Consider the following 55,758-nt stretch of genomic DNA (forward strand, 5'->3'; position numbering starts at 1 on the left):
GACGGCCTCACCTCGGCGCAACGCGCGCTGCAAGGGCTGGACGATCGTCGGCAAGGGCAGGTGGCCACAGCGGTCATCCAGTCCAACGAATCCGGCAGCAGCGGCATGTCGCGGTTGGATGCGACGGAGATCCCGCTCTATGTGCGCATACCGGACGGCTATGCCGGTCACTACTTTTTCCACGCCGATACCGTGTTGCTCAACGCAGGCACCTTGCCCGCCAATCAGTTCGATCCGGCCTACGAGTTCGGCAAAATCGCCGCGCTCGGTAACGTCGGCCTGCGTCCGGTGGATCAGACGGACAAAGGCGTGGCGTTGGCGGCGGGTTACGAGTTCAACGGTGCGAACAATACGTGGCGCGCGGACATCGGCTCCTCGCCGGTAGGTTTCACGGTGACCAACGTCCTTGGTGGCTTCACCTATCGGCACGACTTCTACAACTCGTCGCTCTCCGTGGACGTGTCGCGTCGCCCCATTACCAGCAGTCTGGTGTCCTATGCGGGTGCGCACGATCCGGTGACTGGCCAAAGCTGGGGCGGGGTGGTGCGTAGTGGCGTTACCGTGCGTGGCGCGCAGGATATAGGGCCGACCACTCTGTTCGCCTCGCTGGGTTACGGCGTGCTCACCGGCGAAAACACCGAGACCAACCGGGACTTCAAAGTACGCACCGGCATTGACTGGCCGGTGTACGTCGGCACTGATCAACGATTCTCCAGCGGCCTGGTGCTGAACTACTGGCACTACGCGAACAACCAGCACTTCTACACGTTCGGCAACGGCGGGTACTACAGCCCTGGCAAATACGTGTCGGTGTCCATTCCGCTGGACTGGACGGGACGCTACAAGCGCTGGGCCTGGGAACTGGAGGCCTCCGTGGGCAACTCGTGGACACGCGAAGACCAAGCGCCGTACTTCCCCACGCGCCCCGATCTACAAGCGCAGGCGGTGGCCCGCATGGCTGCGGCGGATGTCGGTTCGCCGTACTTCGGCACCGGTACCGGTGGCGGCTTCAGCTACACCGTTGCGGCGGCGCTGGAGTACCGGTTGACCTCGCACTGGGTCATCGGCACGCGTTTCAAGCTCGACCGTTCACGCGATTACGCGCCCAACCTTGGCACGATCTACCTGCGCTACTTCTTCGACCAGCAGCGGCTGCCGGTGCCGTTCCCACCCAACCCGGTCAAACCGTACTCCGCGTACTGAACCGGCGAACCGAACCCTGGGACGAAAGCCGTGACGAATCTTCCTCCACAACCTTCCGAACCGACCGACCGCAGGACACCGCGGGCGCGCCTGCGACTGAACCAGTCGTTGGCCATCGAAGGGTTGCCGCCAGCGCTGTCGGCACTGGCGACGGGTTGCGTGTACGCGGTTTATGCCAGTCGTTCGCCCGCCCGTGACGCGTTGTTCTGGAGGACATCGGCGAACGCGCTGCTCACGCCGGTGACGGTGATTTCCACGCGTTCCGCCGACGACGTGGCACAGGCTTTGCGCCAACACGGCACGGATATCAACCAGCCTGGTGCGGTACATCCCAAGTCCAACGTTTGCGCGCTGCACCTCCCGCAAAATCGTGACGGCTGCGACGTGCTGATGGAGTCCTTGCAGTCGCTATCCGCCCAGTGTGCCGCCCCCGCCAGCCCGTTCCTGATCGAGGGCGTGGCGGCCTGTTTCGCTTGGCATGATCGCGCCGCACTGATTCGCCAAGGTGCGGCGTTAGCGGGCTGGTGCGCGCAGACGCGCCACACCGTGCTGCTGGTCATGTTGCCCCCGCTAGTGGAGCAGAGCGGCGACTTCCGCCCGTTGACCGATTTCCAGATCCAGTTCGCAGGCGCGGCACAACTGGTACACGTGCAGGGTGAGTTCCGCTGGGAAGTGGCTTTCTGGCGCGATGATCGCGGCGCGCTGTCCGCGACGGAATCCATCCCGCTGCGCTTCTCCGGCACCGATCATCGGCTGGTGGCCGTGATGGATGCGAATCGTGAGAACGGCGAAGGCATCGGTATGCTCGCGCCCGATGAATCCGTGGTGATGGTGTCGCACGCCGCCGTAGCCCGCGAGCGCGTGGTGCCCAAGGCATGGCAGGTGCTGGCGGACAATGAGGCCCTGGTATCGGCCGCCAGCCGCGCCGTCGCCGCCACGGTGATCCTGCATTACGGCATCGATGTGAGCCTGGCCACGCTTGCCAAGCAAGTGAACTTCCTGCGCAGGCAGTGCGGCAAGGCGTTGAAGATACTCATCCGCGAAGACAACGTCAGTATTCGCTACGAGTTGCTGATGCTGACCCTGGGTGCCAATGCGATCATTCCGCGCAGCATGCCGCTGGCGCAGGTGGAAATTGTGGTGGACAGCGTGCAGGGGCAATTGTTCTCGCGTCCGGTGCCGGACGATTACCGCGCGGCGTTGTCCGCAGCCATGCGCGACTCCACGACGGGATATGTACCCGCGCATCGCTTTATCGAACTGGTGCGCGAGGCGGTGGAGCGCAGCCGTCCGATCCGCCTGCCTAATGTCTTGTTGCGCCTGCCACTGGAGCACGATGTGGCGGCTATCGATGCGCTCAATGCTTGCCGCATTCGCCGCACGGGCGACCTGTGCACGGCGAGTGGCGACAGTTTGTTTGTGTTCTTCTTCGCCTGCCATGTGGATGAGGCGGGCAAGGCGATGGAGAAGGTGTTCGTACGCCCGCTTTCCGACTTGTTCCGTGGCGAGCTTCGTTGCGGTGACCGCGAAACGATCCAATCCGCGCTCAACGAATTGGAAGACGAGATCGCCGAGCTTCCGCCACCGGACTACACCGGTTTGGTCGAGCCGGCCAGGCCGGTTCAAAGAGGCCTCGCGGAGTCTCAACCGGAACAGACGGCAGCGGATGCGGCAAGCGACGAGAGCAAACCGGTGCTGCCCATGCTGGGTGCCGTGGACACCGCCGCCAACGCGCCGGCCAGCACGCGTCCACCGGCGCGCCCCGCATCGTTGCCTTTGAAGGCGCGGGGGTGAGGCGACGATGAGCATCTTCTTCGGCTACTTCATCTGGGGGCTCATTCTTGCTGCGCCCTTAGGGTGGTTGTGGTGGCGGTTCCGGTTGGGCTACTGGCTGTCGCGTTCGCGCACGCTGTTTCGCCGTCACAAGATCCAGTTGCCAGCACCATTGGAACCGCTCGTGATCCGTGGAAAGCGCCAGGGCGCCGCGGGGAGGAAGGCATGAAAACGATTGCCATCCTGTCTCCGGTAGGCGGTGCGGGACGCACGACGCTCACGGCCACGCTGGCGGGCCTGCTGATGGCGCGCAAGCATGCAGCGTTGGCGGTGGAATGCGATCCGCGCAATGTGCTCACCTTCTATTGCGGCTTGCGTACACCGGCACGAAAGGGGCTGGTGACGCACATCGTGTCGCAGACGGACGACTGGAGCGACGCTGCGCTGCAAACCGAAGATGGTGTGCTGTGGCTGCCATGGGGTGGCGCCAGAGGCGACGGCCGTGGGCCGGATGCCGAGTCCGCCGCGGCTATCGCCGCCGCCTTGCATGAGCAGCCGAATTGGCTACGTCATCTGCTCGCGCGCGTTGATCTGCCCGGGCACGGCGTAGCCCTGATCGACACACCGGCCTGGCCATCGGTGTACGCCGCGCAGGCAGTCGCTGCTGCCGACTTGGTGCTGGTGGTGTTGCCGCCGCAGCCGTTGGCGTGCGCCACGCTGCCGCGCCTGCGTAGCGAACTGAAGGCGCTCGGCAAAGAAACCGTCTACGTGGCAAACGCGGCCTCGCCGGCGTCGCAGCTGCATACCGATATCCTCACGCTGCTACGCGACACGCTGGGGGCCGAGCTTTCCGTTTATCGCGTGCATGCCGACGCGGGTATTCCCGAGTCGTTGGCGCGCAACGAGAGCTTTGTACACGCGGCACCGCATTCGCAGGCGGCGCACGATATGCAGGGCCTTGCCTCGTGGCTGTCGAGTTGGATCCATAGCGCCTATCAGCCGATAGCAGGGAAGAGGGCATGAACCAGCCCGTGCCTGCATCCATGATGTCGCGCTTGCGGCGCACGCTGGCGCAGCAACTGGGCGTCAACGCCGAGGCGGAGCGCGGTACTTGGCTATTGCGCTTGGTGTTCCGGGCGCCGCGCCCAGGGCAGCGCGATTGGCCGGCGGTGTGGGCAGAACGTCTGGGTCGACATCTGCGTTTCGAGCTGGCGATGGAACCGGGCGAAGGTGCGGGCGCATGGTTCAAGCGGCTGTTCTTCCGTCCGCGCCGCCGCCGCGTGCGACTGGCGGCCAATCTGCGCAGCGCGCGGCATTATCGTGGTGCGCGTCGCGGCTCAATGCTGCTCGGGCGCATCGGCCAATGGCTGGCACCCGTGCAGGGCGCCGTGGGGCGGGCAAGGCGCGCCGTGTCGGCGCGTCTGCCGGTGGTGCCGTGGGCAAGCGTTGGCGACCGTGTGGACCGATGGTCTTCCGGGTTGGATCGCATTCCCTACCTCAAGCAGGTGATCCTGCTGCTCGCGTTCTTGGTGGCGGTCGCGTTCTGGACGACGCCGTTGGCCATCGACGCTCAGTTCCGCTTGTTTATCCTGGTATGCGCAGTGATGATCATTGCGCGGCGCATTCCGGGGCGCTGGCCGACCATGCTGATGGTGTCGCTGTCGATCCTGATGACGGGCCGCTACATGTGGTGGCGCATCACGCAGACGCTCAATTTCGCCACGCCGATTGAGGCGGTTTTCGGCTACTTGCTGTTCGCTGCGGAGATTTACACCTGGATCGTGCTGTTCTTCGGTTATATCCAGACGGCATGGCCGTTGAACCGCCAACCCAAGCCTTTGCCAGAGGATACGGACAGCTGGCCCACGGTGGACGTCTATATCCCCACCTACAACGAACCGCTGACGGTGGTGAGCCCGGCGGTACTGGCCGCCAAGAGCATGGACTGGCCGAGCGACAAGCTGCGTGTCTATCTGCTGGACGATGGCAGCCGCGAGGAGTTCGCGCGTTTCGCCGATGCGGTGGGCGTGGGCTACCTCACGCGCGAGGAGCACCGCTTCGCCAAGGCCGGCAACATCAATCACGCACTGGCGATGACCAGCGGCGAATTCGTTGCCATCTTCGACTGCGACCACATTCCCACGCGCTCGTTCTTGCAAACGACCATGGGCGAGTTTATTGCGGATCCCAAGTGCGCCATGGTGCAGACGCCGCACCATTTCTTTTCACCGGACCCGTTCGAGCGCAACTACGACACCTTTCTGCGCATTCCCAACGAAGGCAGCCTGTTCTACGGGCTGATTCAGGACGGCAATGACTTTTGGAACGCCACGTTCTTCTGCGGGTCGTGCGCGGTGATCCGTCGCGCGCCACTGATGGAAGTGGGTGGCATCGCGGTGGAGACCGTCACGGAGGATGCGCACACCTCGCTCAAGCTCCATCGCCGGGGCTATCGCACGGCGTACCTTCGCATCGTGCAGGCGGCGGGACTCGCCACGGAAAGCCTATCCGGCCACATCGGGCAGCGCATCCGCTGGGCGCGGGGCATGGCGCAGATCTTCCGCATTGATAACCCGTGGCTAAAAAAGGGCCTCACGTTTTTCCAGCGCATCTGCTACAGCAATGCGATGCTGCACTTCTTCTACGGTATTCCTCGCCTGATTTTCCTGTCCATGCCATGTGCCTTTCTGTTCTTCGGACTGCACGTGTTTGGCGCGGACGCTATTTCCGTGATGGCCTACGTGTTCCCGTACCTGTTTATTTCCGGGATGGCCAATTCGCGCATCCAGGGCCAATACCGCCATTCGTTCTGGGCCGAGGTCTACGAATCGGTGCTGGCGTGGTACACGGTGCTGCCCACCACCATTGCCTTCATCAACCCCAAGAAGGGCAAGTTCAACGTGACGGCCAAGGGTGGCCTGATCGAGAGTGAATACCTGGACTGGGCGACATCCAAGCCCTATGTGTGGTTGCTGGCGATCAATCTTGCAGGGTTGGTCGCGGGTATCGTGCGCATCTTCACCGTCCAGCGCGATGAACCGATCACCGTGCTGATGAACATGGTGTGGGCTTTGTTCAACGTCGCCATGCTCGGTGCAGCGGTGGGCGTGGCCAAGGAGGCCCGACAAGTGCGCGTGTCGCACCATGTGCCGTTGTGTGTACCGGCGACACTGGTGCTTGCCGACGGAAAGACCATGGCCTGCAACACCGAGAACTACTCCACGGGCGGCCTGGGCATGGTGCTTCCCGAAGAACTGAAGCTGGAGCGAGGGGCACCGCTCGGGGTGGCCTTGTCGCGCGGCGATATCGATTACTACTTCCCCGCGGTGGTGGCGCGCAACAGCGGCGTCCATCTCGGCCTTAAGTTCGAGGAATGGTCGTACGAGAAGGAAACCCAACTAATCCAGTGCACCTTTGGTCGTGCTGACGCCTGGGTTCGCTGGGAAGAGGAGCTGGTTCCCGACGCGCCTTTGCAGAGTTTTGTCGAGGTGATCGAGATGGGCTACCAGGGTGTGCTACGACTTTTCGATGCCTGCCTGGACGCGGCAGAAGCCGTCTTCGTGCGGCGCCCGCGCCGGTCGGACTGATGGGGTAACGCATGGGATTCTGGAATCTCTATTTCATTGCCAAGCTCTATCTGGCCGCGAAGGGCAGCATCCAGCCGATTTGGTGGCTCAACCTGCTGTTTGCGTTGGCGCTGCTGGTGCCACTGCATAAGCGTTGGCAGCGCGTGGTGAAGCAGATCGCGGCTGTGCTGCTGGGGGCGGCATTGCTTTACCACGAATCAGATCTGCCGCCGTTTGGTTACGTGCTCAGGCAGATTCCTGCGCTGGCGTCGTTCTCGCCCACCTATCTGATGGAGCTGGCCCGTCGCGTGTTCACGCCTGCGATGGTCTACATCCCGATTGTCGTCATCGTGGTCTATGCGGTCATCAACCGTTGGGTGCGTGTTACCACCTTCGTAGTGCTGGCGTTGATCGTCTTTCCACTGTGGCAAGGCATGGACACGTTGATCGCCAAGTCGCGGCAGGGGGATAGCTACGCTGCAGCGAACCCACGAGCCGATGCGAATGCCGCCAATGCGGGCGCCACGGGAGCCACCGGAAGCTACGACGAGCAATTGGCTGCTTTCCATCACACGGAGAAGAGTCGCCGCGTGGCGTTCTTTCCGCCGGACAAGGATCCGGATTCGCAGTTCGACATCATCGTCATCCACATCTGTTCGTTGTCGTGGGATGACCTGGACGTTGTCAACATGCGTGACAATCCGCTGTTCGGCAAATTCGACTATGTGTTCAAGAACTTCAGTAGCGCAGCCAGTTACAGCGGACCCGCAGCGATCCGCTTGCTGCGCGCGTCGTGCGGACAAGAGAGCCACCAAGAGCTGTACGGCGCCGCGCCGCAGGAGTGCCACGTGTTTGCAGACTTGGCGGCCGCTGGCTACGACGTGCAGTTCATGATGAACCACAACGGACGCTTCGATGATTTCATCGGCACCGTCCAACGCGAAATAGGCCTGTCCGGCATTCAGCCGCAGCCGACTGATGGCCTGCCGCCCTTCATGCGGGAGTTCGACGGTTCCCAACTGGTCAACGATTACGACGCGTTGGCGCGCTGGTATCAGGGCGTTGCCGCCAAGAAGGGTGGGCCGGTGGCGTTGTACTACAACACGGTATCGATGCATGACGGAAATCGCCTGCCCAACAACAATATGACCAGCCTGCAGTCCTATCCCATCCGGTTGACCCGGTTACTGGGCGACATCGACCGGCTCACTGAGGTGATCGCGCACTCGGGCCGCAAGGCCATGATCATCTTCGTACCCGAACATGGTGCCGCGCTGCGGGGCGACGCAGGGCAAATTTCTGGCCTGCGCGAGATCCCCACGCCACGCATTATCAACGTTCCGGTCGGTGTGAAACTGGTCGGCCTGCCACCGGGCAAAGCGCCGGCAGGGCACACCATTTCCATCGACACGCCCACCAGCTACCTGGCGCTTGCCCAATTGATGTCGAACCTTGTGGCCAACAGCCCATTCAAGGCCGATGCACCGGCGCTGGACCAGTACGCGCATGATCTGCCGCAGACCCGTCTGGTGGGCGAAAACGAGAACACCGTGACCCTGAGTACCGCTAACGGCTACGTGATCCACACACCAGATGGCGTCTGGATGGAGGGCAAGTGATGGCTGCGCCACGTGATCCGCATGAGCGGATGCTTCCCAATGATATTGAAACCTATGCGCGCTACGTCGAAGGTGTGGACCCTTTGCGTTACTTCGATAGCCAATTGAACGAGGTGCGCGAGGCGGCGCGCAAGCGTTGGCCGTTGCTCGCAGACGTGCTGTACCCAGATGATGCGGGATCCGCACCTCGGTAGTAGTTCACGCCAGCGGTGCGGTTTCCACTCGGTTGCGGCCGCCTTCCTTGGCGCGATAGAGCAGGGCATCGGCTTCGCGCAGTAGAGATTCGACATCAATCGAGTTGCCATCATCGCGCCGGGCAAACGCCACGCCGATACTGACGGTGAAACCAAAGCTCTGTCCGTCGGCAGTGACCGTTGTTTCATCGTGCAGGCGAAGGCGTAGCCGCTCGGCCAGCGCGTGTGCCTGCTGTGATTCCTGCACACGCGACAGCACGACGAACTCTTCGCCACCGAAGCGAGCAACGATGTCGTCGGCGCGCACGGTTTCACGGCAGACGCTGGCCAGCAGCACGAGCGCCTTGTCACCGCTGTCATGGCCGTAGGTGTCGTTGATGCGCTTGAAGTGGTCGATATCCATCAGCAGAAGCGCCACCACGGGGTCATTGCTGCGCTCGTCAGCCAGCAACACGTGCGACCGACTTTCGAACGCGCGTCGGTTGAGCAGGCCGGTCAACGTGTCGGTTTCGGCCATGGTCTTCAGCTCGCCGATCAGGCGTTTGCGTTCCTTTTCCAACTTCAGACGCCTGGCGTCGTTCTCCTTGAGCACGCGTAAGGCGCTGAACAACTCTCGAACTTCGCTGCCGTATTGCTTGCGTGGCAGCGATACCGACGGATTGCCCGAAGCAATGGCGAGAATGACACGCCGTGCTTCCACGAAAGGCCGAATGATCCGCTCACGGAATCGCCAGATCATGAGCAGCAAGAGGCCGGTCAGCAGCGCCGCGAAAATGCCTGAGGCGACCAGATAGATGAGGTGCCATCGCAAACTGTCGCGGATGGTGCTTTGCGTGAGCGCCAAGGCATCGTCGCGGAAGCGGTTGATGGGGATGATCAGGGGGCCGTATCGCTCGTAAACCCTCAGAGGAAGCTCGTCCGCGCCAGATGGACGCTGCGCCGACTGCCGTAGATGATCGATCAAGGTGAGGGCATCACCAAAGTAGCGCTTGTCGATGTCCGCGTAGTCGGATCGCAACAGCGCGGGAAGGACGCGGATGCTGGGTTCCATCAATAGCCGTAGCTGGTCGATCTTGCCCAGTGTGCGCGCAATATCGAACGTTTCCTGCTCGGTGAGTGTGCGGCGTGCTATCAGTGCCGGGGCGAACTGTGACACGAGCATGCCGGCATGTTCGCGCAGCAGTGCGGAGAGTCGCGCGACGAGCAGATAGCTCTGCACATCGGCGTTCTCGCGGATCACACCCATCGCGCCAGTTTCGGCAATGGATGACAGCTGAGGGATCGTATCGGCCAGGTGCGCGAATCCATCCAGCGCGGCCGTGTTGGTGTGCTCGTTCCGTGCCATGCTGCGCAAGGCGTCGAGATGCTGTCGTGCGTCCGCCAACTGACTGCGCGTGCGTTCCCACTGGGGCACCAATGACGCGCAATGCCTGCAATCGGGATCGTGCAAGGCGGTACCCAGTTTGTTCAGGCGCGTATCCGTTTCCTGCCGAGCGGCCGTCATGGCGTTGAGTTGCTCCGCGCTCGGGGCAGCGTCGGCGACTAGCACTGCAAAGGTAGGGCGGCGCTCGCTGGAAACGTCAGCCATGGCGCGCAGCGCCGCCTGCACAGCGATGAACTCCTTATCGGCTTCATAGGCGTCCCAATAACCACGCCATTGCGTGCCGAACAGCCACAGTACGAGCCCCACCACGACGAGATACAGGGTGGTGACGATGTAGCGAAACCGTCGATTGATCGATTCGCCAGATGGCACGGTGGATGGCATGCGCGCGCGTGGTCCCGAGCAGCAGGTAGTCCCTAGGAGAGGACGATCGCAGCGCTGGCTCCCTGCGCGTCTGGACGGGCGCGATGCACCCATGCAACCGTCCTGGCGTGTCTTCCCCCTGTTACGGTGCACAGTCTCGGCGGCGGTCCGTGATGGCTCCGTGGGCAAGCGTCCATGGACGACAGCCGATCCTGCCGAAGCTGCTGGATCTGCGGGTGGATGCGTGGCGCTTGGTGAGCGAGCGGGTCGGCGCAGGGTAGGGAGTTCATCTTTGCCGCCAACTTCAACGAACGGCGCACCCTGCATCACGGCATCGTGGACGCCTCCGCCGCGGTTACCGAGCCGGGTAACGGAGGCCCTTCATGCATGCTGAAGAGATGCCAGCAGCGCGTGCAGATTCTGTGGAACGATACGAATGAGCCCGCCACGCGGACTATCGATGTCCGCGATGAGCATAAAGGACACCGCCACCACCAGCGGCAGCACCAATAGCAGCCCTCGTTGCGAGCCCACCTTGAACGATCCCATGCCCACCAGCAGGTTACTGCCGAGCGCCACCACCATCATCAGCAACCACGCGGCGACGGGTATGCGGTTCCACCAGGCGGCCTGCGTATAGCCTTCCGAATTCAGCACGTCGTTCATGCCCGCCACGACCAGGGCCGTGATCGGGCTGGGTTGCAGGCCGGCAGGCGCGGCCATCCCCGCCCACAAACTGGCCTGCAGTGCGTTCTTGCGCGCGGCAATGGCCGGGAGCTGACTGCGATCGGTGGTTTCGTAGAAGGTGATGCGCTGTTCCAGATAGCTGACTAGCAGGGGACGCAACTTGGTCGCGTCCTCGGGCGGCAGCAGATCCAGGCGGACGTACTCCGTGCCGATGGCGTTGGCTTCCGCTTCCTCGTAGTTCTTGCGCTGGTCGTAGCGGCTGATGGCCATGGAAAAGCTGAAACCGATGATCAGGCCAAGCAGGGTCAGCGTGGCACCTTGCACTACGTTGAACGTATCGGCCGCCTCCCCTTGTTCGCAGAACCCCTGCGTGCCCACCACGCGCCGACGCGCTCGGCAATCCACATGCCGATCAGCGACAAGACAAACACCACAAGCGGGTGATTAAGGGTGAAACTCATGCGGGTGCCCCTTTGGCGAATGGCGACTGGCGTCGCGCGGCGGCCACAGTGTACGGACACTTGCGAAGTGAGAGTGAAGGGGCTGCGGTGTCCGGTTGGCCAATGTTCTGCGCCTCGTTAGGGGCGGCCAAGCCTCCAGAAGACACCTCTTCGCTCGCTGTGTTTGTGCTTAATTTCGGAGGTGTCCGATGTTGGGATCGAGCACTGTTTTCTACGATAGCCCTGCCGGCCCTAACTCGGGGTTAGGTAAGGGCAGCTAAGTGCACGGATTGAAGGTGCTGCCCGCTGGTCGGCCGGGCCCCTTAGTGGGCCCGTTTTTCTAGCAGTATGTCGACCGCCTGCTACGTCAGATGTTGGGTAGAAGAGGCGATTCATGACCTTCACCCAAAAAAAGCCGCCCAGAAGGCGGCTCGTTTGGATTCGTTTACCCCAGTAGGTTTCAGCTGTCCGCCATCGGCTTTCGCGGGCGACACAACTTCAACGCTCATGCCGCCTTCTTGGTTCCTTCAATTACTTTTCGCGCGTCAGCCGCGGCGGACAAAGCGTTGATCACGTCGGAGTCAGTGAACCATTCGTTTGCAAGAATGGCATCCAACTCATCGACCCACCGTTGATGTCTTTCCAGATCGATATGCCTGATGCCCTTCGCGGTAACCCACGCGATATGTTTAAGGTGATGATCCCGAATCTGTTCGATGGTCTGCCGGTTCACAGAGCGTCCTTGGGCCAGTATTGGTGATGGGGCATGGTCTAGAGAGCGCTTCTCTAGCGCGAGTTAATGAACTCGAGATTTACACATCCATATCCAGAAGGAATATCGGAAAAATCCGAATAGCTCGCAAAAGAATCTCATTGAGGGAGGGCACTGTGTGGGGTATCGACGCTGAGGCGTGCCATGGTGGTTCACTTCCGGAAAGAAAGTCCCGTGAACAAAAAAAGCCCGGCGATTTCTCGCCGGGCTTTTTCTTCATTGGTGGAGGTGGCGTCCATCAAACGAAGATGTGTGTGTCGCAAGCGGCTGGGGTTCTGCCATTCGCTCGTTCGTTAGTTGCCCCCAAAGTTGCCCCCGGACACTAACGGCTCGGCTAAGTGCTAAACGCCAATTGGTCGGGTTTTTCCAGCTAAGTCGGCCAGCTCGTCTTTTATTTGTCAGCGGCAAAGGCCATTGGCTTTTCTTATGGCAGCAGCACCGCGATCCTGAACGTGATTATTATTTTTTGGTTAAAAAGATGGGATTTGTAAGAAAGATATCGATTTGTAAGAAAGATATCGATTTGTAAGAAAGATATTTTTGTCACCGACCCTAGGGTTTCGAAAGCGCCGTCAGGGCCCCTCAGAATGGATATTTTGAATTCGCCCTAGCTACCCGAGGGTTCGCCTTGCCTCTTGCCCACTGGTGCGTAGAGCAGCACTGGCGCAGTCTCAGGGGCATCACGTGGAAGCTGAATTGCCATGTAAGTAGCTGATTGTATTGAGATGTCTGGATGATGATCATAGCGACTCCAGACCACAAGCTTAGGGGGTACCAATGGCAGCTTCAGCTAAAACGATTCGATTCATTCGCCTTCCCGCCGTTCTGGCGAGGGTTGGCCTGTCTCGTACGCAGATCTACAAGATGATCGGCGATGGACAGTTCCCGGCGCAGGTCCGCCTATCCGCAAGGACGGTGGCGTGGTTAGAAGATCAAGTCGTTGATTGGATGAATCAGCGCTTGGTTGACGCTTGCTAAGTGCAGCATCTTTCTAGCACGGCGAGTACACGGGACTCGCAGCTCTACTAAATAGAGCAGGTGCATCCGCTGGCATATGGTCAAACTAGCCAGCAAACACCCTTCAACTTGGCATATCAACTGGCGAACTTCGGTTCGATCAGAGGGAGTCTATTGCCTAAAGAAACTTCTACTAGGAGATATCAATGTTAATGATCAAGCAATTTGACGATGAGCAACGTGATGATGAGGCCAGCTGGGCAGGTCATCTATCTACATGGCATGACTATGTACAAGTAAGGAAGCTCTTGGAAAGCTATGGGCCTTATCGATTCTTCCTGACGCTCAGTTTTAATTACGAATTGTCAGATCATGAAGGGCAAGAGGCACTAGCCAAGCTATGGCGCCGACTGATGAAGAAGGTCCTCGGCAAGCGCTGGATCAGCAAGGGCGTCAAACCAATGACGGGCGTCGCAGTGCTGGAAAAGGCGCAGATCTTTGCACAGTCGACCCGTGAATTCGGTAGCTGTCACTTTCATCTACTTGTACACCACCATCCGCACCTTTCCGAGGATGATCTGATCGCCTCGATCACACTGCTGCTTGCCTTTGCCGATGCCGCTAAGCAACTGACGCATAAGAACCGCCGCTGGCAGCTAGTCAGCAAACACGGTGTCAGCCTCAAGATCATTGGACCCGGTGAAAGCCCCAGTTTCGTTAAATACGTCGCCAAGGAGGCCCTACGCCATGGATGGAAGTGGGATGAGCGCGTCTTCTACTTAGGCAAAGACGGCATCTGAGTAGATCCCCTATGGGCTGCGCGGCGATCAACTTGATCGCACAGAACATTGGCAGCCCCAAGCTGTAGCTCAATCAAATGTTGCTGCGGCAATCCCTAAAACCTGATGAGACTCGCCGGAACGAGCAAACGGCGGGCGAGGGTGACTATTGCTCAAAACATGACTATCAAGGAATCCTAATGAATAAAGAACACATGATGCTGAATTCCAGCGACCGTATCATCTGCGTAGAAGTCGATCCCGCCGCGCCTCCACAACTGCTCTCGATCGGGGGAGAAACACAACGTTTCGGGCCATACATCGCACGTCTAGAACTCGATGTCGAGGTACCTTCCGAGGCTAAGCTCGTGGCCTTCCTACGCCACCTAGTGCGCATCCAGCATTCCCCGTGCGATGGTCTTTTTGGCAGTGCTCCGGGGACAATACATGGTCACATAGTCGTGCAAGATCCGAGTTGCGACGGCAAATTCCCTGGAGGCACGTATCGCGTGGTGATGTGGATAGCAGACGATCCCTCCTTCCACGGCGTTGATGACGATGGTCGCGCAGAGAACGCAGAGAACGCTGCTTATGCGTTTGAGATGGGCGCGGAAAATGTATTTTTCGAGCTCGACAGCGGCCTCTCACCGTGCCAAGACGGCATCCTACATCGCTGGGTGTCCACGGCTGTTCCGGAATGTTGGCTTAGCTACCAAAAGGGCATTGCCACGGTAGGGTGGCCTATAGGTCTGCACGCGCACTTCGTAGGCCCTGACCTGTTCGAAGTTCCAATGGACGGCGACATCATCAAGCCGAAATCAAGCGATTGATATCCGTCAGTTAGCTAACGGTGAGGGTTAACGAGAGAATCTTTCGATGACCCCGTGGAAATGCCCCAGAAGCAATGGGATGGAGCGGAAGTTGGACACAGGCTGTGCCTATATATGTGGTCTAACTCCGCTCCATGCCCACTATTGGATCAACCGGAAGCCTTGTGGTGTGGGCGCCGTTGTTCGAGGGAAGGTTGGGAAAACAGGTCGAGCTAGGCCACTTAGACAGGCTGGCAAATAGGAGATATTCCCCTAGTTGACCTTTCGAATACCGTTTCCTCTTACCCTGTGGGCAACACCGCAGCGACCCATAAGATCTCAGGTGGGGTGTCAGGTGTTCTTGGCCCACGATTTCTCCAGCCTCTTGGCAAAGGCTGTCAGTGTTGAGCCACAAGCTGAGCTCCAATCATGCAGCTGGAGTGCGTCGAGCCGAATGATTCCCCTCTCGGCCATCGATACGTAGGACTGTGAGCGTCCTAGTTTCCTTCCCAGTTCCGCCTGTAACAGGCCTGCCTCACCCCGCAAGTCCACAAGAGTCTTCAGCACGGCGGCGTATTCAGGCCTGTGTAGGCTCTTTGGTGCCGGGGGAGCTTTTGGGCGTGGCTTTTTGGGCTGTGCCATGGGTTCGCCTCACGAGGGTGAGCGAAACCTATAGCTAAGCCTTTGATATGCCGACTTTTAATATCAAATGTTTTGATATTTTGCGAACGTAAGGATACGCTGCGTGACAGAAACGGGCCTCGGCCTTTCATGGAATTCAAACGGGGGAGTTATGGCTGGAGCCGCTGGGGCAATCGTTGTCCGTGACGATGGCAAGACCATCTACTGGCGTAAGAAGTGTGAGAGCTGCGGCTTTGTAGAGCCCGGTTCCCATGCTTCTGCCAAGCCAGCACCCCACTCGATGCTAACTCGCGGCGCCTTCCATTGCCCCAAATGCCGGCGAACCTCAGAAGTCATCCTATTCGGCTAGCCCATTTTCAACTCTTCCCATGACCGCTGCCATTCCGGCAATGGATCAACACTCACTCAATCACATCACTGACATGACTGAAGAAGCCAAGAAAGCCGACTCGAAGAAGGTATGGGTAAGAACGATCGGGGGCGCCCTGATTGGATGGGGTGTTGTGCATTTTATTGGTACTGCATTTGGTCATTCCGGCGCAGACCATGTGACCTCAATCGGCATGGTCCGCTTGACCTCTTGCGAGTACGTGGAGAGTTATGGCGACCACACCATGGGCTATAAGTGTGTGGCAAAGAACTGGGCGGATGAACCCAGTAGACCTCGGGCGCAATGTGTTTCGTTCGATGATCATGGACGACTGATTGGCTCAGCCATGTCGATTCGATCACTGAGTGGTGAAACGCTTGGTCCGGGCGAAGAGCGGGTAGTGTCCCTGATCCTTCAGGAATCGGCGAAGTATGCCGAGTGCTCGGACAACGGAGACATCTTTACGTGGGATTCGCTCATGAAAAACAAGGCGGATCTGGAGAAAGACAAGCTCATCACAGTGGTTCCCCTATGACTTGCTGGGTCAATCGCAGGGCATTTCTAATAAGCATTGCTATGGGAGCATGGTTGATCGGTCAGCAAGCGCTCGCTGATTCGCAGGAGAGCCTGCAAAGCGGCCACTGTACGTCGACCTTCACTTATCGCTACCGGCCCGTTCCCCCGTATCCAGCGACCGCCCGAAAGCAGCACCACGCAGGTACGACGGTGCTCGACATTGTTGTAAACCCGGACGGGACGCCGAACGCAGTAAAGGTATATGGCAGTAGCGGATATCCGGAACTGGACCAGTCGGCGCTTGCCACAGCCGGCACTTGGCATTTCTCTCCTGTGACCTGCAAAGAGAATGGACTACCTACTCAAGGTCACATTCGTGTTCCCATTACCTTTGGAGCATAGCCCCATGACTAAGGCTGTACTGGTTTCGCTGGGCCTCACCTTAGTGTTGATGTCCACCCTAGCAACGGCCAAAGAACGAAACTGGCAGGAATCCACGGAGACCGAAACCAAGCTGTGGGTGCGTGACAAGAGCGAAGGCGCGCCGTTCGAAGCTACCTTCAAGGTCACCAAGCCGGATGGCAGTACCAGCGTTGCGAAGGCCAAATCAGGGCAGGGCGGAGTGGCCGAGGTCAGTTTCCCACAGAGCTTCGGGCTGTATGGCCCCATGGCTCATGGCAACTATCGTTGGGAAGCATCTGTAGACGGAAGAATTGTCGCGACCGACGAATTTGGCCGGTAAGAAATTCGACGACCATTTGACCTGCGCCCGATACAACTTTGGCTTTTGGATTGTTTCCTTTTTTATGCCATCGTTGAGACGGCTACTAGGCTGAATTTGCGAGAGCAATGTAGACGGCAAGGTCCACTTTGGGTCGGAATGTTCGTAGCTGGCCGGTGCAAGTCCCGCCCACACCGGCGGCGATCTGCCGGCGACGCCCAGTGTCATGGAAGGCGGAACGGAATACCTATAATGGGTCGGGAGAGGACCTTGGCTCCCCCTTAACAAAGAAGAGCCCCGCTAGACCGCTCGGGGCTAATTGATGCACTGGGCTTGTGCTTAAGAGTGGAGCGCTGTCAAAAGCTATCCTCGCCGCGCCCGGCGGGACTGCAACCGGCTGTTATCGATGGCACCACGGCGCGCCAAAAACAGCACAGCAACAACGGCCACTCCATTGGCTAGCACTTCCAGCAACATCGATCCCCCTTTGATCGCCAAACTGGCACGGGAGAGTCGTATTCGCAAGTGCATGCGACTCAAGGAAAGTCGTGCTGCAAATGCCCTCGACTGAGTTCGGTCAAGCCGTGGCGCTCCATCGTCGCGTAAACCTGCTCCCACCACCAAACACGATCCCGATGATCCACTGCTGACGATGGCACTTGGGCTAGGCGTTCGAATGCCTCCCAAAGTACTTCTTCAGCCTGCCCTTCCGTTTTCAGCTTAATCAGCTCGGCATCGAGCTGCACAAACCGCTCTAACAGTTGGTCTCTCGTCAAACTCATGCCCATCGCCGCTTTCCCGTCTACGCAACGAGACGTTGCGCCCCGGGCCTTTCAAACTGCTTACCGGATAGCTTGGCGGGATAGTTCAAGCTCGTCTCTGAAAGGTCTGCTATGGGTCGGAGGCGGACCTAAGCAGACGCTCAACGTCTGAGGCAAACAGCGCCCCGAGCCCAGGCGGCTGATATGTTTGACCCGATATGGGTGACGAGTTCGATCCAGACCAACTGGCCGCATTTTTCGGCCGGAAAGTCATGGCCGTGTCCCTTCTTGGACTTCGTTAGCGCAGAGCTGGCCCGCCAACATCTCCGCCTGAAAGCGCCGGTAACTCAGCACCGCGGCCACGTCCAGCATGCCCAGCCAGCGCGGTGCCGTCGGCCACATCGGCTCGGTGACCAGGCCCAGGGCCAGCAGGATGTCGCGGTGCATACAGCGCACGTCTTGCCAGTCGAACGTGTCACTACTGAGCGACAGCTGGCGCCACCGACTTCTCTGAATGATCAGCGACACCGTGCCCTTATACTGGACGAGGCCCAGCTGCGCGATGTCCTCCAACACGATCACCCGTCGGCCGACGAGCCAAGTGCGCACAAGCGCTCGGTTATCAATAACAACGCGGACCGTCGCCACATACGCTAAGCCGGCGACGGCGACCGCCGCGCCTAATGCTGAGACGCCGGCCAGCAGCGGATGGTGATTGCCCAGACCCTGCCACGCCCCCCACATCGCCACGCCTCCACAGACCAGGAGCGCCAGAGTGTTCAACAGACGCGTTTGGGGGAGCGGGTTGTAATGTTTGCTCCCCGTGTCAGGGGCGGCGTGGGAACCATTGATGTTGCCAGGAGAAAGTGCTCCCCTTTCCTTCATTGCTTCCGCGAATTTGTCAGGTGTTTTCAAGCTGATCTCCTCCTCGGGAAGGTCTGCACTACTTGCTGCGAACAGGGGTAACGCCACGGCACGCACGATCAGACCATTGCTTACAGTTCCCCTTAGTGCTTAGGTCCGTTATGGGTCGCAAGCAGACCTTACGATTTACCAAGCTGTCGCTATACGCAATGGATGCGACGGGTTCTCGGCTATGAACGCGTCAACGTCCGCGAGCCTTGAAGGTAATGCTGGGCCTGATGTGCTCCGGTAACTGAAGAACCGAAAACCTGCCCGATGGAGACGGCGCACCTTCTCCCACTGCTCCTTGTCCCGCTTCTTTGGTGCGCGAAATGATCGCCCCATGATGTAAAGCTGTCCCCCACATTGCGGACATCTGGCACCTCCCTCGATGCGCGGTCGGGTCTTAAAGCTCTTGCAGCATCCGAAGCAGGCATGTGCCACTAGATAATCTGGTCCGGCCATAGGCCCTCGATCCTTCAGCTAGCTGCGTCCGCTACCGGTCGGAAGTAGACATGTCGATCTATCACCAACTACCTGCCATCACGGCTAGTGACTCTGATGAATTCGTCTCTGGGGCCCGCGTAGCCTCCACCAATCCGACTGGGCTGTCGGCGTAAAGGAGTACCCACCGACGCGCAGGCATGCGCGCTCGTCGGTTGCCTATTCTCACCACTCCGGACACGTCGTCCTTTAACTCCACAGCAACGTTTGGTGGGTCAAACCCACTTGCCAGAAGAACATCGCGACGACTTATTCCTTGTTCGCTCATCCATGCGGATCGGGAGACCCGCAAGTGTAAGGATCTTGCGATGGCGCTCTTTGGAATAACCCCTGAAATACGAACACATCCACCAATCCAAAGGGCATCACTACTGACCACATGGGGCATGGATCGCAGCGTGCTTCGAACAGCCACCGCCCAACCAAGACTCAACAGATAAGTCGCGGCGATGACAGCATGAATGATCATTGGATGGTTCGCGCGGGACAAGGCCACAACGATGAAGGACAGCGGAACATCGCCGATAAGCCCAATGAGCACGATCGGCACAAGAATGCTGGTTAACGGACCATTGGCGACCGAAAAGAATTTGCCTGCCGGGTAGCCCGCAGCAACTAGAGCGCTGGGCCGCGGTTTACGCATGAGGATGGCGGCGAGTTCTTGCCAGAGGCTCGGGATGTGGGGGCTTGGCTTCAAGTAAATGATGTCCCTATCAACTGTTCTATCCACTCAACGAGCGGAAAGGTCGGCTCCGGGTCGGTAACGGACATTGTCGATGCTTAATCCGGTTGCGGAAGTTTGCCAGCGATTGCATCGAGCCATAGCTCCCAAGCTCCGGGGTCACCCGGCATGCCGTTCTCCCAAATCCCGGGTGAAAGGTCCCCGAGCATCGCCCCGATTCGATATTCGTGGCCGAATCGGTAGTAGTACTTGATGAGATGCAGCATCGCTCTGTACGCATCAGCTCTCGTCATGAGCTCTGAGGCAGTAGGCAGCGTGTCCAATGTGTCCATCGTGTCCCCCATAAACCCCTAATGGCTGCAATCTACTGAGTGCTTCGCTCTGCCGGCAACGTCCGATTCGGGCGGCGGACCTTAACTGACGAGGCGACGCATGCTCATACCGCCTTTCAAAAGAGCGGACAAACGCCACCGACTCCCGTCGGGTGAGTCATAGAACTCAGCGAACGCCTCGTCAGGTTTCAACTGGTCAGAGCCGCCCCTCTTCATATGCTGTCGAACTAGCCAAAGTATCCGGTAGTAGTCAGAAACAACTTCTTCGTCGGCGGAAGGTGGAATTGCTGCTTCCACCAAGCGTCTCTGGCGTTCGACAAACCAGGGCGGCATTGCGCCAGTTTCGATCATTGCGTAGAACCCCAGCCAGCCTTCAGGCTCGGGCCATGCCTGCTTGTATTGCTCACGGGCGGCAGCGCTTAGTTCTTTGAACCAAGGGACCCATGCGAGCCAGTACTCCTCTCCATGCCCCATCCGCCATCCAATACTCCCCCAAGGAATCGTCGGAAAGGCGATCCACACAGGCTTTCGCTCATCACTCATTGGTTCCCCTTAGGTCTGCAATGGGTCGCAAGCGGACCTTTCAGCTAGCTCCGCTCAATGTACAAAACCATGTCGGGATGATGCTCCCCGATGGTCTCAACGGCGTCTTGAATTGCGGATTCGTTAGCGGGATCAACCCCAATTCGCAAAGTCGGTTAGATCGAAGCCTTCCGCGCGAAGGCGCGAGAGATCCGTCGCCTCCAACAGGCCTTGATTCACCCAGATCGCCGCCTTTCCACCCCGGGCCACGTCGAACAGTTCCGCCACGCCTCGTTTCGTCAGTGCGAAAAGAACCAAAGTAGTTTCCATGAGTCTTCCGTGAAGAATTGCCGCATTGGGTCGGAAGCTGGAAAACGCCAAGCAATTGCACACTGACACTAGAAACATTGCACAGTGGCGCCAGACAAACTGCGCACCAACGCCAAAGACTCTGCACATGAGCACCAGCCTGCACGATTAGGCCAGCATGCAGGTTGCTGCTATTGATCTGCCCAACAGCGTTATTGACGCGGATTCATTTTATGGTGGAACAGCATTCCAGCACGGTTTGATCAACATGCTGGTGCCGAGCACCTTGCTTCCGTTGCCTAACTTGGGCCCTTCCGGAAGATCTGCTTTGGATTGTGAAGGCGGACACTTTGATGACCACTCCGCTCAGCTTTTACATCGCCTACGACGAAGCCGGACTTGCGACCATCTAGCCCAGCACATCTGCCTCCCGCCGGACTTGTGTGCGTCGTCGCGTACCCCGGTCGCGCCAACGAAGGAATGGGCGCTCGACAAAACCGTGTAGCGACGCACCCCCGGCCACCGTCGCGACGACATACACGGCGAACAGTACAAGACCATGTTGTTGAAGCCGATTCGCCCAGGCGCCTTCCACCAGATGAAAGATGCCCTTGTGGCTCAAGTACATGCTGTATGAGATGCCGGCCAGCCAACCCGCGCCAGGAACATGCACGCGGGCGAGCCACGACGTACCGCCGCTGGCGGCAGCCACAATAGCCACGAGCGCCAGGGACAGCAGCGGATATCCCATAACCGTGGCGACAAAGCCAAGGCGCCGCGTGAATAGCGCGATGGACGTGGCGAGCAATGCCAGCCCCAGCAGGAGGACAAGGTTGCCGAAACGGTGCACGCGAGCCAGCCACGTTGGGCGGAACACAGCGCAGGCCGCGAGCGCCACGCCAGCGAGCAAGCCGTCCAGCCGCGAATATGTGGGGTAGTAGATATAGCGCAGGAACATTAGGCCCGACGGTTCGTCGTCCCGGGCGACGGCCGGCTGGTAGTAGTGCAGCCAGAGCCAGGCGCGCAGGGCCATGCCGCCGAACACGATAGCGCCGCATAACACGCCAAAGCGGGCTGCCGACGGCTTGCGCAGCATCCATAGCGCGGCGAAGGGAAACAACAGGTAGAAATGCTCTTCAACGCACAGCGACCAGGCATGCGAAAAAGCATAGTTCTCCTGCTGATCGAACAGCAGGTTGAAGGTGAACGTGGAGAACTGCCAGAGGGGCTGCATACCAGGGGTTTCACGCCAGGCCGGCCATAGTGCATACAAGGCAAGCACCACGAAGAACACGGGAAGGATGCGAAACGCCCGGCGGCGGTAGAAGTCGCAGAGATCCAGCGCCCCGCCAGCCGCGATGGGGCGCAGCACCTGCGTACCGATCAGGAAGCCGCTCAACACGAAGAACAAGTCCACGCCCATCCAGCCATACCACTCCGCACCGGCCAGATGGTCGCCGAGGCCACCAACCAGGTAGGAGTGGAACAGCATCACCCACACGATGGCGAGAGTGCGAAGCAGATCGAGACCGGGAATGCGCATGAAAGGGCGTCGGATGAGTGAAAGTCAGCGAGCCGCCAGCGCGGCCCGCAATTGATCAATGTAGGTACGACTTGTGCGCAATGGCGTGCCGTCCTTGAGGCGTAGCATGCAGTCACGGTTTGGCAGTACCTCCAGCTCGGCGACGCGGTCAAGTCGCACGATGGTCGAACGATGAATGCGCAGAAACTGCTGTGGGTCTCAGGCGTAGACTCAATTTATGAAGCGGCTCGCGCAACAGATGCACCTGTTGCCCCACATGCATCCCTGCATAGTCGCCACTGGCTTCGATCCAGTCGATGTCGCTGGCCTCAACGATTACTGTGCGCAGCCCGACGCGCACGGAAAGCCGCTCGGTCCACTCGTATTCTCCCTGCGCTGACTCCGCATGCCCTCGATGACGCATGGCAGTCCGTGCGCGATCCAGTGCCTCGCGAAAACGCTGATCGTCGATCGGTTTGAGTAGGTAATCCAACGCGTGCAGCGCGAATGCATCCACTGCGAACTGCTCGTAGGCCGTCAGCAGGATCGCAAGCGGACGACGGTCAGGCTCCATATGACGCAATACATCGATGCCGCAGATGCCCGGCATCTGCACGTCCATGAACACCAGATCTGGCTTCAAGGCTTCCATCACCCGCAGAGCCTCATCTCCGTCACCGGCCTCGCCCACCCAGTGCAGATCGGCGTGCGCGGCGAGCCTCGCGCGCACGCCCTCCCGAGCCAACGACTCATCGTCCACAACCACCACTCGAATCATGTGTCGGAGGCCTCTGAAGGCACGTTCCGAGTGGCCAGTCGTAGCGGTATCGCTAGGCGAACCGTGCATGCCCCGTCATCATCCATCGCAAACGTCACCTGGTGACGTCCGGGGTAGAGCGTCTGCAGGCGCTGCTTGACGTTGGCGAGGCCAATGGTCGTCGATGGCTCCGCCCGGGCAGTCATGACTTTGGACATGCCGTCGTTGTGCAGCTCGATGACCAACGCTCCCTCATCCCTCTCCATGTGGAGCCGCAACTCGCCGCCTTCCGGACGCAATGTTATCCCGTGACGGATCGCATTCTCGACCAACGGCTGGAGCAGCAGCGGCGGCAGCAGCGCCTGCAACAGTCCGGCACCCACGCGCAGCGTGACATGCAGGCGGGAACCGAGCCGGGCTTTTTCGATGTCCAGGTAATGCTCGGTCAGCGACAACTCTTCGGCCAATGTCACCTCGCGCTGATCGCTGCGTTCCAGCGTGGCTCGCAGCAAGTCACCGAGGCGGGCAATCATGTGGGTGGCCTCTTCGCCCCGCCCGCCAACGACCAGCGACGAAATACTGTTGAGCGTATTGAACAGAAAATGGGGATGCAGCTGGTACTGCAGCGCGCGTAGCTCAGCCTCGCGCGCCAGAGCGACTGCCTCGGCCTCGCGACGACGGGCCAGCTGCAGGGCGTCGTAGTGCTGCAACAACGCGTGGGCGGCGCAGAAGGCAATGAGCGCCAACCAGCAGCCATCCAGCCCCGCGAAGATGCGGCGAACCTCAAAGTGGCTCACCAGTTGCCAATGCACCGCAGCAGCCTGGGCCGCGGTATTGTTGATGACGGATGGCACATAGGTCGCCAGCAACAGTAGGGGCACGCTGACGCGCACCGACACGTCGCGACGCCACAGGTCGCGTTGCAGCAGGCTGAGTGGCACGACCCAGCACAGGAAACAGGCGGCATAAAACGCCCGGTAGACACCGGCGTAGGCCCGGCCAAGCTCGGGCAGCGCCATCACCGCCATACATAGTGCAATGGGCAGCGAAGCCAGCAGCGAAACCCGCAACGGCAGGCCGTTGCCCAGCCTGGGTGAGGAAAGGCGTGTCATCTGGATCTCTGTGGACGCTGCATCCGCGCGACGGAGCGGCAAAACGTATAGGGTTCGTTAGCGGACGTCATCCATGATGACCGAATACAACATGGCGCTGATCTTCCAGCCATCGCTCTCGCGAACGACCTGCCAAGTCTCCATCCCGTGGTTTGTCTGCTTGCCATCCGCGATGAACCGGTAGTCGAAACAGACTGTACCCACGGTACCATCCGTTTCGATGCGGACGTTATCAAAAGTCTCCTCGATCGCCGCTGGGCTAGTTCCTACGAATTTGGCGAACTTCTCATAGCTGCCGGAATTGAACCGCCAGGCTTCGGGCTTCTTTGCGCGCACAGCGGCCAGCGACGTTTCACCCAGTCCCTGGAACCAGGATCCACCGGGCAGGAACATTCCTCGCATGGCTTCGCCATCCTTCATGAGGATGGCGTGCCTGAAACGCTCCACCAACTGCTGCACCTCCGCGCGTGCCGATGCCCGCGCATCGAGCGGAACCTCTGCTGCATGCAATGGCATGGCAGGCGAGATGAAGAACATCAGAGCAGGCAGCGCAAGCTTCACAGGCAACTCCTCGAAGGAAAGTGTTGCCATTAAGCCAGCCGTACCCAGCGCGAACCAGTCTTATGCGGTGAACCGTGCCCTGTATGCGGTGAACCGTTTCACTAAACGCGACACCAGTGCTCTGGCAGCAAAAGATGCCAAGAACGTCCGCCTGACTAAGCTGCGGTTGTTGATCCTGGGCGACTTTGGCCTAGATCCGCTAACAACATGCGGTCGACCGGACTTGCTTGAGTTTCTGGGTGACCGCGTGGGCAGCTGATCGACCACCATGGCCGATCAGCTGCCCATCAAAGGCTGGCAAGCCTTTATCAAGGCTCCGGCCATTGCCGACGCCATTTGGGATCAACTGATTCATAGCAGCCTCAATCTGACTTTGAAGGGCGAGTCCCAGCGAAAACTGAGACGGGGACATTCATCGACAGATGCCGACTCTGATCAGGCAGCCGTTGCCGTGCAGACTGGCGCGCTTGCGCAATGAACTTGGTGTACGTGTGCATGCTGTCTGGCGTCGGCGTGCAGTGCGCTTGGCGTTTGGTGTGCAGCTCATTGGCGTTTAGCAGGAAGCCGACATTAGCTTGTCCGCCACAACGATCCACTCCTTTGTGGCTTTGCATCAGTGAGCACCCTTTGGTTTAAGCGCAAGCTGCCCTGCAGACCGAAGAAGAAAAGCCCAAAGACTCAACTGCACGACGAGTGAAGCTGTCGCGGCCGGTCGCCAAAACAATGCCACGATCATTGGCAATAGGCCCATGCCCATGAGCAGATAAAGCCAGTACTCCACTCCACGCGCCCTTGCTCCGACCAGAGGCATATAGCGGCGCCTGACGGACATAGAAAGAAGGAAAGTGGGTACGACGAAGAGGAGGAACTCGACGATGGCCACCCCAGCGCAGGCTCCACTCTCCTGCCCAGGACAGAGCCCGAGGCTATCGACCCACCCCGCAAAGTTCAGTCCTACGCTATAAAACGTAATGGCACTCGCCATTGTGTAGAGCAACAGCGTCAGGTAGGTCGCCGTCCAACAGGCAGCTCTAAAGCTCCGGCTTGATGCATCCCCATAAACCCCGAACCGCGATGCCCACAACAAAAAGCACCCAACGGCAGCCAACAATCGCTCGACCAAACCTGTCACGAAGCCCCCTTCGTTACGTGAATCACATCGTTTCCGGCATGTCTGCTATGGGTCGGAAGCGGACGGTTTCTTTAAGTCAGTAATAGCCGATTTCGCGAAGCTTGGTAGCGATATCGAGCACCGGCAGGAGCTTGCCATCGAGATGCCTAAACCAGTCTGGCTCTTGCCAACTCCCATCTTCGGATTGTTCGAGCGGTGGCATCCAGTCTTTATGACGATGAAACGCGTCGGGAATGGACCTCGAAAGGCTCGATAGGTCTTCTTGGCTGAAGGCCCCGCCGATCAGTGCTCTCGCTTTTTTCAAGGCGTCTCGATACTGGGGAACAAGGTTGATCGTGGCAGGAGTGGCCTCGGCGACGGGAATGAGTTCCGCTAGAGACCGCTCCAATACGCGAAGCTGCTCGATTCTGTCGTTTGGCGTGTATCTGTACTCGGTCACCAGGCATCCCCTTCCCATTTCGAAACTGTCTGCTTCGGGTTGCGGATTCAGCCGGTCGTTGCAACACACTAAAGACTGCGCGAGCAGCGGGAGTGTTGCAAGATGTCCCAGCGACCAAAGATTTATTACACCGAAGCCCAGATAGGGCTGATGTGGGATCGATGGCAACGTGGCGAGTCACTTCATCAGATCGCCCGGTCGTTCGATCGACACCATTCGTCGGTACGCCGGATTCTGTCGGAAACCGGTGGCATCCGGCCCGTGGTGCGCCACCGCTCGGCCCGAGTGTTGACGCTTGCCGAGCGCGAGGAGATATCCAGGGCGCTGATGGCAGGCCAATCGATCCGTGCCGTGGCCACGCGATTGAACCGGGCGCCGTCGACCATCAGTCGGGAGATCCGGCGCAACGGTGGGAAGGATCACTATCGTGCTAGCCGCGCTGACCAGCAGGCCTGGGATCGGGCCCGACGCCCCAAGGAATGTAAGTTAGTCCGTCATCGCGTCCTGGCACGCCTGGTAGCCGCTAAGCTGCAGCAACAGTGGGCGCCGGAACAGATTGCCGGCTGGCTCAAACATCGATATCCGGGCAATGAGGCGCGTCAGGTGTCGCACGAAACGATCTACCGCAGTCTCTTCATTCAGACGCGCGGAGCCCTGAAAAAAGAGCTTTTGGCGCACTTGCGGCGTACCCGGGCCATGCGCCGCTCGCGACACCATACGCAGAAGACGGCTGATCATGCGCAGATTACCGGTGCGATCTCGATCCGCGAGCGTCCTGCCGAGGTCGAGGACCGGGCCGTACCGGGCCATTGGGAAGGCGATCTGTTGTTTGGCGGCCGGAACAGCCAGATCGCCACGCTGGTCGAGAGGCACTCGCGCTTTGTCATGCTGGTGCAGGTGGATAGTCGGGATAGCCAGACGGTGACCGACAAGTTGATCAAACACGCACGCAAACTTCCGCAGGAGCTGTATCGATCGCTGACCTGGGACCGAGGGTCGGAGATGGCCCAACATCAGCGCTTCACATTGGCCACCGACATCACGGTTTATTTCTGCGATCCCTACAACCCATGGCAGCGTGGGTCGAACGAGAACACCAACGGCCTTCTGCGGCAGTATTTCCCCAAGGGCATGGATCTATCCGGGGTTACCCAAGCGCAACTCAATGCCGTAGCCAGGCGTTTGAACAGAAGGCCGCGAAAGACTCTAAACTTCGAAACACCGGCCGAACGATTTCATCAATTCGTTGCAACGACCGGATGAAACCGCAGTCGGAAGCGGACATCAAGGTTATTCGACCCAGGTATGGAACCGCCCGACAAGGCACCATCCCCGCAACACAACATAGCCGCCCCCAGCGCCGGTAAACATGGTTACTCCGGATGGTGGATGAGGAATGTTGTTGTAGGCATAGATGTCGTCGTCCGGCGCCATCCGGTCGCTGATGACCGACCAGTCCGCGTATCCATGGAAATGGCGATCCATCCATGCCTTGCTTGTGGGTTGACGAGCCAAGCCGATGCCGGTCGGCATAGGGACGCAATGAAGGGTTGGGTCCCCGGGGCCGTTAACGGATCCAAAGCCTGTTGCCAGGGGAAGCAATGTATCCGCCCCATGTAGGTGCCTCAGTCGAGCCTGTCGGTCTCGCTGCATAGACAGACCCGCTCCATACAGAGCCAATGCAGCGGCGACCAGCGCACTTGATATCCAACCCACGGATTTCCAGTTGATTGTCATCGGCACCCTATATGCCTCACCGCGATGGCCCCACCTGGACGCTTTCCTGACCGTCGGTAGTAACGGAAACCATGATAGTTGCACCCTGCTGATGCTGGGTCTTCAGGTAGGCATCTGCGTAGGTGGTGATATCGATGAGAGCTTCATAGGGACCGCAGTGCCCATCCAAATCCACGACGGCCGTAGAGGGTCGGTCGTTGAGAATGAGGTTGATCGTGTGTAGGGTTTCGTCGGACACGGGCTTGCCCTTGTACGTCATGCTCGACAGGGCCGCTCTGGACTGGCGCGGTTGCACAACGGACGCCTGAATGGAGACCCCGTTGCGGCACTCCAGAGTCAACGCACTCTTGTCCACGCATTTTCCATCCTCGGCACAGGTGGTGTCCTTGGTGACGGCTTGGTGTCTGGGCAACAGGGCATCACCATCCAAGGTCACGGTCAAGGACTTCTCGGCCTGGCCTGCTTCACAGGTGTAAGCCAAAGCCAAGAGTAGGACACCAACGAAAGCGGCTCTGCAAGACATACCTAATCCTTAGATCCGGCAAAGGAGAAATCGTGCCATCAGTGGGGTACCACCGATGCTCCATCAGAACCGTCCGTTTTGGATCGGAAGCGGACCCTAGCGACCGGAAAAATTCCCGCGGAGCCAACCCCGTTTCACTTCGATTTCGGGGCCTAGCTCAGGAAGGCGAACTGCCAATCGATCGAGCGCCACACTCATCTGTTCCGGTGACCCAAACAAGAGAGCCTCGTCATAGGCGAGTGCGATAGCCGCATGCTCTTCATCGCCATGCTCGATCCAGTCCGCAAGTTCTTTATGGATTGAGGCGCCATTGTCAGCACTCTGCCAAACCATCTTGCCAAGCTGATCGGCTATAGAGGAAGCCGTAGCATTTGGCTTCCTGTTTCTGAAAAGCGCTTCCGCAACGTTAGTCATTCTCACTCCCCGATGCCCATCCTGGGATGTCCGCTGTGGGTCGGTAGCGGACCTTTTCACCTACGCTCGATCTTGCCTTAGATACGCCAGCGCCGCATCAAGGTGGTCGAACACCCCGGCTTGCTCAGTGGCCTGCCTCTCAGAGTCCAAGCCAAACCAGAGTGTCGCTAGCGCGCCGGCGCACCCTGGGCCGACGACAATCGCAATTGGCCTGCTTCCAGGTGGGTCAAGGGCCACCTCAATCATGTCGCCCCACTCGTAGGTGAGCTTCGATACATCGATCACCAGGCTTTTATGCCACCAGATACCGGAGGCAACACCGATGATGCCCTTCATGAAGGCCGCATCCGGGTCTCCTGCAGAGCCATCGCGGTAGCGCCCAGAAAAGCTCACGATCAGAGAGCGATTGCTTCTGTAGGGTTCACCGTCCGTCAGGTGAATCTCGTAGTCCATCGAGGGACAAGCGTCCGCCAAGCTCAGCTTTTGCATCACGTCCTTCTAGCTTTCTGTGACTGTTCAAAATGTCTGCATCGGGTCGCAAGCGGACATGCCTGGCTAGCGTTTTTTACGGAACACTAGCCGCTCATCGTCCGACCTTCCAGAATCGTTTGACCCCAGTTTCACCAAGTGCGTGTCTGCGGAACGAACGTCAGGAAAGGCTGCAATGAGCTCGGTCATCGCGATTTCGCACCATTCCTCGTCCTCGTCTAACGGGGTCAGCAACGTGTAATAGGTAAGGTCGAGCTTGCCTTCGGCGGCATCCCACTGAATCGTTGCTGCTTCAACATTGCTCGATATATTGCGCTTAACGATATATCGCGCGGATTCTTCTAGCAGGGCCTCGTCCATGGAATCTCCGCATCACGGTTCAGTTCGTCGCACCCCGGTTATGTCCGCATCGGGTCGCAAGTGGACCTCCCGAGCATAGCCACCAACTTGCGAGCCGGAGAACGATACGATGTGGTCAGGTGGATTCTTGTAGCGCTCGATAGATTGTTGCCGGTCCAACGTTAAACCGTTCTGCCAGCTGGGGAACAGAGAATCTCTCTTCTTCCCTTAGCGTCCTGATCCGCTTGCACTGCTCAGGCGTCAGGGCTCGCTTTCGTCCAAAGGTCACCCCCTTCTCTTTGGCCTTGGCGATACCGTCAGTTTGCCGTTCCGCTCGTATATCGTTCTCGAACTGGGCGAAAGCTCCAAGCAGACTAAACATCAGCATCCCCTCTGACGTACTGGTATCAATCGCCTGATCCAAGACCTTAAGGGTGACGCCCTTCTTTTTGAGTAGGTCAGCGATCTTCGATAGATCCAAGATGGATCGAGCCATGCGGTCTAACCGGCTGATCACTAGCGTGTCTCCATCCCGAACGAACTGAAGACATGCCTGAAGCTCGGGGCGACTGTCCGCCTGTCTTCCTGACCGCTTCTCGGAAAAGATCCGAGTGCAGCCAAAACCCTTCAGCTTGTCGCGTTGCACATCCAGCGATTGCCCGGCACTGCTTACCCGGGCGTACCCAACAATGGCCTCAGTCATTATCTAAACTCCTAGATGATTTGATATTATCATTCTGATAGGAGATTTGATAGATCCTTGGGCAGCTATCGGAAGGTATACATTTTGAAAATCGTCCGGTTGATCTAACGAACTAGTGCACGTGGCGGCGGCGCCTCTTGAGGGCGGGCAGAACTAGTGAGGCAGAAAGGGAGCGCTATCTGTGAAAACCCCGACCGAATGAATACCATGGCGACGGGGGCGGCCGCTGTTCAAGGTCTCGGGGCGCGATTCGCGTCCGCTATAAAGTGACCACTCGCTTTCTGGACTCGACCGCCCCCGCTCATGACCAAACAGAGAACTCGGCCGCAAGTCGTTTTCCGGTTAGCAAACGTCGAGGACGTTGAGCAATTGTCGAGAGCGCTTGGCGTTCCAGTGACTATCTTTCGCCGAGTTGTGAGCAGCCAGAAGCCGGAAGAGCTCTATTTTCTACATACCATTGCTAAGAAGAACCCCCGTTCGGCAGGTGATGTACGTAGAGCGTGGGAGTCTCGCGACGAGGCCCTCGCTCGAGCGCATAAATCGGTAGCTAGAAGACTCGACGCCTTCGCCCGGCAGCAGGCAGTTGGCTACCCACATTCGGCCGTTCACGGATATGTTCGTGGTGGCTCAACGCGAAGTAACGCGACGCCACATTGTGGAGCACGAGTGCTTGTGCGCGCGGACATAGAAGAGTTCTTTCCGACGATTACATCTAGACGTATAGCTAAGATGCTCCGTTCCTTGGGGATGCAGATGCTCCCGGCTCGGCTTCTCGCCAAGTTCGTGACTATCAATGGGCTGCTTCCTCTTGGCCTTCCCGAGAGCCCAATCATTTCAAATCTAGTTTGTCTCGATATGGATCGAGAACTGCAAGCCATGGCGGACGAGAGGGATCTTCGATACACGCGGTACGCAGACGACATAACATTTTCAGGGTACGCCAACCTCCCTTCGAAAGAGGACATTCGTCATCTTTTAACGGGTCAAGGATTTCGCCTGTCGGATCGAAAGTTCCGGATATCGAAGCGTGGTCAAGCGCATTTTGTCACCGGCTTGAGTGTCTCTGAGCGAGACTACCCCCATGTTCCGAGAGAGATGAAACGGAAGCTCCGCCAAGAGCTCTATTTTTGTGAGCGGTTTGGATTGGATGTACATGCTATTGAGCAAGGAGAGACATCCCAGAAGACTTTCAATCGCCTCTATGGGTTGGTCAACTATGTGTCATATGTGGAGCGACGACAGGCCGATCGGCTTCATCAGAAGTGGGGACGAATTGTCCGGAGGGAGCTAGGGGAGGCGGCATATGCCACCGTTCAAGGGAGGGAATATCGCGACATCCACTTAATAGTGGACGAAAGTGAGTTCAAGATCGGAGAGCAGAAGTACTTGGCGATTTGCGTGGTGCGATTGAGCGAGCTCGATCGTAAGCAGCGGGTTGTACGAAAACTGTTGCTCGATTATGTGACAACGCTGGGGGCCAAGGGTGAGATAGATGCGCTCAAGGACGTTGGGGTGCACTTTACTGAGGTGCATTACGATTTGAGAACCAAGACCCTCGATTTGATGCTTGAGATGTTGTGGAGCGCATCAGTCCATTTCGCCAAATATGAAAGTGGAGAGGACTACGAGTTTACATGGCTGAAGCTATTCAAAGAGGCCATGCACCAAGAGCTAGTTACTGCCGACGGAATTGGCCTTGAGGTATTGGTTGAGGAGAATGACAAGGTCAGCTCGTCAGCGCTGAAAAGCATTGTTGACGCTCAGTATCAGCATATGGAGCTCGCAGGGTCGCGCCGTCCTAGGGTAAAGCCGGATGTCAAACGGGTCGGAAAAAGTGACACTCCCATCCTCACCCTTCCGGACTTCGTTCTTGCTGCATTTCGTCACAATGTGCTTCAGGTCGCCGATGAAAGAGTCCTTGATTTCGAACGGATTCGGGACAAGGTGCGGTATATCCACGATCATGATCTAGATGCTTTCTATACACGCAAGAAACCTTTCGTTGAGGTAGGGAGTGCCTAGTCGATCAAGCCTTTGCCCTCCAGAGGACTTGCCCGCGTTATATCGGAGTAGGTCGAAACGATGAGCCACGCTCTCGCTAAAAACGCACTCTTGAATTCGCTGTCCATGTATTTCTCATCGAAGAGGACGGCTTTGCGCTCTGCACTGCAATTGAGGTCACCACTTTCCGTCGAGCAGGCTGAAGATCTTCGGGTGCACTACTCGAACTACTTTATCAATCTGATGTCGGGCATTGACCTCGTACGGGATAGCGATCAGCTCAGCTGGAAAGCCTTCACGGAGGACTTGGAGGCGAAGTTTGTCACGCCTCAAGCTTCCGATGGAAAGCAGAACTATTGGTATGTCCGGGAGCTTCGAAATTCCATAGTTCATCGAGGGATGAACATCTTCTCGGCCGCGAGTTTCCGAAACAACGTCCCGCTGCTCATTGCACCACAGACTGTGACCAATCCTGACGGCACGAAGGTCTACAGGCGTTTCGGGGTACTGCTTATCCAAACCATCGGTCTATGCGAGGTGGTGATTGGTCCACTTCTTGAGGAGCACTTGGGAAGGGCTGGGCTCTTCAGCATCCAGATTGAACCTGAAGTGTGGCGGGAAGATATGGTTACCTCCGTAGAGGAGGCCGCTGACTTCGTCCCCGAGTGGGTCAAAAAGATGCTGCCGGAGGCGCTGGAGAGCGTTGATGCTGCTGTGGTCCACCAATCCACTATCGACAGGCTCAAGAGCGTGCTGAAGCCTTGTCCGCTGACCATTTAGGAAGCGACGCATACTGAATGCGGCAGATTGCCCACAGTGGCTGTCGTGATCAAGCGGCAACCGACCGGTAACTAGAAGTTTCAAACCCAAAAATGAAAAGGGCTCGCATCGCTGCAAGCACTTGAATCAATAGTGCCGTGGCGTGCCCTAGCTGGCCATGCTGCCGTATCAAGGCGAATCTCAAGAATTAGGAACAGGGTTTGAAGCTCTCGGACTGAACTCCATCCTTCAAAATGCTAGTGACGCGACCTCATGCTGCTCCCCATCCCTGTAGTACTCGAGGGCACACTGGCGTCTTTTTGGCCGAAAGCCGACTCTCTCATCGTGCGAGTCAACGATCGCTCAGCGGAAAAGAGGGCGAAACGCCCCCTCGTTAGTTGGTTAGGCGAGTTGAGTTTCCTGGCGCCCGAACGATACCGTCTGTTGGAACTTGATGGGAATGCCTAGTTTGTCGTGTAACCAGCGCATGTCGGCTGTCGAAGTTTTGAACATGTACAGCCTATGGAAAACCAGATTCTCGACAATACGGAGCGCAATGAGGTTGGTCTTGCAGTCCTTGTAAACGGACTCCAGTTTCTTTCGAGGGAAGTCGCTGGCAGAGTCGAGGAGGGTTGCAAGTTCAATGATTCGATTAGAAAGGTGTTTGTTGCCGTCGACAAATGACTCGACGTCTTCACTCAGATCAGGCGATGTTGCGTTCTGTGCCGCCTTAATCACCAATGCGAAGGTGACCATTTCAATCGCCACCGAAACTATCCGGCGAGTCATGGCCTGTCCTTGGGTGTCCGTGATCTCTTTCTTTCTACTCTTCAACGCCTCTTGTACGCCGTTGAATAAGGACTCTGAGCTGTTAACGATGGTGTCGAAGAAGCTCCTTAGAGCGCGCATGTTGCCGTCAAATATCTTCCCGACTAGCTCCCGCTTCTTGGTTCGCGGAATGCGGGCATACTGATCTTTTAAGAGCTGGCCAAGAATTTCTGACGTCTTCGCAAGCATGACGATCTGTGATTGGAGGCTCAAGTCTGCGCCTTGTTCGCGCTTTTCCATTAGGCCGTCGTGATGCTCGCGCTTGTCAGCTTCTTCGGCAATTTCGTCGCGAAGCTCAGTAGGTGAGTGACTCGACTCAAAGACCAGCTTGGGTGATTCGAAGATGAAGTTGTTTACGTTGCCAACATCATCGTCAAATCGGACTGGTGCCTTGTCACCAAACAACTTTCCGAGTACTCGCGCAATCTGCTCTATAACGGAATTGTTGGAAACATGATGCGCGAGGAAAAGCATGGTATTGGCGTTCTCGCGAACGTATAGATGGTCGCAACACTCACTTACGTACTTTAGGATCTCCGGATCATCCAGATGCATCGAGAGGTATCGACCCTTGAGGTAGAAGTAGATGTAGGGGTAACGGATCTCATAGTCTTGCCCGACCTCTCTTAGTACCCGGGCTTCAAGTAGGACAGTTAAATACTTGTCGAAGTCAGTGGTCATCCACTCGTTCGAGAAATCGTCGTTGAATGCCCTTAGTTCTGTTCTCGAAAGAAGGGTTCCCTCACTTTGGTGGAATCGCCAAGACAGATACGTGCAGTACTGAATGTAGTCGTCGAGCTTTTCCGGCCTTACTCCGGCGCCCTGTAAGGCGGTACCCAGCAAGACTAAGTAGTAATGTCCTAGAGCGCTGTTCTGCAGCTCGTTGCTCCGTCCAGCCTCCACGCTATGTAGCAACGTAAGGAGGAATAGAGGAGAGTGCGGAATCAGCGACTTATCCATGACGCCCGTCAGTAGGCGCTCAGCTTCATGGTATTTGCCGATGAAGTCGCGTTCATCTAACGAATTGTCCGCGCCTAGTGAAAGCCAGCGCTTTATGAGTTGGCTTCGTTTGACATTGCCGAAGGGTTGTATGTGGAAATGCTTGAACTCTTTTAGAAGCTCGGCCGTGTTCGCATCCACCGCTTCCTGCATTTCGAATGTGGAAGAGACAGTGGCGACGACATACTCAAAGCGCTGCTTGAAGAGCTCAAGCACCTTCGCTCGGCCTACCTTGTCCACGATGCCAGATTCGTCGAAGTTGTCCAAAAGAAGTACTTTTTGGAAGCGCGATGTACTCGCGAATCCCTTGGCAGTCGTCGCTTCGTACTGAGCTGCCACTGACTGTCGAATCAGCTGATCTATGTCTTTCTCGTGCGTGGAATCTATCTTCGACCCATCGATAAGTACCGGAAACAGCCCTTGGGCATGGTGACTCACATAGAGCTGATACAGAAGAGAGCTTCGCCCGGATCGCTCATCACCGGAGACGAGTACGCCGCATCTAAGCTCATCGCTGATTTGAAGGGTCGATGAGTTTATGAGCTGGCGAACTTTACTAGTCAGCTGATTGGCAGGGACGAGGTCGGGGTAGACGTATATGTCCGAGAGTGCCATCGAATCCCGGCCGGGGGTGAAGAGATATGCACCGGGGTCGTTGAGCTTCTCGAGGTGATTTTTCTTTAGTTTGCCAACAAGCTCGGCTTTCTGTGGCAGCGGGCGGTAGTCTAGCCACGCTCCCTCCTCTCGCGTGGAGTAGGCTCCAGCTTGATATTCGAGCCTGTGAGCTTGATACCGCACATTCGCTGTATCAATGGCGATGACGTTGAAGCCAGTGCTTGTTAGATTGCCTTTGTGCTCTTGAAGTACGCACCCCTCAATATTCACCGATGATCCCGCGTCGATATCGTTGATCTCAGTAACACCAGCTAGATGCTCATGGCCAGAGATAACCATGGTGGCTCGATCGCGCAAGAAGCGGCGGTAGCCGGCGTATATGTTCTGATTGAACCAGTTGACGGGATGATGCATCACGAGGATATGCAGATCCTCGGGGTTCCTTTGTTTGTTCTGATAGCGCTCAAACGGAAACAACATGCGGCCGGGTTCTTCGCGAAGCTTCGACACCCACGCAATGTTCATGCCTTCAATGACGACGTTGCAGTCCCTGCCCGGCACACGGTACTCATGCCAGAGTCGATCGGTTCTGTGGGCGTCTTTGCCTTCTATACTTTTTTGGAACTGAAAGAAATTCTTCTGAATCTCTGTGCAAACGTTGATGACAGAGTCATCAATGGCGCTGACGCCATTGCTCTGAAGGTATTGAACGTTGTTGCTTCGAGATTTTGACTCGTTCTGAAAATCACAATCATGATTGCCGGGGACTACAAAGACGCCGACCTTGCGGCCTGCCTCGGCACTCAATTTTTCCACGATCTCTTGAAGAAATGTCTGGGCAAGCTTGTATTGCGATTGCGTCCCTGAGTAAGCGATATCGCCAGATACGATCAGGACGATGTGATCGGCCCCGGGCAGATATGGATATACGGCTCGAGAGATTTCGTCTGTCTTCGTCAGGATGGAATTGTTGGTTTCATCATCAATATGGATGTCGCTGAGTTGAACTAAGACAACCTTCACTGGATTCCCCTTTGTCCTTTCCTTTTGTCTTTATGATTCATCCACTGGTGCTCTGTGGATCCTTACATGCTTCGTCGCATCATGCGATTGGCAGGTGCGAGTCGTTCGGCTCGCTTTTTGGGCTGGCCCGTTCGATCATACCGGCGAATACCTCGGTGACTCGGTATGTCCTCGGGTATATACACCCATTAGAATGCCGGATTGACATACCGAATTTTGTGCGAAGAAAGAGGGATATAGGCTCCTTCCTAGGCACCATTTAGCTTTAGGTCGTCCAGATAGTTTGCCCATGCGATCATCATTTCTCGGCGCTCTGAAAGATGGGCTGTGCGGTTGTAGGCTCTGCCGTTTGGGTCTCGCACCGTATGCGCAAGCTGATGTTCGATATAGTCGGGGCGGAACTGAAGAACCTCGTCTAGAATGGTACGGGCCATCGCGCGAAAACCGTGGCCGCTCATTTCCTCTGTAGCGAATCCCATTCTGCGAAGGGCCGATAGCACGGCATTGTTGCTCATCGGGCGCTTTGGGCTGCGAGAGCTAGGAAATAGATACGGCCCAGTTCCGGTGAGAGGGCGAAGCTCGCGAAGAATCTCAATCGCTTGCGGCGCGAGTGGCACTAGATGTGAGACGCGCATCTTCATTTTTTCAGCAGGGATGTTCCATTCGGCTTTGTCTAAGTTGAACTCGGTCCACTCGGCATGCCTCAGTTCTCCCGGACGGACGAACACAAGCGGGGCGAGTTTGAGCGCACACTTGGTGACGAATGTGCCTTGGTAGGCATCGATTGCACGTAGCAAGCCACCAATGGCAGTTGGATCAGTGATTGCGGCAAGGTTCTTGGGCTTAACTGGGGGCAGGGCGCCACGCAGATCGGCCACTGGGTTGCGCTCGGCTCGTCCAGTTGCGATGGCATAGCGAAGCACCTGTCCGCAGTTTTGCAGTACCCGATATGCGGACTCGACGGCGCCGCGTTCAACAACGCGATTCACAGTCGTCAGAAACTCTTTGGCTGTGATGTCGGCAATGGGGCGGCTACCCAGCCAAGGAAAAATGTCATTCTCCAGCCTGAGCATGATGCGGCTTGCATGCAGTTCCACCCAAGTGGAAGACTGCTTTCCGTGCCATTCGCGTGCCACAACTTCAAAGCTATTCGCTGAGCGTTCTTCGCCAGCAGCTTTAGTGGCCTTTCGTTGCTCGCCGGGATCGATGCCAGATGCTAGTAGCTTGCGTGCAGCATCACGCCTCTCGCGTGCCTCTGCGAGGCCGGTATCGGGAAAGGTGCCAAGGGATAGACGCTTTTCCTTGCCGCCATGGCGGTACTTCAATCGCCACCATTTGCCGCCGGCAGGTGAGATCTCCAGATACATGCCGCCGCCATCGAATAGGCGCTGGGTCTTACCCGTGGGTTTGGCTTTGCTGATCGCTACGTTCGTTAGGGGCATGGGGGCAACTGTGAAGGGTGACATCCTTGTTGCCCCCGATATTGCCCCCAGTTGCCCCCGGATTTCAAGGAATCTCGCGGGACGTCACTGGACAAAAAAAGGCCGGAACCTTTGCTACTGCTAGGGTTTCCGGCCTTCTTAGTACGTCTGAGGACGCTTTATTGGTGGAGGTGGCGGGAGTCGAACCCGCGTCCGAAGGCGTTTGACGCCCGGTACTACATGCTTAGCTCGCCGTTAGATCTCGTCCCGCGACAGCACAGCGTGCAAAGCGCATCGAAGGACCAGCCTGCTTGATTTAACCCTTACCGACAGGCGGCAGCTTCGGGCGATCTCGTGATAATGACCCTACATCCACGAGCACGAGCACAAGTGGGTTCGGGGCTAGGCCTTAAGCGGCCAGAGCGTAGTTGTCGTCGTTGGCAACTATGAGTTTTGCCGCTGGATTAACGAGGAAAGCTGCCCCCTCGGCATGCACCAAACTATCTCACTACCCCCGTCGAAGCCATGACACCCCCGGGGAAACTGACACTGAAGCTGGTCAGTCAGTATATGTAGGTAACCGGGCTTTCATCAAGGTGGCATGCGGCCGCTATTGTTTGCCCGGACCACCACCGAAAGGAACGGCCATGGTGCGGATACGTCAGGCGGGGCTGCACGACGCAGGTGTGTTGACGGATTTGCGTTGCGCGTTTCTGGAAGAAGAGTTGAAGCAGCAGTTGCCAGAGGGCTTCGCCGACCAGCTGCGTGGCTGGATAGAGGACGCCGTACCGGAAGGCCGCCTGCTGGCCTGGCTAGCCGAAGTGGAGGGGCGCGTGGCCGGTTGCGTGATGGTGCATCCGTACACGCACGTACCTTCCGCTTATTTCCGCCAGGGCGTGGGCTGGTATGTGCTCAACATGTATGTGAAGCGGGTTCATCGCCGACAGGGCGCGGCCGCCGCGTTGTTGGCGGCCGTGGGGGCGGCGGCGAGAGAGCGGGAGGTGGATTCGCTCAACCTGCATTCCACGGCTGCCGGCCACAAGCTGTACGAGCGCTTCGGTTTTGGCACGTCGGTGGACGCCATGAACATGACGTTGCACCAAGACGTGATCGGCCTGTCGGAGGGTGAGCCCGGCTCGTGGCGACGAGTGGCGGGCTGAGCGAGCTCAAGCGTGCTTGTTGTGGGCGCGCATGGTGCGTTGCTTTTCACGCTGCCAGTCGCGTTCCTTCTCGGTGTCGCGCTTGTCGTGCGCCTGCTTGCCCTTGGCCAGGCCGATTTCCACCTTCACCTTGTTGGCCTTCCAGTAGAGGGCCATGGGGATGAGGGTGTAGCCCTTGCGTTCGACCGCACCAATGAGCGTGTCGATCTCCTCGCGGTGTAATAGCAGCTTGCGCGTGCGGCGATCGTTGGCCACCACGTGCGTGGAGGCGCTGATGAGCGGCGGGATCGAGGTGCCGATCAGGAAGATCTCGCCCTGGAGCACCACGGCGTAGCTGTCACCGAAATTGATGCGACCGGCGCGCAACGACTTCACTTCCCAGCCTTGCAGCTCAAGGCCGGCTTCGAAGCGTTGGTCGATGTGGTACTCGTGGCGCGCGCGCTTGTTGAGCGCAATGGTGCCGCCTGCGTTTTTGTCTTTGTCCTTAGGCTTGGCCATGTCCGTTAAACTTCGGGCTCATTGCCCTTATGACGGTCCCATCCGTGGAGGGACCTAAGAAGATGACGCTCAAGAAGAGGCTGAAGTGATCGAGATCCGCCGCAGCGCCCTGGTGCGCTATTCGCCTGCCCAGATGTTCGATCTGGTCAATGACGTCGAAGCATACCCAAAGCGCTTCCCGTGGTGTGCTGGCGCGCAGGTGCTGGAACGGACAGAGGATGTGCTGGTGGCGAGGCTGGATCTCAAGTATGCCGGTTTCCGACAGAGCTTTACTACGCGCAATACCACCACGCCCCCCAGCCGCTTGCACATGAGCCTGGTTGACGGCCCGTTTCGCAGCTTGGACGGCGTATGGGATTTCATCGCACTGGGCGATGCCGGCAGCAAGGTGTCGTTCGCGCTGGATTTCGACTATGCCAGCAAGCTGGTTGGCTCCGCGCTCAAGCTGGGCTTCCAGGGATTGGCGAGCCGCATGGTGGAGGACTTCTGCAAGGAAGCGGAGCGCACCTATGGCTGAGCAGATCACCGTGGAGGTGGTCTATGCCGAGCCGTCGCGTAGCTGGTTGTGGCAGGTGATGCTGCCAGTGGGCAGCACCGTGGCGCAGGCGATTGAGGCTTCAGGTGTGGCCCGTGATGTTCCGGGGCTCGTGGTGGATCCGGCGCGGCTGGGCATTTTTTCCCACAAGGTCACACCGGACCACGTAGTGGGCGAGGGCGACCGGGTAGAGATCTACCGGCCGCTCACGCTCGATCCCAAGGAAGCTCGCCGGCGCCGCGCCCACGAGGGCTGACGCCGGCTGGACAGCCTTAGTGGCCGTCGTTGCCGCCACCGCCGTTATCGCCACCCTTGTCCTTGTCGCCGCCGGAACCGGTGTTCTTGTCACCCTTGGTTTCGTCGACCGGGTAGCTGGCGTGATACTTCTTGGTGTCGTTGACCAGCTTCTGTGCGTCTTCGGCAAAGAAGTCGCCCTCAGTACGCACCAGCACATCGTTGTTGAAGGTGAGCTTGAGCGCGCGCACCTTGATGGCGCCACCACGGTGCTGCTGGGTGGAGACGTAGTCCCATTCGTTCTGGCTGAAGGGCGAATTCACAGACGGCGAGCCCATCAGTACCAGCACCTGACGCTTGGTCATGCCCGGCTGCAGCTGATCCACGGTTTTCTTGTCGAGCAGGTTGCCCTGCGACACGTCTGGGGTGTAGATGAGACGGCAGCTGGCCAGCGACAGTGCCAGCAAAGCAAAACCCAGCGTGCGAATCAGCTTGTGCATGCGTGTTGCGTCCGGATCGTAAAGGTGTCGGATGATACACTAACGGCCTTGTGGCGCCGCGTGCGTGGAGTTTGTTTATGGAACAGGAAACCAAAGAACTGCGCAAAGCCGGGCTGAAGGTCACCCACCCCCGCATGCGCATCCTGCAGATCTTCGAGGACGAGGAGGCTCACCACCTCACCGCCGAAGACATCTACAAGCGCTTGCTGTCTCACCAGGAAGACATCGGCCTAGCCACTGTCTACCGGGTGCTGACCCAGTTCGAGGCCGCCGGCATCGTGGTCAAGCACAACTTCGAGGGCGGCCAGGCCGTCTACGAGCTGGACCGTGGCAAGCACCATGACCACATGATCGATGTGGACAGCGGAAAGGTCATTGAGTTCGTCAGCGAGGAGATCGAGCGTCTCCAGCATGAAATCGCGGCGCGCCACGGCTACGTCATCGAGGACCACAGCCTGGTGCTGTACGTCCGTCCCAAGAAAGCTCACAAGTAAGCTTAGGTTCTGGCGGTATCCGAAGGGCCGGTGGCGGAAGCGTTGCCGGCCTTTTTCATTGGCCGGGCCCATGGCGGGCTGAAAAACCTTCGCGCATAAAAAAAGCCGCGGGAGGACTCCTGTCCGCCCTGCGGCTTGATCCGTTACCGGATGGCTCCTAGGAAGGCGAGTTGCTCGCGCAGCCTGGTCGTGCCACCGATTCCGGCGGAGCGGCATCCTGCCGCTCTTCATGCCCACCGTCCCCACGGTTGGCATGGCTCACCATCTTGCGATGGTGGCTCCCCCCACATCGATGGATCCAGCGTAACGAAGCCTTCACACCTCGGCTATCGGAAAATTTCCTATGTAACGATCCTAAGTGCGCGCTACGTCACTAGTTTGCGTGCTGCTTCGCAACAATATCCGTAGATGAACGCCTTGGGCTTCCGGGCGGACCCTGAACAGCCCCCCCAGGGAAGTCACTCTGTCCCGCATGCCTTGCATGCCCCGGCCACCGCGCGGCATACGCGCCGGTAGGCCGATGCCGTTGTCGCGAATATCCAATAGGGCCAGGGCCACGCCTTGGCGTTCGCCAATGCGCAGGCGTAGTTGGAAGGCATCGGCGTGGGCATGCTTCACGGCATTGGTGGCGCTCTCCTGGACCAGGCGGTAGACAACTGTGCGGGTGTCGTCGTCGAGCAGGCGGGGGTCGCCGTGCAGGTCGGTGCGATAGGCCACGCCGGCAGCCGTGAGCAGGTCGCGGATCGGGCCTTCGTCCAGGGCGCGCAGCAGGCCGAATTCGTCGAGGACGGCGGGACGCAAGTCGTCCAGCAGGCGGTGCAGTGCCCGGCGCATATGGCCGAGGATGGTGTTGATGGATACGCCGATATCGTCCATGCCGGCCTGGGCCAATCGCGACTGGGCCAGCTTCAGGTGGGTCTGGATGGCCGTCAGGTTCTGGCCCAGTTCGTCGTGCAGCTCGGCGGCCATGTGGCGACGCTGGTTCTCCTCGGTCTGCAGGTTGCCGCGTGCGGCGTCACGCAGCTGGCGGGCCAAGTGGTCCAGTCGGCGGTTGACCGCCGCGAGGTAGACGTTTTGCTCCGCTACGCGCTCGCTACTGCGGCGCAGGGCGTCGGTGGCCGAGCCGAGCATCAATGCGCCGGTGCCGGCCACGGCGAGGAACAGCTCGCCGGCAGCGCCTGGGATGCCGTGGCCAGAAAGATGATCCACCAGTGTCATGCCCAGGCTGGAGATCAGCATGGAGAGGCTGGCGCCACGCCAGCCGTGGCGGAAGGCGAAGAACAGCACCGGCGCGAGCGACAATACGCGGGCGAACTGCGGCTGCGGCGCCTCATGGGACGAAAGCACTAGCAGAATCGCCAGCGATGGCAGCAGCACCAGCAGGCCGTCCATCAACAGGCGGCCGAGTCCGCGCTTGTCCAGTCGGGCCCGTAGCAACATCACCAGTAGCGGCACGATGAGCAGCACGCCGACGTAGTTGCCCAGCAGATCCTGGCCTAGGGCCTGCATCATCAGGTCGGCGCTGGGGCTGACGTGGATCAGCGCAAGCATCACGGCGTCGGTGGCGGTGGTGGCCGCGACGGTGAAGGCGGCCGACAGCAGCAGGCGAGCGACGTCCTCGGGATCGCGCAGGCTGGCGTGCAGGTTGGCGCGGCGCATCAGCCATAGGCAGATGGCCACCACGGCAGGTTCGGGCAGGGCGGCCAGCAGGAAGCCGCGCCACCCCATCGGCAGTGGATGGACCCAGCTAATCAGCCCGCTAGCCGCCAGCTCGGCGCCGAGCAGCCATGGCCACATCCGCATGGGTGCCAGCAGCAGCGCACCGAAGCGCAAGCCGTAGGGGAGCATCCAATACGGCTGCTCGGTCGGCCACAGCAGCAGCCAAAGCAGGAAATAGCCAATACCAAGGAGCAGGTCGGAACCCGGCAATGCAGGAGATTTCGGTCGCATGCGGTCGATGGTACATGGCGCCGGTCGGCCATCCGGAAGGCCATTTTCGACGGCAGCCCGGGCAACGCGCGGAGGGGAGATCGTCAACCGGCTCTCAGGCTGCTATACATGGGGCATGTACAGCATTGTCCTGGTCGACGACCACGCCATTGTACGAGAGGGGTTCAAGCGGCTAATCGAGATGGAGCCGGATCTGGAGGTCGTTGCGGAATGCCGCAGCGCCGACGATGCGGTGGAAGCGGTTGGCACGCGTCGTCCCGATCTCGTCGCACTCGATCTCTCGCTGCCTGACGGCAGCGGGCTGCCGTTGATCGAGCATTTGCGCAGCGTGGCGGCGGACACGCGCATCGTCGTGCTGAGCATGCACGACGGGGAGCCCTACGTATCTGAAGCCTTGCGTCGTGGCGCCAGTGGCTACGTCACCAAAGGCGTGGCGCCCGAAGAGCTGGTGGCCGGCCTGCGCGCGGTGATGCAGGGCGAATGTTTCCTTAGTTCGGACTTGCGCAAGCGCCGGGCCGAGCGGCCCAGTGAATCGCGGGACCCCATCCATCGGCTCACGGCACGCGAGCGCGAAGTGTTTTTGTTGCTGGCGGCGGGCAGGGCGCCCAAGCAGGTCGCCGGCGAGCTTGGCATCGGCCAGAAGACCGTCTACATCCACCGCGCCAGCCTGATGGGCAAGCTGGGGGCGGGCTCGGAGCTCGATCTCTATCGCATGGCGGCCGAGCGCGGGTTGTTGCCGCGCAAGAACTAGTGGTCGGGACTTGCCTTCGGCGAGTTGTCTGATAGCGCGACGCTTTTCCGCTCGTCATTCCGGCGTAGGCCGGAATCCAGTGGCCTCAATACTGGGTTTTCGCGGCTCCTTGGATTGGAGCGTGTCGCGAAAACTCAGCGCACCTGCTACTGGATTCCGGCCTACGCCGGAATGACGGTCGTCTGAGGCGTCGCCAACCTCGTGTTGCCGGCGCTCTTTAGATCAAACCTGCGCCCGCTCCAGCATCTGCTTGGCGTGTGCTCGCGTTTCGCGCGTGATTTCCACGCCGCCCAGCATGCGAGCCAATTCATCGCGCCGGCCGTTGGCGTCGAGCTTCTCGATGCGTGTACGGGTGGATTCGCCATCGCTGGCCTTGCTCACGCGCAGATGCGCGTGGCCTTGCGCGGCCACCTGCGGCAAGTGGGTGACGCACAACACCTGGCGTTGCGCGCCAAGTGAGCGCAGTTTCTGGCCGACCACTTCGGCCACGGCGCCACCGATGCCGGTATCTACTTCATCGAACACCATGGTCCCAACGGTGTCCTTGCCGAGCGTGGCCACTTCGATAGCCAGGCTGATGCGGGCAAGTTCGCCACCCGAGGCGACCTTGCGTAGCGCGCGCGGTGGCTGGCCGGGGTTGGCGCTGACCAGCAGTTCGCAACGCTCGCGCCCCTGCGGATCGGGCTCGTTGTCGCTGGTGGTTTCCAGCTCCACCACAAGGCGGCCACCGCTCATGCCTAGCTCACCCATCAAGGCACTGACTTCACCACCCAGGCGATCAGCTGCCTGCTGCCGCGACGTGCTGAGTTTGGCGGCTTGTTCGTCGTACTGCTGTTGCAGACGCGAGCGTTGGCCGGCGAGTTTTTCCAAGGCATCGCCGGCGCCCTCCAGTTCGTCCAACTCCCCGCGCAAGGCGATGGCCTTGTCGTGAAGTTCGGGGACCGGCACCCGATGGCGGCGCGAAAGTTCGTGCAGCCGGGTGAGGTGGGTGTCGACCTCGTTGTAGCGCTCCGGGTCCAGATCCACGTCGAGTGCGTAGCGGCCAAGTCCATCGGCGGCTTCGCTCAGCTGGATGGACGCGTTGTCCAACAGCTCCAGCATGGGGGCAAGGCGGTCGTCCAGCGCGGCGAGCTTGCTCATTTCCAGTTGGGCGCGTCCCAACGCGCGGCGCAGTGCGAACTCGCTTTCGCCGTCGAGCAGTTCCACTACGCCGCCAGCACCTTCAGCCAGCCTGCCGGCGTTGGCCAGTCGCTTGTGGCTGGCTTCCAGTTCGGTGAGTTCGCTGGCGGGCAGGGCCCACTTATCGAGTTCGCCCAGTTCGTGGCTCAGCAGCTCGATGCGTTGCTCGCGATCGTCGCCGCCGCTCAGTTTGCGGATGCGGTTGCCCAGCTCGCGCCATTGCAGGGCCAGTTCGCGTACCTGGGCGACCTGTGCCTCGTTGCCGGCGTAGGCATCGAGCAGTCCCATTTGGTGTGTGCGGGAAAGCAGGGCCTGGTGTTCGTGCTGGCCGTGGATTTCCACCAGCAGCGTGGCCAGTTCGCCCAACTGGCTGGCGTTGGCCGGTCGGCCGTTGATCCAGGCGCGCGAGCTGCCCTCGGCACGGATGACGCGACGTAGCTGGCAGGCGTCTTCCTCGTCCAGCTCCTCGCGGCGAAGCCATTCGCGGGCTTCGGGGAGGTGGGTGAGGTCGAACTCGGCGATGAGCTCGGCGCGGTCGCTGCCGGCGCGCACCATGCCGCTGTCCGCGCGAGCGCCCGCCAGCAACATGAGGGCGTCCACCAGCAGGGATTTGCCCGCGCCGGTTTCGCCGCTGACGACAGTGAGGCCTGGGCCGAAGGCGATCTCGGCTTCTTCGACGACGGCGAAATGACGAACGTAGAGCGAGGTGAGCATGGGCGGCGACGTGGTGAAGTCGGGGGATTGTAAGGGGGAGGGGATGGGGGGCGGCTAGTGGGGTGTCGGCCCGGGAGACGACATGCCGTCGTCTGGCCCGTTCCGATACGCCTGCCACCCAACCCTGTCCCCGTTTCTTGCAAACTTTGCCGCCAGACCTTATTTCTTGTCTGTCTCACGGATTGCTACAGCATGCCTGCCGCCCAACTCGATGCCCGCGCACGACGCCTGTTGCGCACATTGATTGCCCAATACCTTGCCGACGGCGAGCCGGTAGGGTCGCGCACGCTATCGCGGTCATCCGGCTTGGATGTGAGCCCGGCCACCATCCGTAACATCATGTCGGACCTGGAAGAAGCCGGGCTGGTGGCGTCGCCGCACACGTCTGCCGGCCGTGTACCGACGCCTCGCGGCCTGCGCCTGTTCGTGGACAGCCTGATCGAGCTGCAGCCCCTGCCGCAGGATGAGATGGCGCGCCTACGCCGCGAGTTGCCGCCGGGCCTCACCACCACCCGCGACCTGCTCGGCAACGTCTCGACCCTGTTGTCGGCGATGACGCAGTTCGCTGGCGTGGTCACGGTGCCGCGGCAGGCTGATTTTCCGCTGCGCCATATCGATTTCGTGGCGCTGCCCGATGCCCGCGTGCTGGTGATCCTGGTGTTCTCGGACAATCAGGTGCAGAACCGCATTGTCCAGTTGGCCAAACCACTGGACGGCAGCGAGCTGGAGCAGGCGGCCAACTATCTCAATGCCCAGTTTGCCGGCCTGCGTTTGGACGACATTCGCGCCCATTTGCTGCGCGAACTGCGTGAGGCCAGTGGCGAACTCAATCGGTTGATGTCCAGCGCGGTGGAGCTGGCGGCGGCCTCGTTCGCCCCGCAAGGCGATAGCGACGACGTACTGGTCAGCGGCCAGACCAATCTGATGGGATACTCGGAACTGGCCAACCTGGAGCGCCTGCGCGAGCTGTTCGAGGCGTTCCAGAAGAAAAGCGAGCTGCTGCAGCTCATGGAAGTGTGCGCCAAGGCCCCTGGCGTGCGCCTGTTCATCGGTGAAGAATCGGGGTTTGCGGCGCTGGACGGTTGTAGCGTGGTCACGGCCAGCTACGGTACCCAGGGGCGCGTGCTGGGCGCGATCGGAGTGATTGGCCCCACCCGCATGGCCTACGAACGGGTCATTCCCGTGGTGCAGGCGACGGCCGGTTTGCTTAGCGACGCCTTGAATCGCGTCGCGACGACCTTATAACGCGCTCGGGAGGCGGGGTTTTACCCGCAAGTGATTGACGGTTGGTGCCTCACGGCACCGGCCACGGATAAGGCTTGGAGTGATTCATGCAAAGCAACGATCCAACGGCGTCCACCGGGACGCAGGGCCCAGGCGGGCAGGGTGACGCGACTGGCGTCGAGCTGGAAGCGCTGAAGGCGCGTATCGCCGAACTGGAAGTGACCAACGTCGAATTGCGCGACACCGTGCTGCGCGAGAAGGCGGAGATCGAGAACCAGCGCCGTCGCCTGCATCGTGACGTCGAGCAAGCTCGCCGTTTTGCCAACGAAAAGCTGCTGAACGAGCTGCTGCCGATTTACGACGGCCTCGAGCGCGGCCTGGAAGTGGAGGGCGGCGACGTGGCCAGCGTCCGCGAGGGCATCGCACTGACGCTGAAGTCGTTGCTGAAGATCGCCGAGAACAATGGCCTTGTGCAGGTCGATCCGGTGGGTCAGCCGCTGGATCCTGAAAGGCATCACGCCGTGAGCATGGTGGAGGCCCCGGGTGCGGCCCCCAACACGGTCGTCAACGTGCTCCAGAAGGGCTACGTGCTGAACGACCGGCTTCTGCGCCCCGCGTTGGTGGCGGTCGCCAAGGAGTGACGCCCTGGCCCGTGGTCGAGGACGCCTGAACGGCGTCCCCTGCGGGCTTAGGCGGAAAGGCATACGGGGTCTTGTCGGCATTGAGATGAAACGTGCCGAGCCCCATCTGGAAACCAGTCGCGGCCGAGGGGTCGCTTAAAGAATTCGGGAGTAGACAACATGGGTAAAATCATCGGTATCGACCTGGGCACGACCAACTCGTGCGTTGCCGTGATGGACGGCACCACCGCCAAGGTCATTGAGAACTCGGAAGGCGATCGCACCACGCCGTCCATCGTTGCCTTCACCAAGGACAACGAAGTCATGGTGGGCGCGCCGGCCAAGCGCCAGAGCGTGACCAATCCCAAGAACACGTTCTACGCGGTGAAGCGCCTCATCGGTCGCAAGTTCACCGACGCAGAAGTGCAGAAAGACCTGCATATCGTTCCCTACGGCATCGTTGCTCACGAGAACGGTGACGCGTGGGTCGAAACGGCCGACGGCAAGAAGATGGCTCCGCAGGAGATCTCGGCCAAGGTCCTCATGAAGATGAAGAAGACCGCCGAGGATTACCTCGGTGAAGCGGTGACCGAAGCGGTCATCACGGTGCCGGCCTACTTCAACGACAGCCAGCGCCAGGCCACCAAGGACGCGGGCCGCATCGCCGGTCTGGACGTCAAGCGCATCATCAACGAGCCGACCGCGGCTGCCCTGGCCTACGGCCTGGACAAGAAGGGCGGTGACCGCAAGATCGCCGTGTACGACCTCGGCGGCGGCACGTTCGACGTGTCCATCATCGAAATCGCTGAAGTCGACGGCGAGAAGCAGTTCGAAGTGCTCGCTACCAATGGCGACACCTTCCTGGGTGGCGAAGACTTCGATATGCGCGTCATCGACTATCTCGTCGAAGAATTCAAGAAAGACCAGGGCATGGATCTGCGCAAGGATCCGCTCGCGCTGCAGCGTCTGAAGGACGCCGCTGAGCGCGCGAAGATCGAGCTGTCGACCAGCCATCAGACCGAAGTGAACCTGCCGTACATCACTGCTGATGCCTCCGGTCCCAAGCATCTCAACATCAAGCTCACCCGCGCCAAGCTCGAAGCGCTGGTGGAAGACCTGATCAAGCGCACCATCGAACCGTGCCGCACCGCGTTGAATGACGCTGGTCTGCGCGTGTCCGACATCCAGGACGTGATCCTCGTCGGCGGCCAGACCCGCATGCCCAAGGTGCAGGAGTCCGTGAAGGACTTCTTCGGCAAGGAGCCGCGCAAGGACGTCAACCCGGACGAGGCCGTCGCTGTCGGCGCCGCCATTCAGGGCGGTGTGCTGGGCGGTACCGTGAAAGACGTGCTGCTGCTGGACGTCACCCCGCTGTCGCTCGGTATCGAGACGATGGGCGGCGTGATGACCAAGCTCATCGAGAAGAACACCACCGTGCCGACCAAGGCCTCGCAGGTGTTCTCCACTGCCGACGACAACCAGAGCGCGGTGACCGTGCACGTGCTGCAGGGTGAGCGTGAGCGCGCGAGCGCCAACAAGTCGCTGGGCAAGTTTGACTTGCAGGGCATCGACCCGGCGCCGCGCGGCATGCCGCAGATCGAAGTGACCTTCGACATCGACGCCAACGGTATCCTGCACGTGTCGGCCAAGGACAAGAAGAGCGGCAAGGAACAGAAGATCGAGATTAAGGCCGGCTCGGGCCTGTCCGAGGAAGAGATCAACCGGATGGTGGCCGACGCCGAGGCCAACAAGGAAGAAGACAAGAAGTTCCACGAACTTGTCAGCACCCGCAACAAGGCCGACCAGTTGGTGCACGCCACCCGCAGCGCTCTCAAGGAGCACGGCGGCAAGGTTCCGGCTGACCAGCTGAGCACCATCGAAGGCGCGCTGTCGGATCTGGAGAAGGTCAAGGACGGCGACGACAAGGGTGCTATCGAGTCGAAGATCGAGAAGCTCGAGCAGGTGGCTCAGGCGCTGTACGCAGCGGCCCAGGGCGGCGGCGCGCAGCCGGATGCAGCCGCGCAGGCGGGTGGCGGCCATCAGGGTTCTTCGGCTCAGGACGATGTGGTCGATGCCGAGTTCACTGAAGTCAAGGACGACAAGAAGTAATATTGGCTGGTCGGCACTGCCGATCTGACGCAGCCCGCGTCCGGACTCAAGTCTGGTCGCGGGCTGTTTGTTGAGGAGACATGGATCGCTCGATTCATGTGGAAGTGAGCGATCCATGCCGGATGCAACGATGAGCAAGCGCGATTACTACGAAATCCTTGGGGTGGAACGCACCGTCACCGAGGTCGAACTGAAGAAGTCGTTCCGTCGACTCGCGATGAAGTACCACCCGGATCGTTGTCCGGACGATCCGCATGCGCAGGAGAAGTTCAAGGAGGCCAAGGAGGCCTACGAAGTGCTGTCCGACGCGCAGAAGCGTGCCGTGTACGACCAGCACGGCCACGCCGCCTTCGAGCACGGCATGGGCGGCGGTCGCGGTGGTTTCGGCGACATGGGCGACATCTTCGGGGACATCTTCGGCGATATTTTCGGCATGGGCGGTGGTGGCGGTCGCGGACGTTCGCGTCGTGGCTCCGACCTGCGCTACATCATGGAGCTCGATCTGGAAGAGGCCGTGTTCGGCGTCGAACGGAAGATCGAGATTCCCACTCAGGTCAACTGCCACCACTGCAACGGCAGCGGTTCGGCCGATGGCAAGACGGTGACGTGCAAGACCTGCGCTGGCCACGGCCGCGTGCGCATGCAGAACGGCATCTTTTCGATCCAGCAGGCGTGCCCGCATTGTGGTGGCAGTGGCCAGGCGATTGAAAAACCCTGCAAACAGTGCGATGGCGAGGGTCGTCTGGAAGAGACCCGCGCGTTGTCGGTGAACATCCCCGCTGGCGTGGACAACGGCGACCGCATCCGTCTCACCGGGCAGGGCGAGGCCGGCCCGGCCGGCGGCGAAGCTGGTGATCTCTATGTGGAAGTGCGTGTGCGCGGACACGCCATCTTCCAGCGCGAGGGTAATGATCTGCATTGCGAACTGCCGATCCGCTTCGCACAGGCGGCGCTGGGCGCGGAGCTGTTGGTGCCGACGCTGGAAGGCGAAGTGCCGATCAATATTCCACCCGAGACCCAGACCGGGCAGATGTTCCGCCTGCGCGGGCGCGGCGTGAAATCGGTGCGCAGCAGCCGCGCGGGCGATCTCATCTGCCGCGTCGTGGTGGAAACGCCAGTGCGCTTGACCAAGCAGCAGCGCGACTTGCTGGAACAGCTTGAGTCCACTTTTGCGCATGACGATGCGGACAAACATACGCCGCGCGCCAAGAACTGGGTCGACGGCGTCAAGCAATTCTGGTCGCGCGTGACTTCGTAAAACACGCTCGGTACAGATACATGCAGAGCCCCGGTTCCCGCCGGGGCTTTTCTTTTGGCCGTCCGTTCGCGGGGCGTCGTGCACGGCGACGCCCGTAGGCAGTAGGATCGGTTCTCACGTGCCAGCCCGTTCCAAGGAATTTGCGTATGACCAAGCCCGTTCGCCTTGCTATGAATGGCGCCACCGGCCGCATGGGACAGGCTTTGCTCGCGCTGGTAAAAGACGACGCCCGCTTCACCCTCGTCGCCGCTCTCGCTTCGCCGACGTCCTCAAAGCTGGGGCAGCCCATCGATGCCTGCGCTGGTGCGTTGGCCTATACGCACGAATGGCCGTCCGCCGGTTCGCTGGACGTGATCGTGGATTTCAGCGGCCCGGCGGGTCTTGCTGAAGCACTCACCTACTGCGAATCGAACGGCACGGCCTTGGTGACCGGCACGACGGGGCTCGATGCGAGCTTCGCGCAGCGACTGAACGCATCGGCCTCGCGGATCGCGTTGCTGCGCGCCGCCAACTTCAGCCTTGGCGTGGCTGTGCTGACACGCCTGCTCCGCCAGGCCGCGGCGTCGCTGCCGGATTGGGATCTGGACATCATCGAGGCACACCACAACCGCAAAGAAGATGCCCCGTCGGGCACGGCGTTGGCGCTGGGCGAAGCCGCTGCCTTGGCCCGAGGTACCTCGTTGCGCGAAAGCGCGGTGTACGCGCGCGAAGGACGCGTTGGTCCACGTCAGCTAGGCACCATCGGTTTCGCCGTGGTGCGCGGAGGTGATGTGGTCGGCGAGCACGAAGCGTGGTTGATAGGGCAGGGCGAACGGATTGAGCTTAGCCATCGCGCCACAGATCGCTCGATTTTTGCCCGTGGTGCGCTGGAGGCAGCGCACTGGCTGAGTGGCCGTGGAGCCGGCGATTACGATCTGGATGCCATGCTTGCCGATCGCTTGCCGCGCTGATCAGACCCCGGCGACTTGCCCCGGGTATGCCTCAGCCCCTAAAATCGCACCGATTGTCATTGGGGAGTAGCCATCCTCACCCCCTCGCGACCGATCATCGGTTGCGACTTCAGAGGAATCCGCGTCAACAGACTTGAAGCTTCGGCTTCATGGCGTGGATGGTGGCGGTGCCGTGAGGCACCCGCAGCCCGGCGAGACCTTTGGCCACGACGCGCTCACCCTGCCGGGCGAGCTCGCGTCGCTGAGCCAATGGTTTTCCGCTCGCCCGGCCTTGGAAAAAGCATGCTTATTGCATTGTTGTTTCTGCTTTCAGCCGGCGCGATCTATCTCGCGTGCGAGTATTTCGTCAACGGCGTGGAGTGGTTCGGCCAGAAGCTCAATCTGGGCGCCACGGCCACGGGCACCATCCTGGCCGCTTTCGGTACCGCGCTCCCCGAGAGTGCGGTGACGTTCGTGGCGGTCATTCTCGGCAAAACCCCCGAGCAGAAGGACATCGGCGTCGGCGCGGCGCTGGGTGGTCCGCTGGTTCTCGCCACCATCGCCTATGCCGTTGTCGGCGTGGCGCTATGGGCCAATCGCCGCCGCCTGCAACGCGTCGACCATGCTGTGCGCGTCGGGCATGGCCGGCTGGCGCGCGACCAATCATGGTTCCTTGCGATTTTCGTGGTGAAGTGTGGGCTTGGCCTGGTTGCCTTCGCCTTCAAGCCATGGCTGGGTGTGGTGTTCCTGTTGGCTTATGGCCTCTACGTATGGCGTGAGCTGAAGACCTCCGACACGGCGCCGGAGGAAGAAGAGCTCGAGCCACTGAAGTTCCAGCCGAAAGCTGTCGACCCGTCGCTGTGGTGGGTTGTCTTGCAGACGACGCTGGCGCTGGTAGTGATCGCCTTCGCCTCGCATACCTTCGTCAAGCAGATCGAGGCCATCGGCGTGGCGCTGCAGTTGTCGCCGCATCTCGTCGCCCTGGTGCTCAGCCCGGTCGCCACGGAGCTGCCCGAGACCATGAATGCGTTGATCTGGGTGCGGCAGGGTAAGGAGCGTCTGGCACTGGCCAACATCTCAGGCGCCATGATGATTCAGGCGACTATTCCCAGTTCGTTGGCCCTGTTCGCCACACCGTGGCTGTTCGATGCGCCTCTGATGGTGGCTGGCGTGCTGACGGGTATTGCTGTGATCTATCTGTGGTGGCTGTTCCGGCGTGGGCGCGTGGATGCGCGTTGGTTGGTACCAGTGGGGGCGCTGTATGGCGTGTTTGCGGCTTATGTGGCTTGGCATTTCTACGCTAGCTGACCGTTATCGCCCATACGTTTTGTATTGACGAAGGCGCCAGACCAACGGATACGCCACGACGATCAGCAATGGCGAGGAAAGGCCATTCCATGCCGTTAGTCGGATCGTGTGACGTAACTGGCTGGTGCCTTCGCCCGGGTTCCAAGTGAAGACGAACGTTAGTGATGCCGCCAGGATGGCCGTGACAACCAAAGACACCATCAGCCAGCTTATGGGTACGCCAGTCCGGAGGCCGCGCAAGAGCTGCTGACGCACTGGCCATGCCGCCACAGCCAAGATCAGCAAGCCCGCAAGGCTACTGCCGTATTGCAGGAGATTGGCGTTGGAGATGGCGGAGTGATTCATCCAGAATAACGGTTGTCCCAACATGGGTAAGTACAGGCCAAGACCGTAGTTGGCATGGGTGCATGCATCCCACGCCAAGTGAGTGAACGCCCCAATAGTCAGGGCGAGCATCACGCGCCATGGCGCGGGTAAGGGCGGTGTCTCGCCGTCGACAAGGGCAGTGGATGTCCACAGCGGCCGCCACCATCGCCACAGCAACCAGCCCATCGGCAAGCAAAACAGCGGCAGGCTGATCAGGTGGTGGCTGGGCAGTGGCCAATGCTCACGCAACACCGGCAGGAAATAGCGTAGGTCGGGCATCATGCTGCCTATCGCCAGCGCCGCGAACTCGTCGATGCTGCAGTGACGCCGCAACGGCAATACGGCGGCGACATGGCTTACGGTGAATGGCATGGCGGATCACGGCGGTTGATGCCGAGCCACTCTATGCGCGAGATGGGTGATGGCGGTGGTCAAAAAGTGACGGCGAGGTGGCCGCACGCTCAGTGACCTACTGCCGTAGCTGCGGCACGCTTCGCAATCTACGTTGAAGCCGAGACCTCGCTAAGGCTGCGGCGCCCTCAGGATTGGCCCAGTCGCGCCAGTTCTGACCGTGCCGCCTTCAGCCACGACTGTTCTTTGCGGCGATAGTAGGCAGGCATCAGCTTGGCGCGGTTGAGCAGGGATTCCAGTACGGCGCGCGCCTCCGCGTCGCGTTGCCGGCGGGCAAGCAAGGTGGCGTAGCGATAGCGGCCCTCCTCGCCGGGGTAGCTGTCGGCCAGCACGCGGTACTCATCCAGAGCTGCCTCGAACTCCCCGAGCTCTTCCAGACTGCGTGCGTAGAGCAGGTGCCCCTCGCTCGACTTGTAGCCCGGGTTACCCTTGATCAGTGCGTCCAGCGTGGATCGTGTGGCGGCAAAATCACCGAGGCCCGCCTGAGCGTGTGCCAAACCGAGCATGAAGCCTGGCTCGCTTGCATACATACCCGTGAGCAGACCCTGATACAGCTCGCGCGCGTTTTCATAGTCGCCGAGCTTGAGGCTTTCATCGGCAAGCCGGCGGCGATTGTCCACCGTGTTGCTCAGTTCAAGCTGGTTCTGCAGTTCGCGCTTGCGTCGCTGGGGATCGATGGCCTGCAGTGCCTTGCTGGCCGCCTTGCGCCCGCGAGGGTCGTGGCGGAGGTCCGGAATGACGGCCACGAGCAGATACACCGCCACCGCGAGATAGGAGCCGATCAGGATCAGCCAGATCCAGTACAGCGGGCGGCCGCTGCGCACGACATGGACGGCGCAAGCGATCTGCAGGGCAATAGAGAGTAAGAAAACGATAGGCATACCTAATCCTTGGATGCAGTGTCAGCCTGGGCGCCCGGCGTGGCCGGGCGGCGCGTGCTCAATCCTTGTGCGCGGCGTTACGGTCGCGGTCCGCGCCCAGCTTGCGGTCGAGCGAACCGAACAGCTTCTTGAAGGCGCGGGAAAACTTGCCGCGCTTGGTCTTGCGGCGCTTCTCTTCCTCACTGGTGAGCCAGGCGACCTGGATCACGCGGCGCTCACCCTCGTAAGGGAGATGGCCGTGGAAGGAGTTCTCGCAGCGTTTGAAGACCGCGAACTCACCGTACAGCGGCTTCAGTTCGGGGGCGATCATGCTGTCGATACTGTCGATGCTGCCCAGAAAACGCAGGCAGCCGTCACTGGTATCCGGCCACAGGTTGTTGAGATAGAGCAGGGCCGTGGCCACCTTGGACTTGCTGTCTGTATGGATGGTGCCGTGGCGCTTATTGAGCGAACGG

Annotated in this window: 57 protein-coding genes, 1 other RNA gene, 1 pseudogene and 1 riboswitch (2 of these 60 running past the window's edge); of the genes and pseudogenes, 29 read left to right on the top strand and 30 right to left on the bottom strand. The window is 59.6% G+C overall.

Annotated features, from left to right (window positions below; all coding sequences use genetic code 11):
• The 7 genes in view from DYST_RS00245 to DYST_RS00275 are tightly spaced (at most 30 nt apart) and all read left to right on the top strand, a layout consistent with a single transcriptional unit that may run on beyond the window.
• Positions 1 to 1,203 carry the end of a cellulose biosynthesis protein BcsC gene (locus DYST_RS00245; RefSeq protein ID WP_239949129.1) on the top strand. It extends 2,601 nt beyond the left edge of the window, so 1,203 of the gene's 3,804 nt are visible here — the last part of the coding sequence; its start codon lies off the left edge, out of view; the stop codon is at positions 1,201 to 1,203.
• A gap of 30 nt (positions 1,204 to 1,233) precedes the next feature.
• Positions 1,234 to 2,997, top strand: a complete 1,764-nt coding sequence (gene bcsE / locus DYST_RS00250; protein ID WP_239949131.1) for a cellulose biosynthesis protein BcsE — start codon at positions 1,234 to 1,236, stop codon at positions 2,995 to 2,997.
• 7 nt (positions 2,998 to 3,004) lie between these two features.
• Positions 3,005 to 3,205: a hypothetical protein gene (locus DYST_RS00255; protein WP_102302194.1), complete on the top strand. Its 201-nt coding sequence runs from the start codon at positions 3,005 to 3,007 to the stop codon at positions 3,203 to 3,205.
• Positions 3,202 to 3,999: a cellulose biosynthesis protein BcsQ gene (bcsQ, locus tag DYST_RS00260; protein WP_239949133.1), complete on the top strand. Its 798-nt coding sequence runs from the start codon at positions 3,202 to 3,204 to the stop codon at positions 3,997 to 3,999. Before DYST_RS00255 ends, bcsQ begins: the two co-directional genes overlap by 4 nt.
• Positions 3,996 to 6,563, top strand: a complete 2,568-nt coding sequence (bcsA, locus tag DYST_RS00265) for a UDP-forming cellulose synthase catalytic subunit (RefSeq protein ID WP_239949142.1) — start codon at positions 3,996 to 3,998, stop codon at positions 6,561 to 6,563. Before bcsQ ends, bcsA begins: the two co-directional genes overlap by 4 nt.
• A gap of 11 nt (positions 6,564 to 6,574) precedes the next feature.
• A complete protein-coding gene (gene bcsG / locus DYST_RS00270) occupies positions 6,575 to 8,161 on the top strand; it encodes a cellulose biosynthesis protein BcsG (RefSeq protein WP_239949143.1) in 1,587 nt (528 codons plus the stop codon).
• Positions 8,161 to 8,355: a hypothetical protein gene (locus DYST_RS00275; RefSeq protein ID WP_239949145.1), complete on the top strand. Its 195-nt coding sequence runs from the start codon at positions 8,161 to 8,163 to the stop codon at positions 8,353 to 8,355. The genes bcsG and DYST_RS00275 overlap by 1 nt, the downstream gene beginning before the upstream one ends.
• A 4-nt stretch (positions 8,356 to 8,359) precedes the next feature.
• Here the strand turns inward: DYST_RS00275 and DYST_RS00280 are convergent, their stop codons facing one another.
• The 3 genes from DYST_RS00280 to DYST_RS00290 form a co-directional block, all read right to left on the bottom strand.
• Positions 8,360 to 10,123, bottom strand: coding sequence for a GGDEF domain-containing protein (locus tag DYST_RS00280; protein ID WP_158241289.1), 1,764 nt, complete (start codon positions 10,121 to 10,123; stop codon positions 8,360 to 8,362).
• 360 nt (positions 10,124 to 10,483) lie between these two features.
• Positions 10,484 to 11,170, bottom strand: a complete 687-nt coding sequence (locus DYST_RS00285) for a hypothetical protein (RefSeq protein WP_239949147.1) — start codon at positions 11,168 to 11,170, stop codon at positions 10,484 to 10,486.
• A 564-nt stretch (positions 11,171 to 11,734) separates the two neighbouring features.
• A complete protein-coding gene (locus DYST_RS00290) occupies positions 11,735 to 11,962 on the bottom strand; it encodes a hypothetical protein (RefSeq protein WP_239949149.1) in 228 nt (75 codons plus the stop codon).
• A gap of 816 nt (positions 11,963 to 12,778) precedes the next feature.
• Between DYST_RS00290 and DYST_RS24230 the strand changes: the two genes are divergently transcribed.
• The 3 genes from DYST_RS24230 (at position 12,779) to DYST_RS00300 (ending at position 14,567) form a co-directional block, all read left to right on the top strand.
• Positions 12,779 to 12,979: a helix-turn-helix transcriptional regulator gene (locus DYST_RS24230; RefSeq protein ID WP_428993943.1), complete on the top strand. Its 201-nt coding sequence runs from the start codon at positions 12,779 to 12,781 to the stop codon at positions 12,977 to 12,979.
• A gap of 185 nt (positions 12,980 to 13,164) precedes the next feature.
• Positions 13,165 to 13,758 carry a hypothetical protein gene (locus DYST_RS00295; protein ID WP_239949150.1) on the top strand — a complete coding sequence of 198 codons (594 nt, stop codon included), beginning with the start codon at positions 13,165 to 13,167 and terminating at the stop codon, positions 13,756 to 13,758.
• 179 nt (positions 13,759 to 13,937) lie between these two features.
• Positions 13,938 to 14,567 (top strand): hypothetical protein, encoded by a 630-nt coding sequence (locus DYST_RS00300; protein ID WP_239949152.1) that lies wholly within the window; start codon positions 13,938 to 13,940, stop codon positions 14,565 to 14,567.
• A gap of 330 nt (positions 14,568 to 14,897) precedes the next feature.
• Here the strand turns inward: DYST_RS00300 and DYST_RS00305 are convergent, their stop codons facing one another.
• Complete coding sequence (locus tag DYST_RS00305; RefSeq protein WP_239949153.1) at positions 14,898 to 15,188, bottom strand: helix-turn-helix domain-containing protein; 291 nt, start codon at positions 15,186 to 15,188, stop codon at positions 14,898 to 14,900.
• A 368-nt stretch (positions 15,189 to 15,556) separates the two neighbouring features.
• On the opposite strand from DYST_RS00305, the gene DYST_RS00310 reads away from it, so the two are divergent.
• The 3 genes from DYST_RS00310 to DYST_RS00315 are packed head-to-tail and all read left to right on the top strand — an operon-like array spanning position 15,557 to position 16,816.
• On the top strand, positions 15,557 to 16,093 hold the full coding sequence (locus DYST_RS00310; RefSeq protein ID WP_239949155.1) for a hypothetical protein: 537 nt from the start codon (positions 15,557 to 15,559) through the stop codon (positions 16,091 to 16,093).
• A 41-nt stretch (positions 16,094 to 16,134) separates the two neighbouring features.
• Entirely contained in the window at positions 16,135 to 16,476 is a 342-nt protein-coding gene (locus tag DYST_RS24235) for an energy transducer TonB (RefSeq protein ID WP_428993944.1), read from the top strand.
• A 4-nt stretch (positions 16,477 to 16,480) separates the two neighbouring features.
• Positions 16,481 to 16,816: a hypothetical protein gene (locus DYST_RS00315; protein WP_239949157.1), complete on the top strand. Its 336-nt coding sequence runs from the start codon at positions 16,481 to 16,483 to the stop codon at positions 16,814 to 16,816.
• Positions 16,817 to 17,331: 515 nt separating this feature from the next.
• On the opposite strand, the gene DYST_RS00320 is transcribed toward DYST_RS00315, so the two are convergent.
• From DYST_RS00320 to DYST_RS00355, 9 genes are all read right to left on the bottom strand, one after another.
• A complete protein-coding gene (locus tag DYST_RS00320; RefSeq protein ID WP_239949158.1) occupies positions 17,332 to 17,577 on the bottom strand; it encodes a hypothetical protein in 246 nt (81 codons plus the stop codon).
• 249 nt (positions 17,578 to 17,826) lie between these two features.
• The gene (locus tag DYST_RS00325; RefSeq protein WP_239949160.1) at positions 17,827 to 18,471 is read right to left on the bottom strand and encodes a hypothetical protein; all 645 of its coding nucleotides are present in this window, start codon (positions 18,469 to 18,471) and stop codon (positions 17,827 to 17,829) included.
• A 1,587-nt stretch (positions 18,472 to 20,058) separates the two neighbouring features.
• Positions 20,059 to 20,520, bottom strand: a complete 462-nt coding sequence (locus DYST_RS00330) for a hypothetical protein (protein ID WP_239949161.1) — start codon at positions 20,518 to 20,520, stop codon at positions 20,059 to 20,061.
• 132 nt (positions 20,521 to 20,652) lie between these two features.
• A complete protein-coding gene (locus tag DYST_RS00335; RefSeq protein WP_239949163.1) occupies positions 20,653 to 20,829 on the bottom strand; it encodes a hypothetical protein in 177 nt (58 codons plus the stop codon).
• Positions 20,830 to 21,217: 388 nt separating this feature from the next.
• Positions 21,218 to 22,351 carry an acyltransferase family protein gene (locus DYST_RS00340; RefSeq protein ID WP_239949165.1) on the bottom strand — a complete coding sequence of 378 codons (1,134 nt, stop codon included), beginning with the start codon at positions 22,349 to 22,351 and terminating at the stop codon, positions 21,218 to 21,220.
• A gap of 24 nt (positions 22,352 to 22,375) precedes the next feature.
• Complete coding sequence (locus tag DYST_RS24240; protein WP_428993945.1) at positions 22,376 to 22,510, bottom strand: hypothetical protein; 135 nt, start codon at positions 22,508 to 22,510, stop codon at positions 22,376 to 22,378.
• Positions 22,500 to 23,090, bottom strand: coding sequence for a LytR/AlgR family response regulator transcription factor (locus tag DYST_RS00345; protein ID WP_239949168.1), 591 nt, complete (start codon positions 23,088 to 23,090; stop codon positions 22,500 to 22,502). The genes DYST_RS24240 and DYST_RS00345 overlap by 11 nt, the downstream gene beginning before the upstream one ends.
• Positions 23,091 to 23,104: 14 nt before the next feature.
• Positions 23,105 to 24,199 carry a sensor histidine kinase gene (locus tag DYST_RS00350; protein WP_239949170.1) on the bottom strand — a complete coding sequence of 365 codons (1,095 nt, stop codon included), beginning with the start codon at positions 24,197 to 24,199 and terminating at the stop codon, positions 23,105 to 23,107.
• 57 nt (positions 24,200 to 24,256) lie between these two features.
• Complete coding sequence (locus tag DYST_RS00355) at positions 24,257 to 24,760, bottom strand: nuclear transport factor 2 family protein (protein WP_239949172.1); 504 nt, start codon at positions 24,758 to 24,760, stop codon at positions 24,257 to 24,259.
• Between DYST_RS00355 and DYST_RS00360 the strand changes: the two genes are divergently transcribed.
• Together DYST_RS00360 and DYST_RS00365 are read left to right on the top strand one after the other, a co-directional pair.
• A complete protein-coding gene (locus DYST_RS00360; protein WP_239949174.1) occupies positions 24,726 to 25,019 on the top strand; it encodes an ATP-binding protein in 294 nt (97 codons plus the stop codon). The two genes, DYST_RS00355 and DYST_RS00360, sit on opposite strands and share 35 nt — an antisense overlap.
• A gap of 9 nt (positions 25,020 to 25,028) precedes the next feature.
• Positions 25,029 to 25,238: an ATP-binding protein gene (locus DYST_RS00365; RefSeq protein WP_239949176.1), complete on the top strand. Its 210-nt coding sequence runs from the start codon at positions 25,029 to 25,031 to the stop codon at positions 25,236 to 25,238.
• 730 nt (positions 25,239 to 25,968) lie between these two features.
• Here DYST_RS00365 and DYST_RS00370 read toward each other — a convergent pair.
• Positions 25,969 to 26,331, bottom strand: a complete 363-nt coding sequence (locus DYST_RS00370; protein WP_239949177.1) for a hypothetical protein — start codon at positions 26,329 to 26,331, stop codon at positions 25,969 to 25,971.
• A gap of 102 nt (positions 26,332 to 26,433) precedes the next feature.
• On the opposite strand from DYST_RS00370, the gene DYST_RS00375 reads away from it, so the two are divergent.
• Entirely contained in the window at positions 26,434 to 27,594 is a 1,161-nt protein-coding gene (locus tag DYST_RS00375; protein ID WP_239949179.1) for an IS30 family transposase, read from the top strand.
• Positions 27,595 to 27,621: 27 nt separating this feature from the next.
• Here DYST_RS00375 and DYST_RS00380 read toward each other — a convergent pair whose 3' ends face one another.
• The 6 genes from DYST_RS00380 to DYST_RS00405 form a co-directional block, all read right to left on the bottom strand.
• Complete coding sequence (locus DYST_RS00380; RefSeq protein WP_239949181.1) at positions 27,622 to 27,864, bottom strand: hypothetical protein; 243 nt, start codon at positions 27,862 to 27,864, stop codon at positions 27,622 to 27,624.
• 220 nt (positions 27,865 to 28,084) lie between these two features.
• Positions 28,085 to 28,555, bottom strand: coding sequence for a hypothetical protein (locus DYST_RS00385; RefSeq protein WP_239949183.1), 471 nt, complete (start codon positions 28,553 to 28,555; stop codon positions 28,085 to 28,087).
• Between the two features lie 132 nt (positions 28,556 to 28,687).
• Positions 28,688 to 29,005 carry a hypothetical protein gene (locus DYST_RS00390; RefSeq protein ID WP_239949185.1) on the bottom strand — a complete coding sequence of 106 codons (318 nt, stop codon included), beginning with the start codon at positions 29,003 to 29,005 and terminating at the stop codon, positions 28,688 to 28,690.
• Positions 29,006 to 29,065: 60 nt separating this feature from the next.
• Positions 29,066 to 29,494, bottom strand: a complete 429-nt coding sequence (locus DYST_RS00395; protein WP_239949187.1) for a hypothetical protein — start codon at positions 29,492 to 29,494, stop codon at positions 29,066 to 29,068.
• A 66-nt stretch (positions 29,495 to 29,560) separates the two neighbouring features.
• Positions 29,561 to 29,854, bottom strand: a complete 294-nt coding sequence (locus DYST_RS00400; RefSeq protein ID WP_239949188.1) for a hypothetical protein — start codon at positions 29,852 to 29,854, stop codon at positions 29,561 to 29,563.
• A gap of 115 nt (positions 29,855 to 29,969) precedes the next feature.
• Positions 29,970 to 30,536 carry a recombinase family protein gene (locus tag DYST_RS00405; protein ID WP_239949190.1) on the bottom strand — a complete coding sequence of 189 codons (567 nt, stop codon included), beginning with the start codon at positions 30,534 to 30,536 and terminating at the stop codon, positions 29,970 to 29,972.
• 303 nt (positions 30,537 to 30,839) lie between these two features.
• Here DYST_RS00405 and DYST_RS00410 point away from each other — a divergent pair, with 303 nt between their 5' ends.
• On the top strand, positions 30,840 to 32,558 hold the full coding sequence (locus DYST_RS00410) for a reverse transcriptase family protein (RefSeq protein ID WP_239949192.1): 1,719 nt from the start codon (positions 30,840 to 30,842) through the stop codon (positions 32,556 to 32,558).
• 60 nt (positions 32,559 to 32,618) lie between these two features.
• Entirely contained in the window at positions 32,619 to 33,317 is a 699-nt protein-coding gene (locus tag DYST_RS00415; RefSeq protein ID WP_239949193.1) for a hypothetical protein, read from the top strand.
• A gap of 381 nt (positions 33,318 to 33,698) precedes the next feature.
• Here the strand turns inward: DYST_RS00415 and DYST_RS00420 are convergent, their stop codons facing one another.
• The 3 genes from DYST_RS00420 to ssrA all read right to left on the bottom strand — a co-directional run bounded on the left by DYST_RS00420 (position 33,699) and on the right by ssrA (position 38,718).
• Positions 33,699 to 36,761 carry a metallophosphoesterase gene (locus DYST_RS00420; RefSeq protein WP_239949195.1) on the bottom strand — a complete coding sequence of 1,021 codons (3,063 nt, stop codon included), beginning with the start codon at positions 36,759 to 36,761 and terminating at the stop codon, positions 33,699 to 33,701.
• A gap of 248 nt (positions 36,762 to 37,009) precedes the next feature.
• Positions 37,010 to 38,203, bottom strand: a complete 1,194-nt coding sequence (locus tag DYST_RS00425) for a tyrosine-type recombinase/integrase (RefSeq protein ID WP_239952195.1) — start codon at positions 38,201 to 38,203, stop codon at positions 37,010 to 37,012.
• Between the two features lie 162 nt (positions 38,204 to 38,365).
• Positions 38,366 to 38,718, bottom strand: a transfer-messenger RNA (tmRNA) gene (gene ssrA, locus DYST_RS00430).
• 111 nt (positions 38,719 to 38,829) lie between these two features.
• On the opposite strand from ssrA, the gene DYST_RS00435 reads away from it, so the two are divergent.
• Positions 38,830 to 39,342: a GNAT family N-acetyltransferase gene (locus DYST_RS00435; RefSeq protein ID WP_102303684.1), complete on the top strand. Its 513-nt coding sequence runs from the start codon at positions 38,830 to 38,832 to the stop codon at positions 39,340 to 39,342.
• Positions 39,343 to 39,348: 6 nt separating this feature from the next.
• Here the strand turns inward: DYST_RS00435 and smpB are convergent, their stop codons facing one another.
• Entirely contained in the window at positions 39,349 to 39,840 is a 492-nt protein-coding gene (gene smpB, locus DYST_RS00440) for an SsrA-binding protein SmpB (RefSeq protein WP_239949201.1), read from the bottom strand.
• 85 nt (positions 39,841 to 39,925) lie between these two features.
• Here smpB and DYST_RS00445 point away from each other — a divergent pair, with 85 nt between their 5' ends.
• Positions 39,926 to 40,357, top strand: a complete 432-nt coding sequence (locus DYST_RS00445; protein WP_102303682.1) for a type II toxin-antitoxin system RatA family toxin — start codon at positions 39,926 to 39,928, stop codon at positions 40,355 to 40,357.
• On the top strand, positions 40,350 to 40,631 hold the full coding sequence (locus DYST_RS00450; protein WP_239949203.1) for an RnfH family protein: 282 nt from the start codon (positions 40,350 to 40,352) through the stop codon (positions 40,629 to 40,631). The genes DYST_RS00445 and DYST_RS00450 overlap by 8 nt, the downstream gene beginning before the upstream one ends.
• A 16-nt stretch (positions 40,632 to 40,647) precedes the next feature.
• Here DYST_RS00450 and DYST_RS00455 read toward each other — a convergent pair whose 3' ends face one another.
• Positions 40,648 to 41,109, bottom strand: a complete 462-nt coding sequence (locus tag DYST_RS00455; protein ID WP_239949205.1) for an outer membrane protein assembly factor BamE — start codon at positions 41,107 to 41,109, stop codon at positions 40,648 to 40,650.
• 77 nt (positions 41,110 to 41,186) lie between these two features.
• Here DYST_RS00455 and fur point away from each other — a divergent pair, with 77 nt between their 5' ends.
• Entirely contained in the window at positions 41,187 to 41,603 is a 417-nt protein-coding gene (gene fur / locus DYST_RS00460) for a ferric iron uptake transcriptional regulator (protein ID WP_102303679.1), read from the top strand.
• 354 nt (positions 41,604 to 41,957) lie between these two features.
• Here the strand turns inward: fur and DYST_RS00465 are convergent, their stop codons facing one another.
• Complete coding sequence (locus DYST_RS00465; protein ID WP_239949207.1) at positions 41,958 to 43,553, bottom strand: MASE1 domain-containing sensor histidine kinase; 1,596 nt, start codon at positions 43,551 to 43,553, stop codon at positions 41,958 to 41,960.
• Positions 43,554 to 43,668: 115 nt separating this feature from the next.
• Here DYST_RS00465 and DYST_RS00470 point away from each other — a divergent pair, with 115 nt between their 5' ends.
• Positions 43,669 to 44,304, top strand: a complete 636-nt coding sequence (locus DYST_RS00470) for a response regulator transcription factor (protein WP_102303677.1) — start codon at positions 43,669 to 43,671, stop codon at positions 44,302 to 44,304.
• A gap of 222 nt (positions 44,305 to 44,526) precedes the next feature.
• Here DYST_RS00470 and recN read toward each other — a convergent pair whose 3' ends face one another.
• Positions 44,527 to 46,197: a DNA repair protein RecN gene (gene recN / locus DYST_RS00475; RefSeq protein ID WP_239949214.1), complete on the bottom strand. Its 1,671-nt coding sequence runs from the start codon at positions 46,195 to 46,197 to the stop codon at positions 44,527 to 44,529.
• Between the two features lie 192 nt (positions 46,198 to 46,389).
• Between recN and hrcA the strand changes: the two genes are divergently transcribed.
• The 6 genes from hrcA (at position 46,390) to DYST_RS00505 (ending at position 53,645) form a co-directional block, all read left to right on the top strand.
• Entirely contained in the window at positions 46,390 to 47,442 is a 1,053-nt protein-coding gene (gene hrcA, locus DYST_RS00480) for a heat-inducible transcriptional repressor HrcA (protein WP_102303675.1), read from the top strand.
• 86 nt (positions 47,443 to 47,528) lie between these two features.
• Positions 47,529 to 48,062 carry a nucleotide exchange factor GrpE gene (grpE, locus tag DYST_RS00485; RefSeq protein WP_239949216.1) on the top strand — a complete coding sequence of 178 codons (534 nt, stop codon included), beginning with the start codon at positions 47,529 to 47,531 and terminating at the stop codon, positions 48,060 to 48,062.
• A gap of 159 nt (positions 48,063 to 48,221) precedes the next feature.
• Entirely contained in the window at positions 48,222 to 50,150 is a 1,929-nt protein-coding gene (gene dnaK / locus DYST_RS00490; RefSeq protein ID WP_102303673.1) for a molecular chaperone DnaK, read from the top strand.
• Positions 50,151 to 50,280: 130 nt separating this feature from the next.
• The gene (gene dnaJ, locus DYST_RS00495; RefSeq protein ID WP_239949218.1) at positions 50,281 to 51,408 is read left to right on the top strand and encodes a molecular chaperone DnaJ; all 1,128 of its coding nucleotides are present in this window, start codon (positions 50,281 to 50,283) and stop codon (positions 51,406 to 51,408) included.
• 146 nt (positions 51,409 to 51,554) lie between these two features.
• Positions 51,555 to 52,358 (top strand): 4-hydroxy-tetrahydrodipicolinate reductase, encoded by an 804-nt coding sequence (gene dapB, locus DYST_RS00500; RefSeq protein ID WP_239949220.1) that lies wholly within the window; start codon positions 51,555 to 51,557, stop codon positions 52,356 to 52,358.
• Between the two features lie 49 nt (positions 52,359 to 52,407).
• Positions 52,408 to 52,579, top strand: a riboswitch (yybP-ykoY riboswitch).
• Between the two features lie 61 nt (positions 52,580 to 52,640).
• On the top strand, positions 52,641 to 53,645 hold the full coding sequence (locus DYST_RS00505) for a sodium:calcium antiporter (RefSeq protein ID WP_239949222.1): 1,005 nt from the start codon (positions 52,641 to 52,643) through the stop codon (positions 53,643 to 53,645).
• Positions 53,646 to 53,648: 3 nt separating this feature from the next.
• Here DYST_RS00505 and DYST_RS00510 read toward each other — a convergent pair whose 3' ends face one another.
• The 3 genes and pseudogenes from DYST_RS00510 to DYST_RS00520 all read right to left on the bottom strand — a co-directional run.
• Positions 53,649 to 54,383 carry a DUF4184 family protein gene (locus DYST_RS00510; RefSeq protein WP_239949223.1) on the bottom strand — a complete coding sequence of 245 codons (735 nt, stop codon included), beginning with the start codon at positions 54,381 to 54,383 and terminating at the stop codon, positions 53,649 to 53,651.
• 167 nt (positions 54,384 to 54,550) lie between these two features.
• Complete coding sequence (locus DYST_RS00515; protein WP_239949225.1) at positions 54,551 to 55,303, bottom strand: tetratricopeptide repeat protein; 753 nt, start codon at positions 55,301 to 55,303, stop codon at positions 54,551 to 54,553.
• Positions 55,304 to 55,361: 58 nt separating this feature from the next.
• Positions 55,362 to 55,758: pseudogene (locus tag DYST_RS00520) on the bottom strand (2OG-Fe(II) oxygenase) (it continues 300 nt past the right edge of the window).

This window comes from Dyella terrae, assembly GCF_022394535.1.
In the GTDB taxonomy this organism is placed as follows: domain Bacteria; phylum Pseudomonadota; class Gammaproteobacteria; order Xanthomonadales; family Rhodanobacteraceae; genus Dyella.

What these genes read in the sequence shown, in the direction of transcription:
- dnaJ (WP_239949218.1), top strand. Translation starts at nt 50,281, where the DNA reads ATGAGCAAGCGCGATTACTACGAAATCCTTGGGGTGGAACGCACCGTC.
- bcsG (WP_239949143.1), top strand. Translation starts at nt 6,575, where the DNA reads ATGGGATTCTGGAATCTCTATTTCATTGCCAAGCTCTATCTGGCCGCG.
- bcsA (WP_239949142.1), top strand. Translation starts at nt 3,996, where the DNA reads ATGAACCAGCCCGTGCCTGCATCCATGATGTCGCGCTTGCGGCGCACG.
- DYST_RS00455 (WP_239949205.1), bottom strand. Translation starts at nt 41,109, where the DNA reads ATGCACAAGCTGATTCGCACGCTGGGTTTTGCTTTGCTGGCACTGTCG.
- DYST_RS00310 (WP_239949155.1), top strand. Translation starts at nt 15,557, where the DNA reads ATGACCGCTGCCATTCCGGCAATGGATCAACACTCACTCAATCACATC.
- DYST_RS00390 (WP_239949185.1), bottom strand. Translation starts at nt 29,005, where the DNA reads ATGACTAACGTTGCGGAAGCGCTTTTCAGAAACAGGAAGCCAAATGCT.
- DYST_RS00400 (WP_239949188.1), bottom strand. Translation starts at nt 29,854, where the DNA reads ATGGACGAGGCCCTGCTAGAAGAATCCGCGCGATATATCGTTAAGCGC.
- DYST_RS00375 (WP_239949179.1), top strand. Translation starts at nt 26,434, where the DNA reads ATGTCCCAGCGACCAAAGATTTATTACACCGAAGCCCAGATAGGGCTG.
- DYST_RS00360 (WP_239949174.1), top strand. Translation starts at nt 24,726, where the DNA reads ATGAAGAACATCAGAGCAGGCAGCGCAAGCTTCACAGGCAACTCCTCG.
- DYST_RS00300 (WP_239949152.1), top strand. Translation starts at nt 13,938, where the DNA reads ATGAATAAAGAACACATGATGCTGAATTCCAGCGACCGTATCATCTGC.
- DYST_RS00405 (WP_239949190.1), bottom strand. Translation starts at nt 30,536, where the DNA reads ATGACTGAGGCCATTGTTGGGTACGCCCGGGTAAGCAGTGCCGGGCAA.
- DYST_RS00515 (WP_239949225.1), bottom strand. Translation starts at nt 55,303, where the DNA reads ATGCCTATCGTTTTCTTACTCTCTATTGCCCTGCAGATCGCTTGCGCC.
- DYST_RS00280 (WP_158241289.1), bottom strand. Translation starts at nt 10,123, where the DNA reads ATGCCATCCACCGTGCCATCTGGCGAATCGATCAATCGACGGTTTCGC.
- dapB (WP_239949220.1), top strand. Translation starts at nt 51,555, where the DNA reads ATGACCAAGCCCGTTCGCCTTGCTATGAATGGCGCCACCGGCCGCATG.
- DYST_RS00435 (WP_102303684.1), top strand. Translation starts at nt 38,830, where the DNA reads ATGGTGCGGATACGTCAGGCGGGGCTGCACGACGCAGGTGTGTTGACG.
- smpB (WP_239949201.1), bottom strand. Translation starts at nt 39,840, where the DNA reads ATGGCCAAGCCTAAGGACAAAGACAAAAACGCAGGCGGCACCATTGCG.
- DYST_RS00465 (WP_239949207.1), bottom strand. Translation starts at nt 43,553, where the DNA reads ATGCGACCGAAATCTCCTGCATTGCCGGGTTCCGACCTGCTCCTTGGT.
- bcsQ (WP_239949133.1), top strand. Translation starts at nt 3,202, where the DNA reads ATGAAAACGATTGCCATCCTGTCTCCGGTAGGCGGTGCGGGACGCACG.
- DYST_RS00320 (WP_239949158.1), bottom strand. Translation starts at nt 17,577, where the DNA reads ATGAGTTTGACGAGAGACCAACTGTTAGAGCGGTTTGTGCAGCTCGAT.
- DYST_RS00350 (WP_239949170.1), bottom strand. Translation starts at nt 24,199, where the DNA reads ATGACACGCCTTTCCTCACCCAGGCTGGGCAACGGCCTGCCGTTGCGG.
- DYST_RS00365 (WP_239949176.1), top strand. Translation starts at nt 25,029, where the DNA reads ATGGCCGATCAGCTGCCCATCAAAGGCTGGCAAGCCTTTATCAAGGCT.
- recN (WP_239949214.1), bottom strand. Translation starts at nt 46,197, where the DNA reads ATGCTCACCTCGCTCTACGTTCGTCATTTCGCCGTCGTCGAAGAAGCC.
- grpE (WP_239949216.1), top strand. Translation starts at nt 47,529, where the DNA reads ATGCAAAGCAACGATCCAACGGCGTCCACCGGGACGCAGGGCCCAGGC.
- DYST_RS24235 (WP_428993944.1), top strand. Translation starts at nt 16,135, where the DNA reads ATGGGAGCATGGTTGATCGGTCAGCAAGCGCTCGCTGATTCGCAGGAG.
- DYST_RS00510 (WP_239949223.1), bottom strand. Translation starts at nt 54,383, where the DNA reads ATGCCATTCACCGTAAGCCATGTCGCCGCCGTATTGCCGTTGCGGCGT.
- DYST_RS00275 (WP_239949145.1), top strand. Translation starts at nt 8,161, where the DNA reads ATGGCTGCGCCACGTGATCCGCATGAGCGGATGCTTCCCAATGATATT.
- DYST_RS00395 (WP_239949187.1), bottom strand. Translation starts at nt 29,494, where the DNA reads ATGCAAAAGCTGAGCTTGGCGGACGCTTGTCCCTCGATGGACTACGAG.
- fur (WP_102303679.1), top strand. Translation starts at nt 41,187, where the DNA reads ATGGAACAGGAAACCAAAGAACTGCGCAAAGCCGGGCTGAAGGTCACC.
- dnaK (WP_102303673.1), top strand. Translation starts at nt 48,222, where the DNA reads ATGGGTAAAATCATCGGTATCGACCTGGGCACGACCAACTCGTGCGTT.
- DYST_RS00255 (WP_102302194.1), top strand. Translation starts at nt 3,005, where the DNA reads ATGAGCATCTTCTTCGGCTACTTCATCTGGGGGCTCATTCTTGCTGCG.
- DYST_RS00410 (WP_239949192.1), top strand. Translation starts at nt 30,840, where the DNA reads ATGACCAAACAGAGAACTCGGCCGCAAGTCGTTTTCCGGTTAGCAAAC.
- DYST_RS00450 (WP_239949203.1), top strand. Translation starts at nt 40,350, where the DNA reads ATGGCTGAGCAGATCACCGTGGAGGTGGTCTATGCCGAGCCGTCGCGT.
- DYST_RS00505 (WP_239949222.1), top strand. Translation starts at nt 52,641, where the DNA reads ATGCTTATTGCATTGTTGTTTCTGCTTTCAGCCGGCGCGATCTATCTC.
- DYST_RS00340 (WP_239949165.1), bottom strand. Translation starts at nt 22,351, where the DNA reads ATGCGCATTCCCGGTCTCGATCTGCTTCGCACTCTCGCCATCGTGTGG.
- DYST_RS00330 (WP_239949161.1), bottom strand. Translation starts at nt 20,520, where the DNA reads ATGAGTGATGAGCGAAAGCCTGTGTGGATCGCCTTTCCGACGATTCCT.
- DYST_RS00295 (WP_239949150.1), top strand. Translation starts at nt 13,165, where the DNA reads ATGTTAATGATCAAGCAATTTGACGATGAGCAACGTGATGATGAGGCC.
- DYST_RS00415 (WP_239949193.1), top strand. Translation starts at nt 32,619, where the DNA reads ATGAGCCACGCTCTCGCTAAAAACGCACTCTTGAATTCGCTGTCCATG.
- DYST_RS00380 (WP_239949181.1), bottom strand. Translation starts at nt 27,864, where the DNA reads ATGCCGACCGGCATCGGCTTGGCTCGTCAACCCACAAGCAAGGCATGG.
- DYST_RS00335 (WP_239949163.1), bottom strand. Translation starts at nt 20,829, where the DNA reads ATGGAAACTACTTTGGTTCTTTTCGCACTGACGAAACGAGGCGTGGCG.
- hrcA (WP_102303675.1), top strand. Translation starts at nt 46,390, where the DNA reads ATGCCTGCCGCCCAACTCGATGCCCGCGCACGACGCCTGTTGCGCACA.
- DYST_RS00470 (WP_102303677.1), top strand. Translation starts at nt 43,669, where the DNA reads ATGTACAGCATTGTCCTGGTCGACGACCACGCCATTGTACGAGAGGGG.
- DYST_RS00315 (WP_239949157.1), top strand. Translation starts at nt 16,481, where the DNA reads ATGACTAAGGCTGTACTGGTTTCGCTGGGCCTCACCTTAGTGTTGATG.
- DYST_RS00305 (WP_239949153.1), bottom strand. Translation starts at nt 15,188, where the DNA reads ATGGCACAGCCCAAAAAGCCACGCCCAAAAGCTCCCCCGGCACCAAAG.
- DYST_RS24230 (WP_428993943.1), top strand. Translation starts at nt 12,779, where the DNA reads ATGGCAGCTTCAGCTAAAACGATTCGATTCATTCGCCTTCCCGCCGTT.
- DYST_RS00425 (WP_239952195.1), bottom strand. Translation starts at nt 38,203, where the DNA reads ATGCCCCTAACGAACGTAGCGATCAGCAAAGCCAAACCCACGGGTAAG.